This window comes from Streptomyces blattellae, from assembly GCF_009709555.1.
GTDB lineage: Bacteria > Actinomycetota > Actinomycetes > Streptomycetales > Streptomycetaceae > Streptomyces > Streptomyces blattellae.
Genome location: NZ_WJBG01000253.1, coordinates 113,837 through 169,375, shown reverse-complemented (window position 1 = coordinate 169,375; position 55,539 = coordinate 113,837). Strand labels below are relative to the sequence as shown.

Annotated in this window: 57 protein-coding genes (2 of these 57 only partly in view); 33 read left to right on the top strand and 24 right to left on the bottom strand. The window is 69.7% G+C overall.

The window, feature by feature from the left end:
- A protein-coding gene (typA, locus tag GFH49_RS39115) for a translational GTPase TypA (protein ID WP_155060808.1) crosses the window boundary here: on the bottom strand, positions 1-1,725 show its 5' portion. 183 nt of this gene lie to the left of the window's left edge; the window shows 1,725 of its 1,908 coding nt (coding positions 1-1,725); the start codon lies at positions 1,723-1,725; the stop codon falls past the left edge of the window.
- A gap of 455 nt (positions 1,726-2,180) precedes the next feature.
- Here typA and GFH49_RS39110 point away from each other — a divergent pair, with 455 nt between their 5' ends.
- The 6 genes from GFH49_RS39110 to GFH49_RS39085 all read left to right on the top strand — a co-directional run bounded on the left by GFH49_RS39110 (position 2,181) and on the right by GFH49_RS39085 (position 9,286).
- A complete protein-coding gene (locus GFH49_RS39110; protein WP_155060807.1) occupies positions 2,181-2,699 on the top strand; it encodes a hypothetical protein in 519 nt (172 codons plus the stop codon).
- 631 nt (positions 2,700-3,330) lie between these two features.
- Positions 3,331-4,980 carry a peptide ABC transporter substrate-binding protein gene (locus tag GFH49_RS39105; protein ID WP_196218294.1) on the top strand — a complete coding sequence of 550 codons (1,650 nt, stop codon included), beginning with the start codon at positions 3,331-3,333 and terminating at the stop codon, positions 4,978-4,980.
- Positions 4,981-5,163: 183 nt separating this feature from the next.
- The gene (locus tag GFH49_RS39100) at positions 5,164-6,090 is read left to right on the top strand and encodes an ABC transporter permease (RefSeq protein ID WP_155060805.1); all 927 of its coding nucleotides are present in this window, start codon (positions 5,164-5,166) and stop codon (positions 6,088-6,090) included.
- Between the two features lie 33 nt (positions 6,091-6,123).
- On the top strand, positions 6,124-7,047 hold the full coding sequence (locus tag GFH49_RS39095; protein WP_155060804.1) for an ABC transporter permease: 924 nt from the start codon (positions 6,124-6,126) through the stop codon (positions 7,045-7,047).
- A 51-nt stretch (positions 7,048-7,098) separates the two neighbouring features.
- Entirely contained in the window at positions 7,099-8,145 is a 1,047-nt protein-coding gene (locus GFH49_RS39090; protein ID WP_155060803.1) for an ABC transporter ATP-binding protein, read from the top strand.
- A complete protein-coding gene (locus GFH49_RS39085) occupies positions 8,138-9,286 on the top strand; it encodes an ABC transporter ATP-binding protein (protein WP_155060802.1) in 1,149 nt (382 codons plus the stop codon). The genes GFH49_RS39090 and GFH49_RS39085 overlap by 8 nt, the downstream gene beginning before the upstream one ends.
- 362 nt (positions 9,287-9,648) lie before the next feature.
- On the opposite strand, the gene GFH49_RS39080 is transcribed toward GFH49_RS39085, so the two are convergent.
- The 3 genes from GFH49_RS39080 to GFH49_RS39070 form a co-directional block, all read right to left on the bottom strand.
- Positions 9,649-9,939: a hypothetical protein gene (locus GFH49_RS39080; RefSeq protein WP_155060801.1), complete on the bottom strand. Its 291-nt coding sequence runs from the start codon at positions 9,937-9,939 to the stop codon at positions 9,649-9,651.
- A 4-nt stretch (positions 9,940-9,943) separates the two neighbouring features.
- Positions 9,944-10,318, bottom strand: a complete 375-nt coding sequence (locus GFH49_RS39075; RefSeq protein ID WP_155060800.1) for a DUF6247 family protein — start codon at positions 10,316-10,318, stop codon at positions 9,944-9,946.
- Positions 10,319-10,407: 89 nt separating this feature from the next.
- Complete coding sequence (locus tag GFH49_RS39070) at positions 10,408-10,635, bottom strand: ATP-binding protein (protein WP_155060799.1); 228 nt, start codon at positions 10,633-10,635, stop codon at positions 10,408-10,410.
- On the opposite strand from GFH49_RS39070, the gene GFH49_RS39065 reads away from it, so the two are divergent.
- Genes GFH49_RS39065 through GFH49_RS39055 form a run of 3 tightly spaced genes read left to right on the top strand, consistent with a single transcriptional unit; the run spans position 10,634 to position 12,045 of the window.
- Entirely contained in the window at positions 10,634-11,395 is a 762-nt protein-coding gene (locus GFH49_RS39065) for a DUF5753 domain-containing protein (RefSeq protein ID WP_155060798.1), read from the top strand. The two genes, GFH49_RS39070 and GFH49_RS39065, sit on opposite strands and share 2 nt — an antisense overlap.
- A gap of 11 nt (positions 11,396-11,406) precedes the next feature.
- Positions 11,407-11,601, top strand: coding sequence for a DUF397 domain-containing protein (locus tag GFH49_RS39060; protein WP_155060797.1), 195 nt, complete (start codon positions 11,407-11,409; stop codon positions 11,599-11,601).
- A 48-nt stretch (positions 11,602-11,649) separates the two neighbouring features.
- Positions 11,650-12,045, top strand: a complete 396-nt coding sequence (locus tag GFH49_RS39055; protein WP_155060796.1) for a VOC family protein — start codon at positions 11,650-11,652, stop codon at positions 12,043-12,045.
- 131 nt (positions 12,046-12,176) lie between these two features.
- Here the strand turns inward: GFH49_RS39055 and GFH49_RS39050 are convergent, their stop codons facing one another.
- Positions 12,177-12,764 carry a Uma2 family endonuclease gene (locus GFH49_RS39050; protein ID WP_155060795.1) on the bottom strand — a complete coding sequence of 196 codons (588 nt, stop codon included), beginning with the start codon at positions 12,762-12,764 and terminating at the stop codon, positions 12,177-12,179.
- 96 nt (positions 12,765-12,860) lie between these two features.
- Here GFH49_RS39050 and GFH49_RS39045 point away from each other — a divergent pair, with 96 nt between their 5' ends.
- Positions 12,861-13,118 carry a hypothetical protein gene (locus GFH49_RS39045; protein ID WP_155060794.1) on the top strand — a complete coding sequence of 86 codons (258 nt, stop codon included), beginning with the start codon at positions 12,861-12,863 and terminating at the stop codon, positions 13,116-13,118.
- Between the two features lie 5 nt (positions 13,119-13,123).
- On the top strand, positions 13,124-13,492 hold the full coding sequence (locus GFH49_RS39040; protein ID WP_155060829.1) for a PIN domain-containing protein: 369 nt from the start codon (positions 13,124-13,126) through the stop codon (positions 13,490-13,492).
- A 90-nt stretch (positions 13,493-13,582) separates the two neighbouring features.
- On the opposite strand, the gene GFH49_RS39035 is transcribed toward GFH49_RS39040, so the two are convergent.
- Genes GFH49_RS39035 through GFH49_RS39010 form a run of 6 tightly spaced genes read right to left on the bottom strand, consistent with a single transcriptional unit; the run spans position 13,583 to position 19,466 of the window.
- The gene (locus GFH49_RS39035) at positions 13,583-14,686 is read right to left on the bottom strand and encodes an oligopeptide/dipeptide ABC transporter ATP-binding protein (protein ID WP_155060793.1); all 1,104 of its coding nucleotides are present in this window, start codon (positions 14,684-14,686) and stop codon (positions 13,583-13,585) included.
- Positions 14,575-15,540, bottom strand: coding sequence for an ABC transporter ATP-binding protein (locus GFH49_RS39030; protein ID WP_155060792.1), 966 nt, complete (start codon positions 15,538-15,540; stop codon positions 14,575-14,577). Before GFH49_RS39030 ends, GFH49_RS39035 begins: the two co-directional genes overlap by 112 nt.
- Complete coding sequence (locus GFH49_RS39640) at positions 15,537-15,728, bottom strand: ATP-binding cassette domain-containing protein (protein ID WP_196218292.1); 192 nt, start codon at positions 15,726-15,728, stop codon at positions 15,537-15,539. The genes GFH49_RS39030 and GFH49_RS39640 overlap by 4 nt, the downstream gene beginning before the upstream one ends.
- Positions 15,725-16,618, bottom strand: coding sequence for an ABC transporter permease (locus GFH49_RS39020; protein ID WP_155060790.1), 894 nt, complete (start codon positions 16,616-16,618; stop codon positions 15,725-15,727). The genes GFH49_RS39640 and GFH49_RS39020 overlap by 4 nt, the downstream gene beginning before the upstream one ends.
- The gene (locus GFH49_RS39015; protein WP_155060789.1) at positions 16,615-17,649 is read right to left on the bottom strand and encodes an ABC transporter permease; all 1,035 of its coding nucleotides are present in this window, start codon (positions 17,647-17,649) and stop codon (positions 16,615-16,617) included. Before GFH49_RS39015 ends, GFH49_RS39020 begins: the two co-directional genes overlap by 4 nt.
- Before the next feature lie 5 nt (positions 17,650-17,654).
- Positions 17,655-19,466, bottom strand: a complete 1,812-nt coding sequence (locus GFH49_RS39010; protein ID WP_155060788.1) for an ABC transporter substrate-binding protein — start codon at positions 19,464-19,466, stop codon at positions 17,655-17,657.
- A gap of 423 nt (positions 19,467-19,889) precedes the next feature.
- Between GFH49_RS39010 and GFH49_RS39005 the strand changes: the two genes are divergently transcribed.
- Genes GFH49_RS39005 through GFH49_RS38985 form a run of 5 tightly spaced genes read left to right on the top strand, consistent with a single transcriptional unit; the run spans position 19,890 to position 25,480 of the window.
- Positions 19,890-21,521 (top strand): peptide ABC transporter substrate-binding protein, encoded by a 1,632-nt coding sequence (locus GFH49_RS39005; protein WP_155060787.1) that lies wholly within the window; start codon positions 19,890-19,892, stop codon positions 21,519-21,521.
- Between the two features lie 6 nt (positions 21,522-21,527).
- A complete protein-coding gene (locus GFH49_RS39000) occupies positions 21,528-22,451 on the top strand; it encodes an ABC transporter permease (RefSeq protein ID WP_155060786.1) in 924 nt (307 codons plus the stop codon).
- The gene (locus GFH49_RS38995) at positions 22,444-23,421 is read left to right on the top strand and encodes an ABC transporter permease (RefSeq protein WP_155060785.1); all 978 of its coding nucleotides are present in this window, start codon (positions 22,444-22,446) and stop codon (positions 23,419-23,421) included. The genes GFH49_RS39000 and GFH49_RS38995 overlap by 8 nt, the downstream gene beginning before the upstream one ends.
- A gap of 6 nt (positions 23,422-23,427) precedes the next feature.
- Complete coding sequence (locus GFH49_RS38990) at positions 23,428-24,402, top strand: ABC transporter ATP-binding protein (protein ID WP_155060784.1); 975 nt, start codon at positions 23,428-23,430, stop codon at positions 24,400-24,402.
- A complete protein-coding gene (locus GFH49_RS38985) occupies positions 24,395-25,480 on the top strand; it encodes an ABC transporter ATP-binding protein (RefSeq protein ID WP_155060783.1) in 1,086 nt (361 codons plus the stop codon). Before GFH49_RS38990 ends, GFH49_RS38985 begins: the two co-directional genes overlap by 8 nt.
- 211 nt (positions 25,481-25,691) lie before the next feature.
- Here GFH49_RS38985 and GFH49_RS38980 read toward each other — a convergent pair whose 3' ends face one another.
- Positions 25,692-27,809 carry a S9 family peptidase gene (locus GFH49_RS38980; RefSeq protein WP_155060782.1) on the bottom strand — a complete coding sequence of 706 codons (2,118 nt, stop codon included), beginning with the start codon at positions 27,807-27,809 and terminating at the stop codon, positions 25,692-25,694.
- Positions 27,810-27,966: 157 nt separating this feature from the next.
- On the opposite strand from GFH49_RS38980, the gene GFH49_RS38975 reads away from it, so the two are divergent.
- From GFH49_RS38975 to GFH49_RS38960, 4 genes are all read left to right on the top strand, one after another.
- Complete coding sequence (locus tag GFH49_RS38975) at positions 27,967-28,161, top strand: hypothetical protein (protein WP_155060781.1); 195 nt, start codon at positions 27,967-27,969, stop codon at positions 28,159-28,161.
- 101 nt (positions 28,162-28,262) lie between these two features.
- The gene (mshB, locus tag GFH49_RS38970; protein WP_155060780.1) at positions 28,263-29,150 is read left to right on the top strand and encodes an N-acetyl-1-D-myo-inositol-2-amino-2-deoxy-alpha-D-glucopyranoside deacetylase; all 888 of its coding nucleotides are present in this window, start codon (positions 28,263-28,265) and stop codon (positions 29,148-29,150) included.
- Positions 29,147-29,563: a DUF6113 family protein gene (locus tag GFH49_RS38965; RefSeq protein ID WP_155060779.1), complete on the top strand. Its 417-nt coding sequence runs from the start codon at positions 29,147-29,149 to the stop codon at positions 29,561-29,563. Before mshB ends, GFH49_RS38965 begins: the two co-directional genes overlap by 4 nt.
- A 161-nt stretch (positions 29,564-29,724) precedes the next feature.
- A complete protein-coding gene (locus GFH49_RS38960) occupies positions 29,725-32,415 on the top strand; it encodes a hypothetical protein (RefSeq protein WP_408055995.1) in 2,691 nt (896 codons plus the stop codon).
- 69 nt (positions 32,416-32,484) lie between these two features.
- Here the strand turns inward: GFH49_RS38960 and GFH49_RS38955 are convergent, their stop codons facing one another.
- On the bottom strand, positions 32,485-33,336 hold the full coding sequence (locus GFH49_RS38955; protein ID WP_155060778.1) for a transglutaminase family protein: 852 nt from the start codon (positions 33,334-33,336) through the stop codon (positions 32,485-32,487).
- A gap of 17 nt (positions 33,337-33,353) precedes the next feature.
- Positions 33,354-34,442: a GNAT family N-acetyltransferase gene (locus GFH49_RS38950; protein WP_155060827.1), complete on the bottom strand. Its 1,089-nt coding sequence runs from the start codon at positions 34,440-34,442 to the stop codon at positions 33,354-33,356.
- 140 nt (positions 34,443-34,582) lie between these two features.
- On the opposite strand from GFH49_RS38950, the gene fdxA reads away from it, so the two are divergent.
- Together fdxA and GFH49_RS38940 are read left to right on the top strand one after the other, a co-directional pair.
- Positions 34,583-34,903 carry a ferredoxin gene (fdxA, locus tag GFH49_RS38945; RefSeq protein ID WP_007495984.1) on the top strand — a complete coding sequence of 107 codons (321 nt, stop codon included), beginning with the start codon at positions 34,583-34,585 and terminating at the stop codon, positions 34,901-34,903.
- A 117-nt stretch (positions 34,904-35,020) separates the two neighbouring features.
- Positions 35,021-36,136 carry a bifunctional succinyldiaminopimelate transaminase/glutamate-prephenate aminotransferase gene (locus GFH49_RS38940; protein ID WP_155060777.1) on the top strand — a complete coding sequence of 372 codons (1,116 nt, stop codon included), beginning with the start codon at positions 35,021-35,023 and terminating at the stop codon, positions 36,134-36,136.
- 190 nt (positions 36,137-36,326) lie between these two features.
- On the opposite strand, the gene GFH49_RS38935 is transcribed toward GFH49_RS38940, so the two are convergent.
- Complete coding sequence (locus GFH49_RS38935) at positions 36,327-36,776, bottom strand: ATP-binding protein (RefSeq protein ID WP_155060776.1); 450 nt, start codon at positions 36,774-36,776, stop codon at positions 36,327-36,329.
- A gap of 353 nt (positions 36,777-37,129) precedes the next feature.
- Positions 37,130-38,128 (bottom strand): VldE C-terminal domain-containing protein, encoded by a 999-nt coding sequence (locus tag GFH49_RS38930; RefSeq protein WP_155060775.1) that lies wholly within the window; start codon positions 38,126-38,128, stop codon positions 37,130-37,132.
- Positions 38,129-38,212: 84 nt separating this feature from the next.
- Here GFH49_RS38930 and dapE point away from each other — a divergent pair, with 84 nt between their 5' ends.
- Together dapE and GFH49_RS38920 are read left to right on the top strand one after the other, a co-directional pair.
- Positions 38,213-39,292 (top strand): succinyl-diaminopimelate desuccinylase, encoded by a 1,080-nt coding sequence (dapE, locus tag GFH49_RS38925; protein WP_155060774.1) that lies wholly within the window; start codon positions 38,213-38,215, stop codon positions 39,290-39,292.
- Positions 39,293-39,408: 116 nt separating this feature from the next.
- Complete coding sequence (locus GFH49_RS38920; protein WP_155060773.1) at positions 39,409-40,167, top strand: LOG family protein; 759 nt, start codon at positions 39,409-39,411, stop codon at positions 40,165-40,167.
- 54 nt (positions 40,168-40,221) lie between these two features.
- On the opposite strand, the gene folP is transcribed toward GFH49_RS38920, so the two are convergent.
- Positions 40,222-41,082: a dihydropteroate synthase gene (gene folP, locus GFH49_RS38915; RefSeq protein WP_155060772.1), complete on the bottom strand. Its 861-nt coding sequence runs from the start codon at positions 41,080-41,082 to the stop codon at positions 40,222-40,224.
- Positions 41,083-41,233: 151 nt separating this feature from the next.
- On the opposite strand from folP, the gene GFH49_RS38910 reads away from it, so the two are divergent.
- Both GFH49_RS38910 and GFH49_RS38905 read left to right on the top strand, forming a co-directional pair.
- Positions 41,234-41,581: a DivIVA domain-containing protein gene (locus GFH49_RS38910; protein WP_155060771.1), complete on the top strand. Its 348-nt coding sequence runs from the start codon at positions 41,234-41,236 to the stop codon at positions 41,579-41,581.
- Positions 41,578-42,165, top strand: coding sequence for a DNA-3-methyladenine glycosylase I (locus tag GFH49_RS38905; RefSeq protein ID WP_155060770.1), 588 nt, complete (start codon positions 41,578-41,580; stop codon positions 42,163-42,165). The genes GFH49_RS38910 and GFH49_RS38905 overlap by 4 nt, the downstream gene beginning before the upstream one ends.
- A gap of 3 nt (positions 42,166-42,168) precedes the next feature.
- Here the strand turns inward: GFH49_RS38905 and chcB are convergent, their stop codons facing one another.
- Positions 42,169-42,960, bottom strand: coding sequence for a 2-cyclohexenylcarbonyl CoA isomerase (gene chcB, locus GFH49_RS38900; RefSeq protein WP_155060769.1), 792 nt, complete (start codon positions 42,958-42,960; stop codon positions 42,169-42,171).
- Positions 42,961-43,341: 381 nt separating this feature from the next.
- Here chcB and GFH49_RS38895 point away from each other — a divergent pair, with 381 nt between their 5' ends.
- On the top strand, positions 43,342-43,509 hold the full coding sequence (locus GFH49_RS38895) for a DUF3117 domain-containing protein (RefSeq protein ID WP_003966491.1): 168 nt from the start codon (positions 43,342-43,344) through the stop codon (positions 43,507-43,509).
- A 98-nt stretch (positions 43,510-43,607) separates the two neighbouring features.
- Here GFH49_RS38895 and GFH49_RS38890 read toward each other — a convergent pair whose 3' ends face one another.
- Entirely contained in the window at positions 43,608-44,306 is a 699-nt protein-coding gene (locus tag GFH49_RS38890) for an O-methyltransferase (protein WP_155060768.1), read from the bottom strand.
- Between the two features lie 162 nt (positions 44,307-44,468).
- Here GFH49_RS38890 and sigE point away from each other — a divergent pair, with 162 nt between their 5' ends.
- The 5 genes from sigE (at position 44,469) to GFH49_RS38865 (ending at position 50,152) form a co-directional block, all read left to right on the top strand.
- A complete protein-coding gene (gene sigE / locus GFH49_RS38885; protein WP_230396732.1) occupies positions 44,469-45,242 on the top strand; it encodes an RNA polymerase sigma factor SigE in 774 nt (257 codons plus the stop codon).
- Entirely contained in the window at positions 45,239-46,228 is a 990-nt protein-coding gene (locus tag GFH49_RS38880) for an anti-sigma factor family protein (RefSeq protein WP_155060767.1), read from the top strand. The genes sigE and GFH49_RS38880 overlap by 4 nt, the downstream gene beginning before the upstream one ends.
- 494 nt (positions 46,229-46,722) lie before the next feature.
- Complete coding sequence (locus GFH49_RS38875; protein WP_408055993.1) at positions 46,723-48,453, top strand: S1C family serine protease; 1,731 nt, start codon at positions 46,723-46,725, stop codon at positions 48,451-48,453.
- Between the two features lie 276 nt (positions 48,454-48,729).
- Positions 48,730-49,212 carry a sec-independent translocase gene (locus GFH49_RS38870; RefSeq protein ID WP_155060765.1) on the top strand — a complete coding sequence of 161 codons (483 nt, stop codon included), beginning with the start codon at positions 48,730-48,732 and terminating at the stop codon, positions 49,210-49,212.
- A 280-nt stretch (positions 49,213-49,492) separates the two neighbouring features.
- Complete coding sequence (locus GFH49_RS38865; protein ID WP_196218291.1) at positions 49,493-50,152, top strand: hypothetical protein; 660 nt, start codon at positions 49,493-49,495, stop codon at positions 50,150-50,152.
- A gap of 173 nt (positions 50,153-50,325) precedes the next feature.
- Here GFH49_RS38865 and GFH49_RS38860 read toward each other — a convergent pair whose 3' ends face one another.
- The 3 genes from GFH49_RS38860 to GFH49_RS38850 are packed head-to-tail and all read right to left on the bottom strand — an operon-like array spanning position 50,326 to position 53,374.
- Positions 50,326-51,459 carry an Mrp/NBP35 family ATP-binding protein gene (locus tag GFH49_RS38860; RefSeq protein WP_155060763.1) on the bottom strand — a complete coding sequence of 378 codons (1,134 nt, stop codon included), beginning with the start codon at positions 51,457-51,459 and terminating at the stop codon, positions 50,326-50,328.
- 42 nt (positions 51,460-51,501) lie between these two features.
- Positions 51,502-52,098, bottom strand: coding sequence for a DUF1003 domain-containing protein (locus GFH49_RS38855; RefSeq protein ID WP_155060762.1), 597 nt, complete (start codon positions 52,096-52,098; stop codon positions 51,502-51,504).
- Complete coding sequence (locus GFH49_RS38850; RefSeq protein WP_155060761.1) at positions 52,088-53,374, bottom strand: magnesium transporter MgtE N-terminal domain-containing protein; 1,287 nt, start codon at positions 53,372-53,374, stop codon at positions 52,088-52,090. The genes GFH49_RS38855 and GFH49_RS38850 overlap by 11 nt, the downstream gene beginning before the upstream one ends.
- 207 nt (positions 53,375-53,581) lie before the next feature.
- Between GFH49_RS38850 and GFH49_RS38845 the strand changes: the two genes are divergently transcribed.
- Positions 53,582-54,328 carry a hypothetical protein gene (locus tag GFH49_RS38845; RefSeq protein WP_155060760.1) on the top strand — a complete coding sequence of 249 codons (747 nt, stop codon included), beginning with the start codon at positions 53,582-53,584 and terminating at the stop codon, positions 54,326-54,328.
- A 197-nt stretch (positions 54,329-54,525) separates the two neighbouring features.
- Here the strand turns inward: GFH49_RS38845 and GFH49_RS38840 are convergent, their stop codons facing one another.
- Together GFH49_RS38840 and GFH49_RS38835 are read right to left on the bottom strand one after the other, a co-directional pair.
- Entirely contained in the window at positions 54,526-55,038 is a 513-nt protein-coding gene (locus tag GFH49_RS38840; protein ID WP_155060759.1) for a hypothetical protein, read from the bottom strand.
- 23 nt (positions 55,039-55,061) lie between these two features.
- A protein-coding gene (locus GFH49_RS38835) for a magnesium and cobalt transport protein CorA (RefSeq protein ID WP_155060758.1) crosses the window boundary here: on the bottom strand, positions 55,062-55,539 show its end. It continues 638 nt past the right edge of the window; the window shows 478 of its 1,116 coding nt (coding positions 639-1,116); its start codon lies off the right edge, out of view; it ends in the stop codon at positions 55,062-55,064.

Sequence of the window (55,539 nt, the reverse complement as noted above, 5' to 3'; positions counted from 1 at the left end):
CCGCATGTTGGTGAGCTTCTTCTCCTTGGTGATGTTGACGTCCATGTCGTCGGAGCGGGAGTTCTCGCCGACGATCATGCCCTCGTACACCTCGGTGCCCGGCTCCACGAACAGCACGCCGCGCTCCTGGAGGTTGGTCATCGCGAACGCGGTGACGGCACCGGCGCGGTCGGCGACCAGCGAGCCGTTGTTACGGGTCTGCAGGGTGCCGAACCAGGGCTCGAAGCCCTCGTGGATGGAGTGTCCGATGCCGGTGCCGCGGGTCTGGGTCAGGAACTCGGTCCGGAACCCGATGAGACCGCGGGAGGGGACCACGAACTCCATGCGCACCCACCCGGAGCCGTGGTTGGACATGTTGTCCATCCGGCCCTTGCGCACACCCATGAGCTGCGTGACCGCGCCCATGTGCTCCTCGGGCACGTCGACGGTCATGCGCTCGACGGGCTCGTACATCTTGCCGTCGACGTCCTTGGTCACGACCTGGGGCTTGCCGACGGTCAGCTCGTAGCCCTCGCGGCGCATCGTCTCGACCAGGATGGCGAGCGCGAGCTCACCACGGCCCTGGACCTCCCAGGCGTCGGGTCGCTCGGTGTCGAGCACGCGGAGGCTGACGTTACCGATCAGCTCGCGGTCGAGGCGGTCCTTCACCTGGCGGGCGGTGACCTTGCGGTCCTTGACGGCCGTCTTCGCGTCGGCGCCCTTGCCGGTGCCGCCACGGCCGACCAGCGGGGAGGTGTTGGTGCCGATGGTCATGGAGATCGCGGGCTCGTCGACCGTGATCAGCGGCAGCGGGACCGGGTTCTCGGTGTCGGCGAGGGTCTCACCGATCATGATGTCGGGGATACCGGCGACGGCACAGATGTCACCGGGACCGGCCTTCTCGGCCGGCTTGCGGGTGAGCGCCTCGGTCATCATCAGCTCGGAGATACGGACGTTGCTGATGGAGCCGTCCCGCTTGATCCACGCAACCGTCTGTCCCTTCCGCAGCTCGCCCTGCTCGACACGGAGCAGGGCGATACGGCCGAGGAAGTTGTCGGCGTCGAGGTTGGTGACGTGGGCCTGGAGCGGGGCGGCCTCGTCGAAGGTCGGCGCCGGGATGTGCTCCAGGATGGTGGAGAAGAACGGCTCCAGGCTGGTGGAGTCGGCCGGGACCGTGCCGTTGTCCGGCTTGGTCAGCGAGGCGATGCCGTCACGGCCGCAGGCGTAGACGATCGGGAACTCGATCTGCTCGTCGTCCGCGTCCAGGTCGAGGAAGAGGTCGTAGGTCTCGTTGACGACCTCGTCGATACGGGCGTCCGGCCGGTCCGTCTTGTTGATGCAGAGGATGACGGGGAGGCGGGCCTGCAGCGCCTTGCGCAGCACGAAGCGGGTCTGCGGCAGCGGCCCCTCGGAGGCGTCGACGAGAAGAACGACCCCGTCCACCATCGACAGACCGCGCTCGACCTCGCCGCCGAAGTCGGCGTGGCCGGGGGTGTCGATGATGTTGATGGTGATGACGTCCCCGCCGGCCTTGGGGTGGTACTTCACCGCCGTGTTCTTGGCGAGGATCGTGATGCCCTTCTCACGCTCCAGGTCGTTCGAATCCATCATGCGGTCGTCGACGGTGTCGAGCTGGTGGGCGGCGAAGGCACCGGCCTGCTTGAGCATGGCATCGACGATGGTCGTCTTGCCGTGGTCGACGTGGGCGACGATGGCTACGTTACGGATGTCGTGGCGCGTGGCCATGATGTGGCGTACTCCCGGAGTGGTGAGGACGGCCTACGCGTACGTCTGTGTCACGCGGGCCCTGCCGGGCGGAACGTGCCACGGCCTCACCCCATGGTACGGGGCCTAGGCAGGGACTGCTTTGCGAGCCTCGGCGCGAGCCCAAGGGCCTGCTTGGCCGGTGCTGGCGGCTGAGCGCCGTCCGCCTTGGAGGCTCAGCCAAGCTCCTTGTTGCGGGGTGAGGTCGGCGACTGCTGCCTTACCGCTTTCCTCAGATCTAGCTCAAATCTTGGTTCCCGCTGATCCCGCCCATGTAGTTTGACCTAGCCCTGCCAAGCGACGCAGGGCTACGGGGTGCATGGCTGCTCATAGGGGTGGTCATGCCGAATGAACGGGGAACGACCATGGGTAAGAGGCTGATATCGGTAGCAGCGGCCACCGGCGTTGCTGCTGCTTCCCTCGTGGTACTCGGACCGGTGACCACAGCAGGCGCCGCGCCGATCGTCTGCGAGCCGGGATACAAGAGTGCCAAGTGGAACGACCTGAAGACGAGCTGGACGATCACCCACGCCAAGCAGATCCACATCGCCAGCGGTAGCACGGGTACCTACACCAAGTCGGCGACCTACCGCAAGACGGTCACGTCGGGCCGTGAGGTAACGGGAGGCGCCAGCTACTCGGCGAGCTGGGTCATCTCCAGCATGGATGCCCACGTCTCGGGGACCTTGACCAAGTCGGGGGAGAAGACCAAGGAGACGAGCGAGTCCGTCACCCACAACTTCAACAAGTCGGGGACTTACGTCGTCTTCAACGGGGTCAAGAAGGCGTCCGGCTACTACACGGCCAAGACCTGCAACACGAACGGCACCGGCTGGACGAGGGAGGGCTACGGGAAGGCGCGCAGCTGGGTTGTCCGGGCGGAAGGTGCCGTCAAGTGCAGTGAGACCCCGGGGACGGGTACGGCTCCGCGTGCCGCCAAGAACGCCTACTGCTGACAGCGCTGTCGACCAGGCTGTCTGACCCGGTGGCGGGCTGACCGCCGCGCAATGTCCGGTGACCCACGGCCGGGCCTCTTGTCAGAGGCCCGGCCGTGGTGCGTCCGGAGCTGGACCGGATGGGGCGACCGGAAAGGCATGCAGGGTTTTCCCTATACCGCGACCGTGAGGGCCATGACTGATCGCGCCGACGGCTTCGCAACGTTAGGGTAGCCGGAATGCGTGGCCGACTGAGTGGGTTGGTTGCGATTTGCCCCGCTTGCGGCGTCGAGGGTGCTCCTCCGCTGCCGAGCGCAACTGATTTTCCGTCAGCCTGTCCGATATCCGGACTGTCGATGTCGATAGTTGTGTAACAAGTCCGTTTCGCAGGGATCTTTCGTCAAACTGTTTGTCCGGATTTTGGAAGAAGTATGCGCAAGGTGTGATCGAACCGAGACCTTGGGGGTGTGGTTCGGTCTTAGCGCATGGCAGATAGTTAGGCGCGTAGAGCTCGGGTCGACGAGTCATGCGCCGCAGGAGGCGCCGACTCACGAGCCTGCGGTGCGCACTTGACCTTCTCCGTACTTGTTGTCGGTGGGATGTCGTGTGTGCCCTCTTGCGGTGAACAACAGGACTCATGAGGAGGAACCCCATGCGTGGTGCCAGAAGCGCCAAGTGGGTCGCGGGGGCGATAGTCATTGCCCTTGCCGCGACTGCCTGTGGAGGCAGCGACGACGACAGCGGCGACGACAACGACTCCGGCAAGGCTGGTGGCACCTTCAGGATGGGCATCACCGAGCCGGTGGCCATCGACCCCTACAACGCTCAGGAGTCCGAGGGCATTCTGGTCACGGACAACCTCTTCACGGGGCTGTATGAGCCGACGTCGGACGGCGAGGTCGTTCCGGCCCTGGCCACCTCGAAGGAGGTCAGCTCCGACGGCAAGACGTGGACCTTCAAGATCAAGGCCGGTACCAAGTTCTCCAACGGTGAGCCGGTGAACGCCGAGGCGTTCATCCGCGGTTGGAGCCGCGTGGCGCAGAAGTCGGCGGCGTCCGACGTGGCCTATCACATGGCGGGCATCGCGGGCTTCGACGACGTTCAGGCGGGCAAGGCGGACACCCTCTCCGGGCTCAGTGCACCGGACGAGAACACGCTGCAGGTGAAGCTCTCCGCCCCGGACTTCGAGTTCGACATCAAGACCTCGCACACCGTCTTCAGCCCCGTGCCGGAGGCTGCAGGCGATGCCAAGAACAAAACCTACAACGAAGCCCCCATCGGCAACGGCCCCTTCAAGATGCAGGGCAAGTGGGAGCACAACAAGTCGATCACGCTCGTCCGTAACGACGACTACGGTCTGACGAAGGCTCAGCTCGACACCGTCCAGATCGACATCCTCAACGCCAACAACGGTGTGACGCTGGAGTACCAGGGCTTTGAGTCGGGCCAGTACGACTGGGCCCGTATGCCCACCCCGCAGCTGCCGACCGCCAAGGCCAAGTACGAGCCGCAGGATGAGTGGATCCAGCAGGACACCAATGGCATGAACTACCTCCTGCCGATCACCGACAACGGTCCGATGAAGGACCAGAAGGCACGTGAGGCGGTCTCCTACGCGATCGACCGGGACGCCATCATCAAGGGCGTCTTCCAGGGCATGTACACGAAGTCGACGACGATCCTGCCGCCGGTCTTCCAGGACGTGTACCAGAAGGACCTGTGCACCTCCTGCATCAAGCAGGACAAGGCCAAGGCCAAGCAACTCGCCTCCGAGGCCGGCTTGGAGCCGGGCAGCACTCTCGAACTCGCCTACAACACCGGCTCCGGCCACGAAGAGTGGATTCAGGCCGTCCAGCAGCAACTTGAGGACGTCCTCGGCGTCAAGGTGACAGCCACCGGCAAGCCGTTCGCTGAGCTGCTCGAAGACCAGCAGAAGTCCGGGGCCACGGGCCTGTACCGCTACGCCTGGGGCGCTGACTACCCGACGCCGGACAACTACCTGTTCCCGTTGCTGGACACCGCGTCCATCAACAAGGACTCCTCCGGCAACGTCACCGGTGACAACCGGAGCCGCTACAGCAACAAGGCGTTCGACGACCTGGTGGCCCAGGCCCGTGCGAGCAATGACCCGGCGGCCCGCAACGAGCTCTACAAGCAGGCGGAGAAGGTCGCTATGGACGACATGGCCCTGATCCCGCTGTGGAACCGCACCCAGTTGCGTCTCGCCAACACCAAGGAGTTCGCCAACATCGAGATGGACTTCCACGAGAACCCGAACCTCGCTGAGATCAGCCAGAAGTAATCGGGCGCCGCGTGTATCGCGGCATCGACGACCGGGGCCGTGGTACCGATCTGGACTCGGTACCACGGCCCTCGACGACCGTCGGGAGTGGTGCGATCCACCCGCCCGCCCTACCCCACCACCCCCACCACCCTGGGGTGAGGGCGCTGCTCAGTAAGAGGCAGCGAGGCAGAGAGGCAAGTCATGGGAAGGTATGTGGCCCGCAGGCTGGGCCAGTTGATCGTGGTCGTGCTCGGCGCAACGATGATCCTGTTCGCGTGCCTGTTCGTGCTCCCGGGAGACCCGGTTGGGCAGATCGCAGGCAGCGACAAGGCACGTGATCCGGCTGTGATCAAGCAGCTGCACGAGCAGTACGGGCTCGACGAGCCTTTGGTCGTGCAGTACGGCAACTACGTGGGCAATCTCGTGACGGGAGACCTCGGCGAGGACTACACGCAGGGCCGACCGGTCACTGAGATCCTCGTACCGAAGCTGGGCAACACGGCGAAGTTGGCCGTCTTCGCCATCGCGATCGACATCGTCATCGGCATAGCTGTCGGTGTGGTGGCCGCGATGCGTAGATACTCGATCTGGGACGTGTCGGCGACCTTTGTCACCACCTTGGCGATCGGCGTGCCCTCAATCGTGCTCGGCATGATCATGCAGCGCTTCTTCGTCGTGGAACTGAACTGGTTCCCGCTGATCGCCGACGGCAGCTTCAAGTCGATGGTGCTGCCGGCCGTGACACTGGCGATCATCGATGCCGCGCTCGTGGCCCAGCTCGCCCGGAGCGCCATGCTCGAAGTCCTGCGAGCCGACTACGTCAAGACGGCCGTGGCCAAGGGACTCTCTCGACGGACGGTGCTCTTCCGTCACGTCCTGCGGAACTCGGTCATTCCCGTGATCACCTATCTGGGCATCTCCTTCGGCACGCTGCTCGGCGGCGCGATCATCACAGAGACGATCTTCAACTGGAACGGCATCGGGCTCGCGCTGATCCAGGCGATCCAGCAGAACAACAACCCCATCATCGTGGGGGTGGTGACGATCAGCGTGGCGGTCTTCGTTCTGCTGAACCTGGTCGTGGACCTGCTGTACGCCGCCCTCGACCCGCGTATCCGCCTTGCCTGACCCGCAGGGTCGCCCCCATCTAGGAGTCACACCATGACCGAACTCGTCACGGGTACGGGAGAGCCGACAGCGGCCGATCCCACCGCGGCCAAACAGGGCGCCGAACCCAGTGTCGCCCGGGTCAGCCAGTGGGCCGACATCCGGCACCGCTTCTTCGCCAACAAGCTGGCCGTGGTCGGGCTGGCGATCATCGTTCTGCTCATCCTCACCGCCGTATTCGCGCCCCTGCTGGCACCGCACGATCCGCTCCGGCAAGATCTGAACGCCACCCTCCAGTCCCCGGGCTCCGGGCACCTGCTCGGCACCGATGCACTCGGCCGGGACCAGCTCTCCCGCCTCATATACGGCAGCCGCATCGCGGTGATCGTGGGCCTTGCCTCGATCTTCGTGGCGCTTTCCATCGGCATCGTGCTGGGCGCTCTGGCCGGCTACTTCGGCCGCTGGGTGGACACGGTGATCATGCGTACGGCGGACATCTTCTTTGCTTTCCCGTTGCTCATCGGCGCCATCGTCATCATCCTGCTGATGGGCCGTGGCGTGCTGCCTGTCGTGCTCTCGCTGGGCGTCTTCCAATGGGCGACCTTCGCCCGCCTGCTGCGCAGCCAGATCCTCTCCGTGCGCGAGATGGACTTCGTGCACGCCGCCCAGGCGCTGGGAGCGAGCCGGAGCCGCATCATCCGAAAGCACATCCTGCCCAACTCCCTGACGTCGGTGCTGGTGTACGGCACGAGCAACGTGGGCATCGCGATCGTGGCTGAGGCATCGCTGTCGTACCTGGGTGTCGGCGTTGACCCCGAGGTCGCGGAGTGGGGCAACATGATCTCCGCCGGCCGTGGGTTCATGGGGGCCAAGGACTTCATGTGGACCTACCCGAGCATCGCGATCGTCATCACCGCCCTGGGCTTCGTCCTGCTGGGCAACGGCCTGCGCGATGCGCTCGACCCGAAGCTCCGGTGAGGCGCAGCCATGAGTCGACCCCCCTTGAGCAAGCAAGACGAAGGTGACGGCATGACCAGCCTGGATTTGGTCCCCACGAACGCGGGGGTGGACGCGACCGCGCCGCTCCTCGAAGTCCGCGACCTGCACGTGGAGTTCAAGGTTCGCGACGCTGTGACCAAGGCGGTCAACGGCGTCAACTACAGCGTCAACGCGGGCGAGACGCTGGCTGTTCTCGGCGAGTCGGGTTCCGGCAAGTCCGTCACCGCGCAGGCCATCATGGGCATCCTGGACAGTCCTCCCGGACGCATCGCCAAGGGCGAGATCTTCTTTCAAGGGCAGGACATCCTCAGCCTGTCGGAGAAGGAGCGTCGCAAGCTGCGCGGCTCCAAGATGGCGATGATCTTCCAGGACGCGCTTTCCTCCCTCAATCCGGTGCTCTCCGTGGGCTTCCAACTCGGCGAGATGTTCCGGTCACACCTGGGCATGTCCCGCAAGGACGCCAAGGCCAAGGCGATCGAGCTGATGGACCGGGTGAAGATCCCGGCCGCCGCGGCGCGGGTGAACGACTACCCGCACCAGTTCTCCGGCGGTATGCGCCAACGCATCATGATCGCCATGGCGCTGGCCTTGGAACCGGACCTGATCATCGCCGATGAGCCGACGACTGCCCTCGACGTCACTGTCCAGGCCCAGGTTATGGACCTGCTCGCGGAGTTGCAGCGCGAGTACAACATGGGCCTGATCCTGATCACGCACGACTTGGGTGTGGTCGCGGACGTCGCTGACAAGATCGCAGTGATGTACGCGGGCCGGATTGTCGAGCATGCTCCGGTCCACGAGTTGTACAAGCGCCCCGCGCACCCTTACACGCGTGGCCTGCTCGACTCGATCCCGCGCCTCGACCACAAGGGGCACGAGCTGTACGCGATCAAGGGTCTGCCGCCCAACCTGCAGCAGATTCCGCCCGGTTGCGCCTTCAATCCGAGGTGCAGCAGGGCGCAGGACATCTGCCTGACCGAAGTACCGGCGCTGGCCCCTGTGACGGAGCGGGACGGCACGGAGTTGGTGGGCCGCGGCTCCGCGTGCCATTTCTGGAAGGAGACGCTCCATGGCTGAGCTCAGCAAGAACGACGAGCCGATCGACGCCACGCCGAACGTTTCCCTGGTGGAGGCGGTGGACACGCACTCCGAGTCGGAGGCGGTGGAGGTCATCGAGGCACCGGTCGAGCGAGGAGAGCCGATTCTCCAGGTCCGCAACCTGGTCAAACATTTCCCGCTGACGCAGGGCATCTTGTTCAAACGGCAGATCGGCGCCGTCAAAGCCGTCGACGGCATCTCCTTCGACCTGTACCAGGGCGAGACCCTGGGGATCGTGGGCGAGTCCGGCTGCGGCAAGTCGACGGTCGCCAAGCTCCTGATGAACCTGGAGCGGGCGACGGCCGGCGAGATCTTCTACAAGGGCCAGGACATCACCAGGCTGTCGGGGCGCGCGCTGAAGGCGGTCCGGCGGAACATCCAGATGGTGTTCCAGGACCCGTACACCTCGCTCAACCCGCGTATGACGGTCGGCGACATCATCGGTGAGCCCTTCGACATCCACCCAGAGGTGGCCCCGAAGGGCGACCGGCGCAAGCGGGTCCAGGATCTGCTGGACGTCGTAGGCCTGAACCCGGAATACATCAACCGCTACCCGCACCAGTTCTCCGGCGGCCAGCGTCAGCGCATCGGCATCGCGAGGGGGTTGGCTCTCAACCCGGAGATCATCATCTGCGACGAGCCGGTCTCCGCGCTGGACGTGTCGGTCCAGGCGCAGGTCATCAACCTGATGGAGCGACTGCAGGACGAGTTCAACCTCTCCTACATCTTCATCGCGCACGACCTGTCGATCGTCCGGCACATCTCGGACCGGGTCGGGGTGATGTACCTCGGGAAGATGGCCGAGATCGGCACGGACGAGCAGATCTACGACCACCCGACGCACCCCTACACCCAGGCGCTGCTCTCCGCGGTCCCCGTTCCGGACCCGGAGGCCCGCGAGCACCGTGAGCGGATCATCCTGACCGGCGACGTCCCGTCCCCGGCCAACCCGCCGTCCGGCTGCCGCTTCCGCACCCGCTGCTGGAAGGCGCAGGACAAGTGCGCCGAGGAGGTCCCGATCCTCGCCGTCCCCGAACGGTTCCGCAGCGAGGACACCCCGGCCGCGCACGAGTCGGCCTGCCACTTCGCCGAGGAGAAGGACGTCGTCCACGCGGCCTGACCTTTGACGTGGCGGTCCCCGGCGCTTCAGCGAGTGCCGGGGACCGGCTGTGTCTGGGGGTGCTCTCCCTCCCGCCGCCCTCGGTGATCTGCTCCGCGCTGCTCGCTCCTCCGGCCCGGCTCCTCGGCTAAGAGGCACCGGCAAAAGCGAGTCACCGGTGTGACCAGGGGATGAGGCCGCTGTCCGACATGACTGTCTCTGCCACATCCCTGTCTCCGTCCGATGACCCTCGTGTGGCGGTCCCGCGCCGGCTGGTCACTGCCAATCGCTCAGCGCAGTGGGACTCCTTCAACTCGTCCGGGGTGAGTGTGCTTTCGGTCCATTTGGTGAGTCTGTCGAGGGGCATACCTGGTCTTTCGCGCTCAGAGGCAGTCGAAGGGCGGAATGATCCGGGTGATGGCGATGAGGCGCAGTCGGGGCACCGGCAGCGCGTAGAACCAGCCGTCGGAGAGCAGCGGGATGCGGCGTACGCCGCCGGGAACGCCTCGGCGGGGTCCCTCGCCGATGTCCGTCACATCGACGCCGACCTCGGCGAGGGCAACCAACTCCGACGCGAGACGTTCGACCTCATCGATGATGTGCTTTGGGAACCCGGCCGCGACGTGTTCGGCGTCCGGGTCGTATTCCCAGCGCCAGGCTTCTTCGTCCCCCATGCCCTCACACGCCCTCGGCCCGCTCGATCCCGGCCTCCGCGCACGCCATGTCGAGGATCCGGCCGATCTTGGACGCGATGGCCCGGGCCTCCTCAAGGTTCTCGGTGGCAGCGGCGCGTGTCTCCAGAGAACGCAGTGCGGCGGCCCGCTCGGGATGCCGCTCCAGCGCGACGTACACCGCCCACTGCCCCACGAAGCGGCGCATGGGTGCGGCGCTGACCTGTTCACGTGCTTGCTGCAGGGCCGCTGACCGTTCGGCGTCGAATGTGGGCAGGGCGTCGGGTGCCAGCTGCGCGATGGCAGCTCGCAGGTCTTCCGGGGTACTGGCCGGCTGGGGGGCGACGGAGTCGCCGAGGCCAGATTGTGCGGCGGTGCTCATACGCGGTCTCCCTGGGGCGATGTGGTGGTCTGCCCACTGCCTGCCAGCGTACCCGTGAGGCTGCGGTGCGGGCTGTGCCTGTGGACAACTCACGCCTCGCCCCCGTTCCTCTTCGGCGCGACGCTGAACCACACGGCCTTGCCATGGGGGTAATCGCGTACACCCCATTGGTCGGCGCACGCCTCGACGATGCCGAGTCCCCGGCCGCGTTCGTCGTGGGCGGCGGGGGTCAGTGGCGTCGGGGTGCCCGAGCCGTGGTCCCACACCGTGACGCGGAAGTCCTCCGGGGTGCGTTCCATGCTGACGTAGGTCTCCATGGCGAGTACCGTCGAGGCGGGGCGCACGAGCCTGTCCGCAGAGAGACTGCGCCGACTGGCAATGGCCTCAGGTAGCGAAAACTCCACCTATGTGGATGCCTTGATCGAGTTGGGGAACAGGCCTGGCAAGGGGTGGTGGACGGAATACCGGGATCGGGTGCGCCCTTCGCTGCTGGATCTGGCGGAGCTGGAGGACGGTGCGGCCGAAGTCGTCTGCTACGAACCGTTCTTCGTACCAGGGCTGCTTCAGACCGAGTCCTACGCTTCGGTGATCCACCGTCAGGGGTATACGCGGGCGGATGAGTCCGAGCACCGCCTGGCAGTGGAGTTCCGCCTCGCCCGGCAGCGGATCCTCCAGGGGGAGCGTCCTCCCCGGGTCCACGCGATCGTCCACGAGGCCGCACTGCACCCGTCCTATGGGAACAGGGGTGTCATGCGCGAGCAGTTGGTCCGGCTGATCGAGCTCTCACGACTGCCGCACGTCACCATTCAGGTGCTGCCCTTCGACGGGCCCGTGCCGTTCGGTACGTCCTTCACGACGCTTCTGCCCCCTGTGAAGCGACTCGGCACGGTAGTAGTCGCGCATGTCGAAAGGACCCTGCATTTGGGGGAGGCCGAGGACCTTGCCCGGTACACGGACCTGTTCGCTAGGCTGCAGGACGCGGCGCTTCCCTCAATGGACGTGTCCGTACCGCCCGAGGGGCACCTTGCCAGGGACTCCCTGGGGCTGATCCAGAGACTCCTTTATCCCCTCCTCTGAGGAAGGCGAACATGACCGGGCTGCGGTGGCAGAAGTCGACCTACAGCGAAGGCGGCGCCGACACCTGCGTTGAGGTGGCCCTCGACCGAACCGGCACCCTCCATCTCCGCGAGAGCGTCACTCCCGCCACCGCCATCACAGCGTCGCCCACCGCCCTCGCGGCGTTGCTCGACAGCGTCAAGAGCGAGGCAGCGCCGAGTGTTTGAGAGTCTCCCCCAACTGGTCCGACGTCTGGTTCCCGAAGGGGAATTCAAGTGCTGCACCACATCGAGCTGTGGGTCCCCGACCTGCCGCGCGCGGTCCGCGAATGGGGCTGGCTTCTCGGACGGCTCGGCTACGAACCGGACCAGGAGTGGCAGGACGGCCGCAGTTGGCGCCTTGGGGTGACGTATCTGGTCGTGGAGCAGTCACCGGCGATGACCGGCACTCGCCACGACCGGACCCATCCCGGCCTGAACCACCTCGCGTTCCACGCCGGGAGCCGTGAGCAGGTCGACGCGTTGGCCGCCGAGGCCTCGGCCAACGGCTGGGAGCCGCTGTTCGCCGACCGCTACCCGCACGCCGGCGGCCCGCAGCACTACGCGGCTTACCTCGCGAACACGGCCGGGTTCGAGGTGGAGCTGGTGGCCACCGCCGACGGTGCCCGATAGCAACGCCCCCAGTGCCGGACGAGTGGGCGTTGAGTCTCACTGGCCGACAACGCGACCTTGGGTTTTGGCGGCTTCCGTTGAGACTCAGGGCACATTTGCCGTCGCCGAGCCGTATGACCCGCCTGAGTGCTTCACCTCTGCGGCCCGCCGTTCGCCTTGCCGTAGCGGCGGAATTCCCGGGTCTCCACCGTCCAGGGCCCGAAGAGCACACTGTCGCCGAAGATGTACGGGTCCTTGTGCTGGTACCGGTCCTTGCAGGGTTCCGAGTGCACCTCGATGGTGCCGGTCCTGGGGTCGACGATGAGGTAGTGCGAGATGCCCATGGCCGGGTACTCGGTGAGTTTCTCGCCGTAGTCGTTGTTCGGGTTCGACGGCGAGACGATCTCGATGACCGCCAGGACCTGGGCGGCGTCGACTGCGAGACCCTCCTCGTCGAGTACGTCCTCGGGGATCACAACGGCGTCCGGGCGCCGCATGCGGCCGATCGCCGGGTGTTCGATCTCGGGGCCGTTCTCACAGATGTAGCCCGGGTGGGAGTCGGGAAGCTGCGCGTTGAGCTGGTTTCGGATGCGGCGGACTGTGCCCTCGTGGCGTTTCGAGGGGCTCATCATCGCGAGGAGCGGCCCGGAGGGTCCGATCTCGACGTTCCACGCCCCTTCAAGGTGCTCGGCGTACGCCGTGAGCTCCTCGGCGATCGCGCGCATCTTCGCGTAGTCCATGCTCTGAGAGTACCGAGCAAGCTGCGAGGGCTGGAGGCTTGGGTGGGTACGGGTGCGTACCCGTATCCTGGGTGGATGAGTGGAAGGAGCCTCGTCATGTCCGACGCCAACATCCGCATCCCCGCCGAGGCCAGAGACCGGCTTGCCGAGATAGCGGCGGGCGAGGGTCTGTCGCTGCGTGCTTACCTCGCCCGGCTGGCCGACACGCTGCTCACCCCTGCTGAGCGCGCTCAGCGTGCTGAGCAGGCCCGTGCCGTACTGCGGGAATGGAGCGGCTATGACCCGAGCAAGGCCGAAGAGGCTGCCCTTGACGCGGAGCTCGATCGCAGGCTGGCCGAGGCGGCTGCCCCGTGACCGACCTGCATGTGATCCTCGATGCCACGGCAATGGTCGCCGCCGGTTCGGGGAACGTTCTGGCCTCCCGGCTGATCCACCGCGCGCACACCGTGCCGGGATGGTTTCTGTACGCGCCCACGTGCGCGCTGGTCGAAGCCGACCGGACCCGGCCCGGTACGGCCGAGCACATCGCCGCACTGCCCGGCATCGCCGTCCTTGATCTGGATCTGCCCACGGCCCTTGCTGTCGCCCGTGACACCACCTGGGCTCCGGCGCAGATCGAGTACGCGGCCCGGCCGACGCCCGAACGGCTCGACGGATCTGTCGTCGCCACCGCTGACCCGGAGAACTGGAAGGGGCGTGCGGTCCGCGTCCTCGACCTCAATCCGTGAGCAAGGTTCCCGGCGCTTTCCCGGCGCCGGGACCGGTCCGCGGTGGACGCCTCGTCGTCGCGGGGCGGTATCAGCATGTCCCGCCCGGAATCAGGCGCCCACCCCAGGCCGCGCCCAGTGACAAGCCACCTGTGCCCCACCACCCCCACCCAGCACCTCCAGGTCCCGCGTGCGGCACGCGTCCGCGACGCCCGTTCGCTCCGCCTCGCCGCTCGCCAGGATCTGGCAGCGGGCGTGGAAGCGGCAGCCGGAGGGGATGCGGGCGGGGTCGGGGGGCTCGCCGGTCAGGATCACCGGGGTGCCGGGGGCCTCCGGCACGACCGACAACAGCGCCTGGGTGTACGGGTGCCGGGGCGCCGTCAGCACATCCTCCACCGCGCCCGTCTCCACGATCCGGCCCAGGTACATCACCGCGACCCGGTCGGCGATGTTCCAGGCCAGCCCCAGGTCATGGGTCACCACCAGCGCGGCCAGGCCCAGTTCGTCGCGGAGCCGTAGCAGCAGGGCGAGGATCTCGCCGCGTACGGAGGCGTCGAGGGAGGCCACCGGCTCGTCGGCGATGATCAGTTCGGGGTTGAGTACCAGCGCTCCCGCGATGACCACCCGCTGCCGCTGGCCGCCGGACAACTCGTGCGGGTAGCGCAGGAAGAAACGCTCGGGTGGGCGCAGTCCGGCCTGGGAGAGGGCTTGCGTGACCGCCTTCCGCTCGTCACCGTCGTAGCCGTGGATCCGCAGGCCCTCCGCCACCGCGTCGTACACCGTGTGCCGTGGGTTCAGCGAGCCGGACGGGTCCTGGAGCACCAACTGCACACGCCGGCGGTAGGACTTGAGGTCCCGGGAGGTGTACGACAGCGGCTTCCCGGCGAAGTCGACGCGCCCCGCGGTCGGTGTCACGAGGCCGAGCAGCGCCCGCGCGAGTGTCGTCTTGCCGCACCCCGACTCACCGACCAGCGCCACGATCTCCCCGGCCCGGATGCCGAGGTCGACGCCGTCCACGGCCCGGGCGGGGGCGGCGCCGGGGCGGCCGGGGAAGGTGACGTGCAGGCCCTGGGCGCTGAGCAGGGGCGTCACAGTACTCGCAGTCACGTGTGGCTCCTCATGTCCGTCACATGCACACACGCCGCCCTCCGCTCCGGCTCCGCCTCCCGCAACACCTGGTCCTCCGACGCGCACTCCGCCAGCGCCACCTCGCATCTGGGATGGAACGCACACCCGGAGGGGAGGTCGGAGGGGTCCGGCGGGTCGCCCGCCAGGCCGCGCGGAGCGAACCGTGACGACGGGTCGCCGATGCGGGGGAAGGCGGACGACAGGGCTTCGGCGTACGGGTGCCGGGCGTTCTCGTGGACCTCCCGGGCCGGACCCTCCTCGACGACCCGGCCCGCGTACATCACGGCGAGCCGGTCGCAGGTGTCGGCGAGGACCGCCAGGTCGTGGCTGATCATGATGAGGCCGAGGTCCTGCTCGGCGACCAGGCCCTCGATCAGCCGCAGGATCTGCGCCTGGATCATCACGTCCAGGGCGGTGGTCGGCTCGTCGGCGACGACCAGCAGGGGATCGCAGGCCAGTGCCATGGCGATCGTCACCCGCTGCCGCTGGCCACCCGACAGTTCGTGGGGGTACGCCCGCGCCCGGGCCGCCGGCAGGCCCACGTGCTCCAGCAGCTCACCGGTCCGCCGCCGCGCCGCCGCCGCGGTCGTCCCGCCGTGCAGCAGGATCGGCTCGGCGATCTGGTCGCCGATGCGGTGGACGGCGTTGAGGGAGTGCATGGCCCCCTGGAAGACGATGGAGGCGCCCGCCCACCGGACCGCCCGCACCCGCCCCCACCGCATGGTCAGCACGTCCTCCCCGTCCAGCAGCACCGATCCGTCGATTCTGGTCCCGGCCGGCAGCAGCCTCAGCAGCGCCAGTGCCAGTGTCGACTTGCCGCAGCCGGATTCGCCCGCGATGCCGAGCTTCTGCCCGGCGGCCAGGGTGAGGTCGACGCCTCGCACGGCGGCTGCTCCGCCGGGGTAGGTGACGTGCAGGTCCTGGACTTCGAGCAGTGTCAAGAGGTCACCTCCAGGTCCTGGAGATCCAGCAGCCTCAGCAGTGCCGGCGCCAGCGTGGACTTGCCGCAGCCGGACTCGCCCGCGATGCCGAGCTTCTGCCCGGCCGCCGGCGTCAGGTCGACGCCCCGCACCGAGGCCGACCCGCCGGCGTGGGCCACCTCCAGGTTCCAGACATCAAGCAGCGTCAACGCCCCACCCCCAGTCTCGGATTGAGCACGGACTCCACCGCCCGCCCGCACAGCGTGAACGCCAGGGCGACCACGGCGATCGCGATGCCCGGCGGTACCAGGTACCACCAGTCGCCGGAGCTGACGGCGCCCGCTTCACGGGCCTCCTGGAGCATGCCGCCCCAGGAGACGACCGTCGGATCGCCCAGGCCGAGGAAGGCGAGGGTGGCCTCGGAGAGGATGGAGGTGGAGATCATCAAGGTCGTCTGCGCCAGGATCAGCGGCATGACGTTGGGCAGGACGTGCCGGGACATGATGTGCCAGTGCCCGCCGCCGAGCGCCTTCGCGCGTTCGATGTACGGCCGTGACTCGACGGCCAGTGTCTGCGCCCGCACCAGCCTCGCCGTCGTCGGCCAGATGGTCACGCCGATCGCCAGCACGATCGTGCCGAGCGAACGGGACATCACGGTGGCCAGCGCGATCGCCAGCACCAGCGTCGGCATCACCAGGAACCAGTCCGTGACCCGCATGACCACGGTGGCGTACGGTCCGCGGAAGTGCCCGGCCGTGATGCCCACCAGCCCGCCGATCAGCACCGACAGCACCGCCGCCAGCAGGCCCACGAGCAGTGAGACGCGGGAGCCCCACACCAGCAGGCCCAGCAGATCGCGCCCGAACCGGTCGGTGCCGAGCGGGAATTCGGCGCTCGGGCTCTCCATCGGGCGGCCCGGCGCCTCCGTCACGCTCGCCACGTCGGAGCCGACCGTCAGCGGCGCGGTCAACGCGATCACCACGAACAGGGCGAGCGCGGCCAGGCCCAGCAGGCCCGCTCGGTGCCTGCGGTACTGCTTCCAGAAGCGGGCGGCGGACTCCCGCCGCCGCTGCCAGGTGAGTGCGGCAGCCGTCGTCATCGGCCCACCCTCGGATCGAGCAGCGGATAGATCAGATCCGCCACCGTGTTCATCACGATCACCGTCGCGGCGAAGACGAAGAACAGGCCCTGGACCAGAGGGAGATCGGGCACGCTCAGCGCCTGGTAGAAGAGCCCGCCCAGGCCCGGCCACGAGAAGACGGTCTCCACGAGGATCACGCCCGCCACCGTCCGCCCCAGGTTCACGAAGATCAGCGTCACGGTCGGCAGCATCGCGTTGGGCACGGCGTGCCGCCGTCGGACCAGGTCGTCCCTCAGGCCCTTGGCGCGCGCGGTCGTCAGATAGTCGCTGCCCATCTCGTCCAGCAGCGCCGAGCGGGTGACGAGCAGCGTCTGGCCGTACTCGACCGCGACCAGGGTGATCACGGGCAGTACGAGGTGGTGGGCGACGTCGACGACGTACGCGAAGCCCTCCTCACCCCCCGACTCCATACCGCCGGTCGGGAACAGGCCCGGGATCGGGCCCAGCCCCACCCCGAAGACGATGATGAGCAGCAGGCCCAGCCAGAAGGACGGGATGGAGTAGAGAGTCAGCGCCAGGCCGGTGTTCACCCGGTCCCCGAGCCCGCCGTGCCGCCACGCCGAGCGGGTGCCGAGGAAGATGCCCAGCGCGGTGTAGAGGACGAAGGCGGTCCCCGTGAGGATCAGCGTGTTCGGGAGCGCCTCGGTGATCTTGTCGATCACAGGCGTCCGGAACTGGTACGACGTGCCCAGGTCGCCGGTGAGCGCCTTGCCGCAGTAGTCCGCGAACTGTTCCCACAAGGGCAGGTCGAGGCCGAACTCCCGGCGGTACGCGGCCAGTTGCTCGTTCGACACCTTGCGGCCCCCGGTCATGTACTTCACCGGGTCGCCGGGGATCAGCCGGAACAGGAAGAAGCTGGTGACCAGGACGGCGAAGAGGGAGACGACGGCGCCGCCCACCTTGCCCGCGCAGTAGCGCACATACCCGCTGCCCGCGCGGCGCTCGGTCTTCGGTGCCTGCGCCTTCGCGACTGCCGTGTCAGTGGCCATGGACGCTACTCACGGTCGTCGGCGGTCGCCCGCCGCCGCAGTCCGAAGAACACGCCCGCGCCCACGAGGACCACGACTCCGGACACGATGCCCACGACCACGCCCGTCGAGCCCGAGGAGTCGTCGGCGTCGGAGGCGGCCGGTACCGCCGACCACCAGCTCCAGTAGCCGTCCTGGCCGTAGATGTTGCCCGCGTCCTCCGGCATGGTGGTGATCGACGCGATCTGGTCGGTGCGGTAGGCCTCGACCGCGTTCGGGTACGCCATGACGTTCATGTATCCGAGGTCGTACAGCCGCGACTCCATCTGCTTGACGAGGTCGGCCCGTTTGGCAGGGTCGTACTCGGCGAGCTGGCGTGCGTAGAGCTCGTCGTACGTCTCGTCGCAGATGAAGTTGTCGGTCGCGCCCACGTCGTCGGGGGTGGCGGGCAGGGCGCCGCAGGTGTGGATCGACAGCACGAAGTCCGGGTCGGGGTTGACGGACCAGCCGTCGAAGGCGAGGTCGTAGTCGCCGGCGAGCCAGGGGTCGGAGACGTTGTCGAGGCAGTCGAGCGTGACGCCGATGCCGAGGTCGGCCCACCACTCCTTGAGGTACTGGCCGACGGCCTTGTCCTCCGGGTCGGTGGCGTGGCACAGGATGCGGTAGTTGATCGGCTTGCCGTCCTTGCCGACCCGCTGGCCGTCGCCGTTCTTCCGGTAGCCCGCCTGGTCCAGGAGCCGCGCCGCCTGCGCGGGGTCGTAGGCCAGCTCCTGGTCGTCCGACGGCTCCCAGTAGTACGTCGAGAAGCGCGGCGGGATGTAGCCCTCACCCTCGACGGCATGCCCCTGGAACACCCTGTCGATGAGGGTCGTACGGTCGACCGCCATGAACAGCGCCTGCCGCACCCGCTGGTCCAGCAGGGAGGGGTCGCCGTTGCCGAACGTCTCGCCGTTCGCGGCGCGGGCGCCCGGGTTGGTGGCGAGGGCGTAGAAGCGGCGGCCGGGCGCGTCGTTGACCTTGATGTCCTGCTGGTCTTCGAGCGCGGACGCCTGAGCGGGCGTCAGGTCGCCGACGAAGGACACCTCGCCCTTCTGCAGGGCGGCTACGGCCGCGTCACCGTCCTTGTAGTACTTGAAGAGCAGTTCGTCGAACTCCGGAGCGCCGCGCCAGAAGTTCTTGTTGGGCTCCAGGCGTACGTAGCTGTCGGCCTTGTAGCCGGTCAGGATGTACGGGCCGTTGCCGACGACGGGGAAGTCCTCGTCGTTGTTGAACGTGGAGAAGTCCTCGACGTTCTCCCAGATGTGCTTGGGCACGATCGGCACGTCGAGGGCGGCCATCGTGGCCTGCGGTTCGTTCAGCTCTATGACGAGCTGGGTGGGGCTGGTGGCCGTCACCTTCTTGAAGTTGGCGACGAAGCTGCCGTTCGCGGTCGCCGCGTCCTCGTCGGTCATCATCGTGTTGAACGTCCAGGCGGCGTCCTCGGCGGTGACCGGCTCGCCGTCCGACCACTCGGTGCCGGAGCGGATCGTGTACGTCCAGGTCAGCTTGTCCGCGGACGATGTCCACTTGGTGGCGAGGCCCGGGATCGCGTGGGCGTCCTCGGGGTCGTAGTTGGTGAGGTACTCGTACATCAGCCGGTGGATGCTGGTGCTGACCAGACGGCTCGCCAGGAAGGGGCTCAGCGAGTCCACGCTCTGCGAGACGGCGACCGTGAGGACCTTCTTGTCGTCCGCCGCCGCGGCGGGCCGGGGCACGAGGGCCGCCGACAGGATGAGGAGCACGGCGATCAGCAGAAGGGGCGTGCGGGTCCGGACTCTGACATGTCTGTTCAGCTGCATGGAACCTGACCTCGCGTCATCGCTCGCACAGGCGGACAGTTTTCCGGTGTCTATCAGCGCCGATCCGGACCCGTCAATGGCGCCTGCACCCCCGGTGGCCTGCGGAAATAACAAGTTGATATGACTGACATCCCCAGAGGTCCAGACCGGTGAAGCGCCCCTGGTGAAGGACTGACGACGGGTTTGTGGCAGGTGTGCACCCGGACGGGCGGCCCCGACGTGCGAGTGATCCATTTCGGGCCGATATTGGCCGATAACGGTCGGATCACCACTCAGTCATCACTCAGTCATCACTCAGTCACCACTCGGATCACCACTCGGATCACCACTCAGTCACCGCTCGGATCACCGCTCGGATCACCACTCAGTCATCACTCGGATCTTCACCCGGACCTTCACTCGGGACCTCACGAGGAGGCAGCCATGCGCAGAGCCACGCACGCCAAGTGGGCCGCATGCGCGGCGGCGGCAGCGCTCGCGGCGACGGCCTGCGGGGGCGGGGACAGCGGCTCCGGCGGCGACGGCGGCGCGGTGCTCTCCTCCTCCTGGGGCGACCCGCAGAACCCGCTGGAGCCGGCCAACACCAACGAGGTGCAGGGCGGCAAGGTCCTCGACATGATCTTCCGGGGACTGAAGCGCTACGACCCCGGGACCGGTGAGGCGAAGGACATGCTCGCCGAGAAGATCGAGACGTCCGACTCGCGGAACTTCACCATCACCGTCAAGGACGGCTGGACCTTCAGCAACGGCGAGAAGGTCACCGCGAAGTCCTTCGTCGACGCCTGGAACTACGGCGCGAGCCTGAAGAACAACCAGAGGAACGCGTACTTCTTCGGCTACATCGAGGGCTACGACAAGACGCACCCGGAGGACGGCAGCGCGCAGTCCGCCGACACCCTCTCAGGCCTGACGGTCGTGGACGACAGGACCTTCACCGTCAAGCTCAGCCAGAAGTTCTCGACCTTCCCCGACACCCTCGGCTACCCCGCCTTCGCCCCGCTCCCGCAGGCCTTCTTCGACGATCACGCCGGCTGGCTCAGCAAGCCCGTCGGCAACGGTCCGTACACCGTCGACTCGTACACCAGGGGCTCGCAGATGTCGCTGCGCGCCTGGGACGCCTACCCCGGCGCGGACAAGGCGCAGAACGGCGGCGTCGACCTCAAGGTCTACACCGACAACAACACCGCCTACACCGACCTGATGGCCGGCAACCTCGACCTCGTCGACGACGTTCCGGCCGCCCAGCTGAAGAACGTCAGGGCCGACCTCGGCGACCGCTACCTCAACACGCCCGCCGGCATCATCCAGACCCTCGCCTTCCCGTACTACGACAAGAACTGGAACAAGGCCGGGACGGAGAAGGTCCGTACGGGCCTGTCCCGGGCCATCGACCGGGACCAGATCACCGACACCATCTTCCAGAAGACCCGCACCCCCGCCGGCGACTGGACCTCCCCGGTCCTCGGCGAGGACGGCGGCTTCAGGGAAGGCCTGTGCGGGGACGCCTGCGAGTACGACCCCGACGCGGCGAAGAAGCTCATCGAGGAGGGCGGCGGGCTTCCGGGCGGCCAGGTCAAGATCACGTACAACGCGGACACCGGCTCGCACAAGCAGTGGGTCGACGCCGTCTGCAACTCCATCAACAACGCGCTCGGCGACGACCGGGCCTGCGTCGGCAACCCCGTCGGCACCTTCGCCGACTTCCGCGGCCGGATCACCGACCTGAAGATGAGCGGCCCGTTCCGGGCGGGCTGGCAGATGGACTACCCGCTCATCCAGAACTTCCTCCAGCCGCTCTACTACACGGGCGCCTCCTCCAACGACGGCAAATGGTCCAACAAGGAGTACGACGACCTGATCGACCAGGCCAACGCCGAGAGCGACACCGCCAAGGCCGTCGGACTCTTCCAGGACGCCGAGGACGTGGTCCGGGACAACATGGCCGCCATTCCGCTCTGGTACCAGAACGGCAGCGCCGGCTTCTCCGAGCGGCTGTCGGACGTGAAGCTCAATCCGTTCAGCGTCCCCGTCTACGACGAGATCAAGGTCGGCTGAGCCGCCGTGGGACAGTACGTGGTCCGGCGGCTGCTGCAGATGATCCCGGTCTTCATCGGAGCCACGCTGCTGATCTTCCTGATGGTGAACGTGATGGGCGACCCCGTCGCGGGCCTGTGCGGCGACCGGCAGTGCGACCCGGCGACGGCCGCACGGCTGCGCAAGGAGTTCGGTCTCGACAAGCCGGTCGGGCAGCAGTACCTGACGTACCTGGCCAATGTGTTCACCGGCGACTTCGGCACCGCCTTCAACGGCCGGCCCGTCACCGAGCTGATGTCGTCCGCGTTCCCGGTGACCGTCCGCCTGACGGTCGTCGCCGTCCTCTTCGAGATCGTCATCGGCATCACCCTGGGCGTGGTGACGGGGCTGCGCCGCGGCCGTCCCGTCGACACCACCGTCCTCCTGATCACCCTGGTCGTGATCTCCGTCCCCACCTTCGTCACCGGTCTGCTGCTCCAACTGCTGCTCGGCGTCGAGTGGGGGTGGATCAAACCGTCCGTCTCCACGGACGCCACCTTCGACGAACTGATCGTGCCGGGCCTGGTCCTCGCCTCGGTCTCCCTCGCCTATGTCACCCGCCTGACCCGCACGTCCATCGCGGAGAACCGGCGGTCCGACTACGTCCGTACGGCGATCGCCAAGGGCCTGCCCCGGCGCCGGGTCGTCACCAGGCACCTGCTGCGCAACTCGCTCATCCCCGTCGTCACCTTCATCGGCACCGACATCGGCGCGCTGATGGGCGGCGCGATCGTCACCGAGCGGATCTTCAACATCCACGGCGTCGGCTACCAGCTCTACCAGGGCATCCTCCGCCAGAACACACAGACCGTCGTCGGCTTCGTGACCGTCCTCGTCCTGGTCTTCCTGGTGGCCAACCTGCTCGTGGACCTCCTGTACGCCGTACTCGACCCGAGGATCCGCTATGCCTGAACCGAACGAGCCCGAGGGCGTTGTCGCCGGCACCGGAGCGGGGGGCGGGATGGGCCTCGCGGCGAGCGAGGCGGTGACGCTGGAGCGGCCGTCGGGCGGCGCGGAACGCACCGCACCTCAGGGCAAGCCCCGCTCGCTCTGGTCCGACGCCTGGCGCGACCTGCGCGGCGACCCCGTCTTCGTCATCTCCGGGCTGGTCATCCTGTTCCTGGTGGTCATCTCGCTGTGGCCGTCCGTCATCGCCTCCGGCAACCCCCTCAAGTGCGACCTCGCCAAGGCCCAGGAGGGCTCGCAGCCCGGCCATCCCTTCGGCTACGACGGCCAGGGCTGCGACGTCTACACGCGCACCGTGTACGGCGCCCGGAACTCCGTCGCCGTCGGTGTCTGCGCCACGCTCGGCGTCGCGGTCCTCGGCAGCGTGCTCGGCGGGCTCGCCGGGTTCTTCGGCGGGATCTGGGACTCGGTCCTGTCCCGGACCACGGACATCTTCTTCGCGATCCCGGTGGTCCTGGGCGGCCTGGTCCTCCTCTCGGTGGTCACCGGCAGCACCATCTGGCCGGTCATCGGATTCATGGTGCTGCTCGGCTGGCCGCAGATCTCCCGGATCGCCCGAGGCTCCGTCATCACCGCCAGGCAGAACGACTACGTCCAGGCCGCCCGCGCCCTCGGCGCCTCCAACTCCCGCCTGCTCCTGCGCCACATCGCACCCAACGCCGTGGCACCGGTGATCGTCGTCGCGACCATCGCGCTCGGCACGTACATCGCGCTGGAGGCGACCCTCTCCTACCTCGGCGTCGGCCTGAAACCACCGACGGTCAGCTGGGGCATCGACATCTCCGCCGCGTCCCCGTACATCCGCAACGCCCCCCACGCCCTCCTCTGGCCCTCCGGCGCCCTCGCCCTCACCGTCCTCGCCTTCATCATGCTGGGCGACGCGGTACGCGACGCCCTCGACCCGAAGCTGAGGTGACGTCGCATGCTGCTCGAAGTGCGGGATCTGTATGTGGAGTTCAGGACGCGGGACGGGGTCGCCAAGGCGGTCAACGGGGTCGGTTACGGGGTGGACGCGGGTGAGACGCTCGCGGTGCTCGGTGAGTCGGGGTCCGGGAAGTCGGTGACCGCGCAGACGATCATGGGGATTCTCGATGTGCCGCCGGGGCGGATCACCGGCGGCGAAGTCCTCTTCCAGGGCAAGGACCTGCTCACGCTGAAGGAGGAGGAGCGGCGGAAGGTCCGCGGCGCCCAGATGGCGATGATCTTCCAGGACGCCCTGTCGTCGCTGAACCCCGTGCTCTCCGTAGGCGACCAGCTCGGCGAGATGTTCGTGGTCCACCGGGGCCTGTCGAGGAAGGACGCGCGGGCACGGGCGATCGAGCTGATGGACCGGGTCCGTATCCCCGGCGCCGGCCAGCGCGTCCGCGACTACCCGCACCAGTTCTCCGGCGGCATGCGCCAGCGCATCATGATCGCGATGGCGCTGGCCCTGGAGCCCGCGCTGATCATCGCCGACGAGCCGACCACCGCGCTCGACGTCACCGTCCAGGCCCAGGTCATGGATCTGCTCGCGGAGTTGCAGCGCGAGTACGACATGGGCCTGATCCTGATCACCCACGACCTCGGCGTGGTCGCCGACGTCGCCGACCGGATCGCCGTGATGTACGCGGGCCGGATCGTCGAGTCCGCGCCGGTCCACGACGTCTACAAGGCGCCCGCCCACCCGTACACCCGCGGCCTGCTCGACTCCATCCCGCGCCTGGACCAGAAGGGCCGGGAGCTCTACGCCATCAAGGGCCTGCCCCCGAACCTCATGGACATCCCGCCGGGCTGCGCCTTCCACCCCCGCTGCCCCATGGCCCAGGACGTGTGCCGCACCGACGAGCCCCCGCTGTACGAGGTCTCCGAAGACCGGGGCAGCGCCTGCCACTTCTGGAGGGAGTGCCTGCATGGCTGAGCCGATCCTGGAGGTCAGCGGGCTCGTCAAGCACTACCCGCTCACCCGGGGCATCCTCTTCAAGAAGCAGATCGGCGCCGTCAGGGCAGTCGACGGCGTGGACTTCGACCTCGCCCGCGGCGAAACCCTCGGCATCGTCGGCGAGTCCGGCTGCGGCAAGTCGACGGTCGCCAAGATGCTGGTCAACCTGGAGCGACCGACGGCCGGGTCGATCAGATACCAGGGCGAGGACATCACCAAGCTGTCGGGCAGGGCACTGAAGACCGTCCGCCGCAACATCCAGATGGTGTTCCAGGACCCGTACACCTCCCTCAACCCCCGTATGACGGTCGGCGACATCATCGGAGAGCCGTACGACATCCACCCCGAGGCGGCCCCGAAGGGCGACCGGCGCAGGCGGGTCCAGGACCTGCTGGACGTCGTGGGTCTCAACCCCGAGTACGTCAACCGCTATCCGCACCAGTTCTCCGGCGGCCAGCGCCAACGCATCGGCATCGCCCGCGGGTTGGCGCTGCGCCCCGAGGTGATCGTCGCCGACGAGCCGGTGTCGGCGCTGGACGTGTCGGTCCAGGCACAGGTGATCAACCTGATGGAGCGCCTGCAGGACGAGTTCGACCTCTCCTACATCTTCATCGCGCACGACCTGTCGATCGTCCGGCACATCTCGGACCGGGTCGGGGTGATGTACCTCGGCCGGATCGTGGAGATCGGACGGGACGCCGAGATCTACGACCATCCGACGCACCCCTACACCCAGGCGCTGCTGTCCGCGGTGCCCGTCCCGGACCCCGAGGCGCGTGAGCACCGGGAGCGGATCATCCTCGCGGGCGATGTCCCGTCCCCGGCCAACCCGCCCTCCGGCTGCCGCTTCCGCACCCGCTGCTGGAAGGCGCGGGAGCGCTGCGAGCTGGAGATGCCGCCGCTCGCGGTGCCCGCGGTGTTCGCGGCGGGCCCGGCGGCGCACGACTCAGCCTGCCACTTCGCCGAGGCGAAGCAGGTCGTACCGGCGGAGACCGCGGAGAACGCGGGGACCGCGGAGAACGCGGGGACCGCGGAGAACGCGGGGACCGCGGAGTAACACACAGGCAACTCCGACGACCCGTTTCCGATATACGGACGCGTCACTCTCTACAACGTACGGCCGTGCGGGTGCCGTAAACGGACCGGGGTGCAGCCATGTCACCCCGGTCCGTTCTTTGCGCCTAAACCGGCGCCGCTCTCGCGGAGGTGGCTGGCCTTTCGTCGTGGTGCCTCAATTCATGGTTGCTGTGCTCTGTGGAGTGTTTTGCTCAGCCCAGTTCGAGAGCGCGACGGAGGAAGTCCACCTGGAGCAGCAGCAGATTCTCGGCGACCTGTTCCTGCGGGGTCATGTGCGTGACCCCGGACAGCGGCAGCACCTCGTGCGGGCGGCCGGCGGCCAGCAGGGCCGAGGAGAGGCGGAGGGCGTGTGCGACGACCACGTTGTCGTCGGCGAGGCCGTGCACGATCATCAGCGGGCGGTGCGGCTCGGCGGGCGCGGACAGACCGTCGTCGGTGACGAGGGAACTCCGCGCGTACGACTCCGGCTGGGTGGCCGGGTCGCCCAGGTACCGCTCCGTGTAGTGCGTGTCGTACAGCCGCCAGTCCGTGACCGGGGCGCCCGCGATGCCCGCGTGGAAGACGTCCGGGCGGCGCAGCACCGCGAGCCCGGCGAGCCAGCCGCCGTACGACCAGCCGCGGATCGCCACCCGGGAGAGGTCCAGCGGGTGCCTCAGCGCGAGGTCCTGCAACGCCTCGACCTGGTCGTCGAGGGAGACGGTGAAGTCGTGATGGACCGCCTTCTCCCAGGCAGGGGAGCGGCCGGGGGTGCCGCGGCCGTCGGCGACGACCACCGCGAAGCCCTGGTCGGCGAACCACTGCGAGGTGAGGTGCGCGTTGTGCGCGGCGACCACGCGGGGCCCGTGCGGACCGCCGTACGGATCCAGCAGAACCGGCAGGAGCGCGTCCCCTTGGTGGTCCCGAGGCAACAGCACGGCGCACGGGATACGTCGTGCGCCCCCTTGGGTGAGGATCACACGTGGGGACATTCCGGGATCTTCGGCGTACGAGGGGATGGCCGCCGCCTTCTTTCCGTCCCGCTCCACCCGCACCTGCGCGCCCGGCCTGTCCGGTACCGCCGACACCAGGACCGTGACGCCCCCGGAGCGCACGGCGGAGTGCACGCCGGGCTCCTGGGAGACGCGTTCCATGCCGAGTTCGTTCACCCGGTAGACATGCACTTCGCCGGTCTCCGGGTCGGCCGCGTCCTCGCCCGCCGACGCCGAGACCAGCACGTCGTCGTCGGAGACGTCGAGCACGGCGCGCAGGTGCAACTGCGGTCCCGTCAGGGGGCGTTCGCCGACCGCGAGGACCCGGGCGCCGCCCTCGTCGGCGATCCGCACGAGCTGTCCGGAGGGGCTCCAGCAGGGCACCCCGGGAAAGAGCTCCAGCCATGTCGGATCTTCGTCCGCGTGCACCATACGACTCGCCCCGGTGTCCGGGTCCACGGCCAGGAAGAGCTGGCTGCGCTGGTCCCGGGCCTGGACGAGCAGCAGCGGCGCACCCGCCGCCGACCAGTGCACATGCGCCAGATAGGGGTAGCGCGCCCGGTCCCAGGCGACCTCCGTGCGGGTCCCGTCGAGGCCGATCACGAACAGCCGGACCTCCGCGTTGGGGCTGCCCGCCACCGGATACGCGACGTGGTCCGGGTCCCGTTCCGGATGGGCCGGGTCGGAGATCCACCAGCGACGCACCGGCGTGTCGTCCACGCGGGCCATCAGCAGCCGGTCCGCGTCCGGCGACCACCAGAAGCCCCGTGACCGGCCCATCTCCTCGGCCGCGATGAACTCCGCCAGCCCGTACGTCACGTGCTCCGACTCCGGCTCGGCGAGCGCCCGGTCACCTTCGCCCTCGGCGCCCACGACCCGCAGGGCACCCCGGACGACGTAGGCGATGTGCCGTCCGTCGGGCGCGGGGCGCGGGTCGATCACCGGACCGGGGACGGGGAGTTCGCGTGCCGTGCCGGCCCGCAGTTCCGCCGTGAAAAGCCGCCCCGACAGCGCGAATGAGGCCAGCTCGACGGCCGTGTCGGTGGCGTAGCCGACGATGCCGGCGCCGGACTCGCGGCTGCGTTCACGGCGTGCGCGTTCCTCGGGCGACAGGTTCTCCGACGTGCCGCCGAGCAGGGCGCGCGGGTCCGCCGCTACGCGCTCCCCGTCGTCCGGAAGGTCCAGCACCCAGAGCGAATTCGCCCGGTCTGTACCGGAACCCGAGCGCAGGAACACGACACGGGAACCGTCGGGTGCCACGGTGAACGAACGCGGCGCACCGAGCGTGAATCGCTGGGTGCGGGCGTGCCGTCGGGGGAAGGAGTCGGGCTCTGTCGTCATGCCCCGACCATATTGGCCCATGCGCCCCCTCGTGCGGCCGTGCGCCGACGGATGCGCAGGCACGGGTCGTTATGATCACTGACGCTGCGTGGGTATGAACCTGCTGTCTGTCGTCTGTGTTTACAAGGTGACCTGCTCTGACTGGAGGTGAGCCGCGGTGGTGATTTCGATCTCGGCGGTGGTGCTGCTGGCCATCATCGTCTTCCTGCTGGTCAGGAGGTCAGGCCTGAAAGCCGGACATGCCGTCGTCTGCACACTGCTGGGCTTCTACCTCGCCTCCTCGACCGTCGCTCCCAGCATCAACGACCTGACGACGAACATCGCCGGAGTGATCAGCAGCCTCAACTTCTGACCGCCGTCCGAAGGCCGCTGGGCGGGCGTGCCGGGGGGAGTGCCGGGGGGAGTGGACGGGTGGGCGGGGGATGAGGCCGGAGGCCTCGTAGGGTGGGGCCCATGACGGAACTGCCTTCCCCCGGCCCGCGGCCGGGGGGACCCGCATCTCGCCTCGCCCGGCGTCTGCTGCTGGTGCACGCGCACCCGGACGACGAGTCGATCAACAACGGCGCCACGATGGCCAAGTACGCCGCCGAGGGCGCCCGGGTGACGCTGGTCACCTGCACCCTCGGGGAACTCGGCGAGGTCATCCCGCCCGGGCTGCGCCATCTGACGGGCACGGCCCTCGGCGAGTACCGGCAGCGCGAACTCGCCGCCGCCATGTCCGAGCTGGGCGTCGAGGACTTCCGTCTGCTCGGCGGCCCCGGCCGCTACCGCGACTCCGGGATGATGGGCCTGGCCGACAACGACGACCCCGCCTGCTTCTGGCAGGCCGACGTCGACGAGGCCGCCGCCCGTCTCGTCGAGGTGATCCGCGAGGTACGGCCACAGGTCCTCGTCACCTATGACCCCCACGGCGGCTACGGGCACCCTGACCACATCCAGGCCCACCGGGTGGCCATGCGCGCCGCCGAGGAGGCCGGCCTGGGCATCCGGAAGGTCTATTGGAACCGCGTGCCGCGCCCCGCCGCCGAGGCCGCGTTCGCCCGGCTCCAGGACGACCTGCCCGGCCTGCCCTTCGACAAGTCGGCCGCCGTCGACGACGTACCGGGCGTGGTGGACGAGGCAGCGGTCACCGCCGTGATCGACGGCACCGCCTACGCCGCGGCCAAGGCCGCCGCGATGCGCGCGCACGCCACGCAGATCGACGTGGCCGAGCCCTACTTCGCGCTCTCCAACGAACTCGCACAGCCCATCTTCACCACCGAGTACTACGAACTCGCCCAGGGGGCACCCGGCGGCCCCCGAGAGACCGACCTGTTCGCCGGAATCGAGGAGGCGTCATGAGTTCGGCCGACCGGACCACGCTGCTCGCCCAGCCCCTGCGCCGTCCGTCCGCCGGGCGGGCAGCCGCCTATCTGGGTCTCTTCGTGCTCGGCGCGATCGTGGGCGTGGCCGGGTCGCTGGTGCAGTCCGGGTGGATGCCGGGCGGGCTGCTGCTCGCCCTCGCCGGCGAGGCCGGGGCCTGTCTCGGCGGGGCGCTCGCCACGCGCAGCCGGGGCGGGGCCGTCGCACCGGCCGGCGGGTGGATGCTCGCCGTCATCCTGCTCACCGCCAGCCGCCCGGAGGGCGACTACGTGTTCTCCGCGGAAGGCGGCTCCTATCTCTTCCTGCTCGGAGGTATGGCCGTGGCTGTGATCTGCGCCACCCTTGGCCCGGGGCGGCAACCGGACGGCGACCCCGTCCGACCTGGCAAATGACGTAACGCTTCGCCGCTTCGTGCTCGTGCGGGTCCGGTGTGGGTTTCCAAGGCGGTCGTGGGATACAGGCCGGAAGTGGCCAGTATGGTGGTGCCGCCGCCGAGCCGCCCGAACAGTGTTGAGGTCGAAACGGGCGGCGGAGCCAACCGGGAGAACCTGCCTTGAGTCGTGAAACTGACAGTCCGTCCTCCGGGCCCAACGGGCGCGGCGGAGCCGCTTACCCCTCGGGCACGCCGCCGTACGGGACCCCCGCGGTCTCCGGCGACGGTCCGGACATGGGCCGTGCGGCCACGCAGCCGGAGGAACGCAAGACCGAGACAACGCTGACGACCCGGGTCCGGATCAACATCCCCGGGTCCAGGCCCATTCCGCCGGTCGTCGTGCGCACGCCCGTCGCGGACTCCGGCACCGCGGACGACGATGCCCCCGCGTCGGCGCCCGGTTCCGCCACGGCCGTGGGCACGGGCACCGTCGACGCTCCCGCGGAGCCGACGGCCGCCCGGCCGGCCGGCGAGGAGAAGACCAGCGACTGGTTCGCGCCACGTCCGCCCTCGAAGGGCAAGGGCGGTGGCACCTCCAACGGAGCCGCTCCGTCCGGTGGTTCGGGTGTGGGTGCGGGTGCGGGTGCGGCTGTGCCCGGTGGCGGTGCGGGTCCGGGCGTTCCCGGCCGTACCGGCGCTCCCGGCGGTCCGCGTCCGGGTGCCGCGGGTACCGGCCGGCCCGGTGGTGTGGTCGGTTCCATGAGCGCGCCGGGCGGTGGCTCCCGCCCCGGCGCCACGAACGGCTCCGGGCTGCCCGGCGGCGCCACCGGCGGACCCGTCGCGCCCGGGCACGGTGGCGGCACCGGCTCCTTCGACGTGACCGAGGCGCTGGCGGCAGGGTCGCTGGGCAACGGGGCACGTCCGGGTTCGGGCAGCGGCGAACCGGCACGCGACGGCCTGCCGTACTTCTCGGACAACGACCGCGGCGGCCAAGGCGGTTCAGGCGGCTACGGCGCCCAGAACGGTCAGGCCGGACCCGCGGGCCCGGGCGGGCCGAGCGGCTTCAACGGACCGGGCGGCCGGGGCGGCTCCGGCGGACCCCAGGGTCCCGCCGGCCCGACCGGGGGCCCCGTCACCGGCGACGGCCCGATGGTCCCGCCGATCGGCGTCGGCCCCGGCGGGGGCCCCGACGGGTTCGGCGGGGGGCCGGGCGGCGGCCCCAATGGACTCGGCTCGGCGCCGAGCCGCTCCGGCCGTGACTTCAGCGATCCGGGCGGGCCGGGGAGTGACTTCGGCGCATCGAGTGGGCCGGGGAGTGACTTCGGCGCATCGAGTGGGCCGGGGAGTGACTTCAGCGGTCCGGGTGGACCGGGGAGTGACTTCGGCACATCGGGCGGACGGGGCGGTGACTTCGGCGGTCCGGGTGGCCAGGGTGACGGGCGCGGCGGACGGGGCGGCTCGGGCCATGCGTCCGGTGGCCACGGCGGCCCAGGCGGCGTGCCAGGTGGCCCCGGCAGCCAGGGCGTTCACAATGGTCCCGGGGGCCCCGGAGGTCCCGGCAGCCAGGGGGTTCACAACGGCCCCGCCGGCCCCGGCGGCCCCGGTACGCCGCCCCGCGGCGTCCCCCAGGCGGGCCTCGGCGCTCCGGGTACCGCACCCGCAGGGCTCGGTCCCGGCGGTGGGCTGAGTGACGACACGGCGATCCTCACCCCGCAGAAGCCGGCGCCCGAACCGGGCCCGCAGGGCTACCCCGCACCGGACAACGTCTCCGGACACACCGTCACCAGCGGCATCCCCGTGGTGCCGCCCGGCGCCGCGAACTCCCCGTTCGCGCCCGGCACGCACCCCGACGGGCCGCTGCCCCACACGCCGCCGAAGCTGCCCGAGCCGGACGAGAAGAAGGCCGCGCCCGCGGCGGCGCCCCGGAAGAAGAAGGGGCGCAACAAGCTGGCCCTGGTCGGCGGTGGCGTGTTCGTCGTCGCCGGTGTCGCCTACGGCGCCGGCCTGCTGATGAACAGCTCGGACGTGCCCAGGGGCACCACCGTGCTCGGCGTCGACATCGGCGGCACGCGCGACGACGCCGTCAAGACACTCGACGACGCCTTCGGCGACCGTACGAACCAGGCGCTGAAGCTGTCCGTCGACGGCAGGACCGTGTCGCTGACGCCGGACCAGGCGGGCCTCCAGTTCGACCAGCAGGCCACCGTCCGCGCGGCCGCGACGAGCGACTACAACCCGGTCTCCGTCATCGGCTCGCTCTTCGGCAACCACCGTGTCGTCGAGCCGGTCATGCCGGTCGACGAGGAGAAGCTGAAGGCCGCCCTGGAGGACGCCGCGGGCGGCGCCGGCTCGGTGAGCGAGGGCACGATCACGTTCGAGTCCGGCAAGGCCGTCGCCGTGTACGGCAAGGCGGGCAAGGGCATCGCCGTCGGCCAGTCGACCGACGCGGTGGAGCAGGCCTACCGCGACCAGGTGGAGACCGGCAAGGCCTCCGCGGTGACGCTCCCGACGACCGCCCAGCAGCCGACGGTGTCGAACGCCGAGGTCGACCGGATGATGAAGGAGTTCGCGGAGCCGGCGATGTCGGCCAACGTCGTCGTAAGGACGGACGCCACCCGATTCATCGAGTTCAGCCCGCAGAACTCCCTGTGGAAGTTCCTCAGGGTGGAGGCCGTGAACGGCAAGCTCGTCGACAGCCCTGACCTGAACGCGCTCAAGGAGCTTTACGGCGGGACCTTCGACGGCGTGCTGATCACCCGGGGCACCGGCGAGAAGACGCCCGTCACTCCCGAGGACGTCTACGGCGCTTTGCGCCAGGCCCTGCTGAGCAAGACCGACCGGGACGTCACCATCGAGACGAACCCCAGCTAGCCGAGCACAACAGCGAGAGGGCACCCGGTCCAGACCGGGTGCCCCTCCGGGGGCAGCCGGGTACAGCAGTCAATTGAGCATCGCTCGCGCGGCCAGCGCCTGCCCCCGCACCCGCTCAGCCGCACCTTCGTCAACCGCTCCCACCACCTCCGCATACGCCTCCAACTCCGCGGCCCCGTCGGCGAAGTCACCCCGCCGCACCAGCAACTGCGCCCGCTCGTAGCGCAACCGGGCCGGATGCGAGGGCAGCAGCAACGACAGCTCGACCCCCCACAACGCCACATCCGACCGCTCGGGCCGAGCCGCGGCCCACGCGCGCACGTTGTTCAGGATCCGCACCAGCACCTCCAGCGGGTCGGCCGGTGTCAGCATCGACGGATGCAGCGCGGCCCCCGTCGCCCCCGCGACCAACAGCTCCACATCACCCCCGCTCAGCACCCGCCCCCCGTCGAAGGGATCGGCCAGCACCTGCTCCTCCGCGTCCCCGAAGCCGACCACGAAGTGCCCGGGCAACGCGACCCCGTACACATGGGCCCCCGCCCGCCGAGCGACCTCCATCCACACCACCGACAGCAGAATCGGCAACCCGCGCCGCCGCCGGAGCACCTCGTGCAGCAACGACGACTCCAGCCGCCGATAGTCCGCAGCGGAGCCGCGGAAGCCGTGCCGCTCCCCGAGCGACTCCCGCAAAGCCACCGCCCACGACCGCGGCCCTCCGGGCCGGAACGGCAGCTGCCCCGCCAACTCGTCCAGCCCGATCTGCGCCGCGTCGATCCCGGCCTCGTCCAGTGTCCCGTCCGCCTCCGCGCCCACCAGCAGGCACAGCGTCGACAGATCGGGCCGTTCGGAGCGCGCCTCTTCCGAGAACCGCCGCCGCAGCTCGGCGGACCGTTCCGGCGGGGGAGGGTAGGGGGGACGCATAGCTGGCTCGTGCCCCCTCACGACGATCCGTACCGGTCGGCGTCGGTCACCGCCTCGCTCACGGCCGACTCGTTCACCGCCGGCTCGCGATAGTGGTGGTACGCGTGATGCGCACCGAAGCCCATCCCGCCGTACAACGCCCGCGCCCCCTCATTGTCCGCCTCGACCTGCAGCCACGCAGCCGACGCGCCCTCGGCGAGGGCCTGCCGGGCCAGCGCGGCCATGACCTCGGTGGCCAGCCCCTCCCGCCGCCGCTCGGGATCCACCTCGACGGCCGCGAACCCGGCCCACCGCCCGTCCACGACCAGCCGCCCGATGGCGGCGGGCACGGCGGCCCCGCCCGCACCGGGCGCGTCCCCTCCCGCGCCTGGCACCGTCGCGAACCACACCGACGGCCCAGTCCCCAGCACCTGCAAAGCCACATCACTCACGCCCTTGCGCTGATAGCGCCCCAGCCACTGCGCATCGGCGGCCCTGGACAGCACGACCCCGGCCCCCGCCGCCAGTTCGGCGACCGGCGCCGGCCTGCCGATCCACATCTCGGCCGTCACCTCCCGCGTCCACCCCCGCTGCTCCAGCTCGGCGCACAGCAGCTCCTGCGTGCTCCCGGGGCCTGTCCGGGCCTCGGTCGCGGTCTGGATGTACGCCGGCAGCCCACGGTCGCCGTACCACCGCCGTACGACGGTGAGCGCCTCGTCGAGCGGCAGGCCGGGGTCGCCGAGCGGCAGCACTGAGTTGGCCCGCCGGGTGAACCCGGCCGCGGCCCGCAGCTCCCACTCACCGAGCCGCTCGCTCTCCACCGGCCGCCAGGCCCGGGAGGCGACCCGGGCGAGCTCCTCGTACGAGGCGGCGGGACCGCGCCGCCGGGCGGGCGCAGACGGCGCTACCTTGCCCGCCACCAGCGAGGACTCCGGGATCCGGACGGACTCTCCGTCCCGCCGCCTGATCACCAGCTCACCGGTGTTCCATGATGTGAGAACACCCACCGTGTCAGTGAATTTCTCGTGCGTGCGTCCAGGCGTGGTCAAGCACCGTACCGAGACACGTTTGCCCACGTCAGCGGCGGTGATGCGGATCTCAAGGCGTCCGGCCGCGGAGATTTCCACAGGTCTGTTCACCCCTCCTGTTCGGATCATGCCCAAGAACGGAGATACTAGATGCGGGCATCGACGACGCCGCGCTCCCGCGCGCCAGGCGGCGGAGCCTGAGGAGGCCCGCCAGCGCCCTATCGAGGAGGAACGACAGCGTGACCTACGTCATCGCGCAGCCTTGTGTCGACGTCAAGGACAAGGCGTGCATCGAGGAGTGCCCGGTCGACTGCATCTACGAGGGCCAGCGGTCCTTGTACATCCACCCGGACGAATGCGTCGACTGCGGAGCCTGTGAGCCGGTCTGCCCGGTCGAGGCGATCTTCTACGAAGACGACACTCCGGAGGAGTGGAAGGACTACTACAAGGCGAACGTCGAGTTCTTCGACGAGCTCGGCTCCCCCGGCGGCGCAAGCAAGCTGGGCCTGATCGAGCGCGACCACCCCTTCGTCGCCGCGCTGCCGCCACAGGCCGAGTAATCAGCAAGCGGCCCGCACCACCGCGCCGCCTCGGTCCCGTACGGCCTGATCGCCTTGATCATCGCGCCGCCGTACGGGACCGAGGCGTTTGCCGTACCAGAAAGTGAGCCAGAATCCGTGTCCGCAGTCTCCGACCGCCTTCCGACCTTCCCCTGGGACAAGCTGGCGCCGTACCGGAAAACGGCCGCCGCCCACCCGGACGGCATCGTCGACCTGTCCGTCGGTACCCCGGTCGACCCGGTCCCCGAGCTGATCCAGAAAGCGCTGATCGCCGCGGCCGACTCCCCGGGCTATCCGACCGTCTGGGGCACGCCCGAACTGCGCGACGCGATCGCCGGCTGGGTGGAGCGCCGGCTGGGTGCCCGCGAGGTCACCCACCACCACGTCCTGCCGATCGTCGGCTCCAAGGAACTCGTCGCCTGGCTCCCGACCCAGCTGGGCCTCGGCCCCGGCGACCGGGTCGCGTACCCCCGTCTGGCCTACCCGACGTACGAAGTCGGCGCCCGCCTGGCGAGGGCGGCGTACGAGGTGTACGACACGGAGACATTCGCGGCTACCGCCGCGGGGACGACGCTGGACCCGACGGACCTGAAGCTCCTCTGGCTGAACTCGCCCTCCAACCCCACGGGCAAGGTGCTGTCGAAGGCCGAACTGACCCGGATCGTCGCCTGGGCCCGCGAGCACGGCGTCCTGCTCTTCTCCGACGAGTGCTACCTGGAGCTGGGCTGGGAGGCCGACCCGGTCTCGGTCCTGCACCCGGAGGTGAACGGCGGCTCGTACGAGGGCATCGTGGCCGTCCACTCCCTCTCCAAGCGCTCCAACCTGGCGGGCTACCGCGCGGCCTTCCTCGCCGGTGACCCGGCCGTCCTGGGCCCCCTGCTGGAGATCCGCAAGCACGGCGGCATGATGACCTCGGCGCCCACCCAGGCGGCCGTCATCGCGGCCCTCGGCGACGACGAACACGTCCGCGTCCAGCGCGCCCGCTACGCGGCCCGCCGCGCGGCCCTCCGCGAGGCCCTCCAGGCCCACGGCTTCCGCATCGAACACAGCGAGGCCAGCCTCTACCTCTGGGCGACGAGGGACGAGTCCTGCTGGACCACGCTCGCCCACCTGGCCGACCTCGGCATCCTGGTCGCACCGGGCGACTTCTACGGCGAGGCGGGGGAGAAGTTCGTACGAGTGGCTTTCACGGCGACGGACGAACGGGTTCAAGCGGCGGTCAGGCGTCTGTAGCGCTGTGGGCAAGCGCATCCGCTACCGCTGTGGGCAATCGTTCCGCAGGGCGGAACGGGTGGGCACAGCGGTAGCGCCGGGCACCGTCCAAACCCACCCCAGCCCTCGCCGACGTAAGCGCGCAAAACGACGGGGCCCAGGAAGCGAAGCAACCTGGACCCCGTCGCCGTACAAGCCGCACAGCGAACCGTCAGCCGATCGGCAGACCCTTCACCGGCACGGACGGCGCGGCCGGCAGCCCGCCCTGCGTGAGGGAACCCGTCGACACGCCACTGTCCGCCGCCGTGGACGCCGCTTCGCCGAGAAGGGCCCCGGCCGATCCTGCCGCGTCGCCGGCGGTCCTCTGCGCCGCCGGCGTCGCCTTCTTGACCGCCTTGCCGCCGGTCTTGCCCGCGGCCGGCACCGCGTTCTTGACCGTGTTGCTGCCGGCTTCACCCGCGAGCCCGGTGACGTGCTGCGCCGCACCGTCGACGCTGTCGCCGACGCTCGCCCCGTCCAGGGCGGTCAGCCCGCCCAGGTTCGGGGTGGCCGGCAGTTCGGGGGCCGCGCTGGCGGAGCCGGCCGCACCGACCCCGGCTGCCGCTCCCGCTGCGACGAGCAGCGCGGTACGGGCGATCCGGCGGGTCAGGGGGAGGGACATAATGCTCCTTTGACGGGAGAGAACGTTGGAGTGTCCGACCGTGCCCGGCAGTTGATCCCCCTCCGTGACCGACTGGCCGTCGGCCTGCGGTGGTTGATCGAGCGGGCTCGGACGCAGTGACTACCGCTCGAAGCCCGCGAAGGTTGCGGCGGGCCAACGTAAAGAGTTGGCAATGCGTCGCATTATCGGCTGCGGATAAAAACGGGCAAACAGTGCCCCGCCGGAAAGCCTGCCGAATCCTTACAGCCCTTTGTTTTCAAGGGATTTGGCGTATACGGGGGTGACGGCGCGAAAACCTGAGCACACCGTCCTCCGCGCGTGCCGCGCATAACTCCCGCGGGCGACCTTCCGCACTACTGCGCGGTCACGACTTGGACCGCGTCCACCGAGTCGGCCGCACCCGTCTCCGCTCCGGCCGTGCCCGCGTCGGCGGCCGGCTGCCACGGGCCGTCCGTGTTCCCGGCGGTCCACACCTGCCCGGCGTAGGAGACACGTTCGATGTGCAGGCTGGACGCGTTGGCCACGGCCCAGTGCGCCAGCTGCCAGCCGCGCTGCGTCAGGCTGCGCCCGGTGCCGCCGTCGGAGTAGTCGGCCACGGGCAGCGTCAGGGCCCGCCCGCCGTTCTCGACGCTCGGGGAGGGCGCGGGCGCCGACGACGCCGCTTCGCCCACCACCGCGCCGGCCGGCTCCAGCCCGTCGCGCCCATCGGACCCGAAGTCCCGGGCGAGCGCGGACCGTACCGCCTCGGTCCCTTCCGCGGGGGTGGCGCCCGGGCGTCCCGAACAGGTCAGCGTGGCCGCCGAGCGGCCGGTGAGAGCGGCGGCGAGCAGTCCGGCGTCCGGCTCGTGCTTGGCATACGCGTCCGGAAAGCCGCTGCGCTGCACGCGCTGCGCGGCCACGGTCAGCGGGAGGCGGGTGTAGTCGGGGACCTTGACCAGGTGCTCGTAGAACTTGCCCGCCGCGTACGTCGGGTCCATGATCTGCTTTTCCGTTCCCCAGCCCTGCGAGGGCCGCTGCTGGAACAGGCCGAGCGAGTCCCGGTCGCCATGGTCGATGTTGCGCAGCGCCGACTCCTGGAGCGCGGTCGCCAGCGCGATCGTCACGGCCCGCTCGGGCAGGCCGCGGGCGGTGCCGACGGCGGTGATCGTCGCCGCGTTCACCGCCTGCTCGGGCGTGAACTCGTACGCCGTCCCGTCGTCCTGGCCGGACACCACCCTGCATCCCGTGCCGCCCGTGCCGCCCGTGATGTAGTGCAGCACGAGATAGCCGGTGACGGACAGCAGGACCACGAAGGCCGCCCCGAAACGGAAGAGGCGGCCGCGGCGTCGACGACTAGGGGATGGCGCTGGCACCCCAACAAGGTACTGGCTGTTGCTGTGCCGCCCGCTCCGGATGGGGGACAGTGACGCGCGGCTTGGCGCGTTAGGGTCGACTCCATGGCCGATACCCCGCTTGACCTCACGTTGGACGCCGCGCGGCTGACCGCGCAGCTCGTGGACTTCCCCTCGGAGAGCGGCACCGAGAAGCCCCTCGCCGACGCCATCGAGACCGCCCTGCGCGCCCTGCCGCACCTGACGGTCGAGCGGTACGGCAACAACGTCGTCGCGCGTACGAACCTGGGCCGCGCCGAGCGCGTCATCCTCGCCGGCCACATCGACACGGTCCCGATCGCCGAGAACGTCCCGTCGCGGCTCGACGAGGACGGCGTCCTGTGGGGTTGCGGCACCTGCGACATGAAGTCGGGCGTCGCGGTCCAGCTGCGCATCGCGGCCACCGTCCCCGCCCCGAACCGCGACCTGACCTTCGTCTTCTACGACAACGAAGAGGTGGCGGCGGAGCTCAACGGCCTCAGGCACGTGGCCGGGGCGCACCCCGATTGGCTGGAGGGCGACTTCGCGGTGCTGCTGGAGCCGTCGGACGGCCAGGTCGAGGGCGGCTGCCAGGGCACCCTGCGGATGCTGCTCAGGACGAGCGGCGAGCGTGCCCACTCCGCGCGCAGCTGGATGGGCTCGAACGCGATCCACGCGGCGGCCCCGATCCTGGCGCGGCTGGCGGCCTACCAGCCGCGCTACCCGGTCATCGACGGCCTGGAGTACCGCGAGGGCCTGAACGCGGTCGGCATCTCGGGCGGCGTCGCCGGAAACGTCATCCCGGACGAATGTGTCGTAACGGTCAACTTCCGCTACGCGCCGGACCGCACGGAGGAGGAGGCGATCGCCCACGTCCACGAGGTCTTCGCGGACTGCGGTGTGACCGAGTTCGTGGTGGACGACCACAGCGGCGGTGCTCTCCCCGGCCTGTCCCACCCGGCGGCCGCGGCCTTCATCGAGGCGGTCGGTGGCACCCCGATGCCCAAGTACGGCTGGACGGACGTCTCCCGCTTCAGCGCGCTCGGCGTTCCGGCGGTCAATTACGGCCCGGGAAACCCGTACTTGGCCCACAAGCGTGACGAGCGCGTGGAGACGGCGAAGATCCTGGCGGGGGAGGAGCGCCTGAAGGCCTGGCTGAGCGCGTGACGGCGTGACGGCGTGACGGCGCGGCGGATGCGGGTGGCGGACATGCCGATGTCCCCCGTCCGTAACCCGCGTAGATCTACGCTGAGGTGGAAAGACCGCAAGTGGAGGGAGCGCGCATGCCTACCGGGAACCCCGAGGGCAAGAAGCAGCCACCGGAGGAGCAGCGCCTGGGACCGGTCCTCCGGAGGCGGAGCCAGGTCACGGCGAGCACGACCGATCAGCGGCTGCTGGACGCCGGCGGCCCCTCGGACTGGGTCCACACCGATCCCTGGCGCGTCCTGCGCATCCAGTCGGAGTTCATCGAAGGCTTCGGCACCCTCGCCGAACTCCCGCCCGCCATCAGCGTCTTCGGCTCCGCCCGTACACCGGTCGACTCACCGGAGTACGACGCCGGTGTCCGGCTGGGGCGCGGCCTGGTGGAGGCCGGCTGGGCGGTGATCACGGGGGGCGGCCCCGGCGCCATGGAGGCAGCCAACAAGGGCGCCTGTGATGCCAAGGGCATCTCCGTCGGCCTGGGCATCGAGCTGCCCTTCGAACAGGGCCTCAACCCCTACGTCGACATCGGCCTCAACTTCCGCTACTTCTTCGTCCGGAAGATGATGTTCGTCAAGTACGCCCAGGGCTTCGTGGTCCTCCCCGGCGGCCTCGGCACCCTCGACGAACTCTTCGAGGCCCTCACCCTCGTGCAGACCCAGAAGGTCACCCGCTTCCCCATCGTCCTCTTCGGCAGCGCCTACTGGGGCGGCCTCATCGACTGGCTCAGGAACACCCTCATCGCCCAGGGCAAGGCCTCCGAAAAGGACCTCATGCTCTTCCACGTGACGGACGACGTGGAGGAGGCGGTGGCGTTGGTGTCGAAGGAGGCGGGGCGGTAACAGCTCAGCGTCTTCAGCCCGAGCGGGGGTCCGGGGCCGGGCCCCCGCAACTGCCTACGCCAGCCCCCGCCGGGCAACGGCCGGCGGCCGATGCCCGGCAATGGACGCCACCATGTCCAGCACCTGACGCGTCTCGGCGACCTCATGCACCCGATACACCTGCGCCCCCAGCCACGCGGACACCGCAGTCGTCGCCAGCGTCCCCACCACCCGCTCCTTCACGGGCCGGTCCAACGTCTCCCCCACAAAGTCCTTGTTGGACAAGGACACCAGCACCGGCCACCCCGTCTCGACCATCTCTCCCAGCCGCCGCGTCGCCTCAAGACTGTGCCGGGTGTTCTTCCCGAAGTCATGCCCGGGGTCGATCATCACCGACTCCCGAGGCACCCCCAGCGACACCGCCCGCTCCGCCAGCCCCACGGTCACCCGCAGAATGTCGGCCATGACGTCGTCGTACGTCACCCGATGGGGACGGGTCCGGGGCCGAGCCCCGCCGGCATGCGTGCACACCAGCCCCACCCGGTACCGGGCCGCGACCTCCGCAAGCCGCGGATCGACCCCGCCCCACGCATCGTTCAGCACATCCGCCCCGGCCTCGCACACGGCCTCCCCGACGTTGTGCCGCCATGTGTCCACGCTGATGATCACGTCCGGGAAGCGCCGCCGCACCTCCGCCACGAAGCCGACCGTCCGCCGCGCCTCCTCCTCGGCCGTCACCTCTTCCCCCGGCCCGGCCTTGACCCCGCCGATGTCGATGATCGCAGCACCCTCCGACACCGCCTGCTCCACGCGCGCGAGGGCGGGCTCGTCACGGAAGGTGGCCCCCTGGTCGTAGAAGGAGTCCGGGGTCCGGTTCACGATCGCCATGATCACCGGCTCATGCGGCTCGAATTCCCGCCTGCCCAGCCTGAGCATCCCCTGTGACCTCTCCTAGTACGTCCCCGGCGCGTCCCTGGTACTTCCCTGGTACATCCAGGCCTTGGGCCGCCTGCGACCCTGACTGTCAGACTCGCATGGCACGATCGGACCCTGACACATCCGATCGATCTCGTGGGGACCTTCAGCGATGGTTATGTTCTTGTTCTTGGTCGTCGCGCTCGCCGTGGTCGTCGCTGCGGTGACCCTCGCCGTGCTGGGCGGCGGCGAGAACGGCCCGCTGCCGGAGGCCGCCCCCGAGCGCCTCCAGGACCCGCTGCCGCTGGACCGCCCCGTCAGCCGCGGCGACGTGGAGGACCTCCGTTTCCCGCTCGCCGCCCGCGGTTACCGCATGGCCGACGTGGACGACGCCCTCAGCCGCCTCGGCGCGGAGCTGGCCGAGCGCGACGCCCGTATCGCCGACCTGGAGTCCGCGCTGGCCGGGGCGCAGGCCGCCCGCCACTCCCTGGACAAGCACACCGAGGGGGAGCAGCAGTGAGCGAGGGTCTCGCCGTCGCCGGCCCGGACGGCGCCCTGCGCTGCCCCTGGGCCCTGTCCACGCCGGACTACGTGACGTATCACGACGAGGAGTGGGGCCGCCCGGTCCACGGCGACGACGCCCTCTTCGAACGCCTCAGCCTGGAAGCCTTCCAGTCCGGCCTGTCCTGGATCACCATCCTGCGCCGCCGCCCCGGCTTCCGCACCGCCTTCGCGGGCTTCGAGATCGCCAAGGTGGCGACCTTCACGGACACCGACAAGGACCGCCTCCTCACCGACCCCGGCATCATCCGCAACCGCGCCAAGATCGACGCGACCCTGGCCAACGCGCGCGTGCTCGCCGACTGGGCCGCGGGCGACCTGGACGAGCTGATCTGGTCCTTCGCCCCGGACCCGGCGACCCGCCCGGTCCCGAAGACCCTGGCCGACGTCCCACCGGTGACTCCAGAGTCGACAGCCCTGTCGAAGGCCCTGAAGAAGAAGGGCCTACGGTTCGTCGGACCGACAACGGCGTACGCGCTGATGCAGGCGTGCGGCCTGGTGGACGACCACCTGGCATCGTGCGTGGCCAGGAGCGCCCCTTGACCCCTACCGGCCCAAGTACTTCGGCTGCTCCTTGTTGACGAAGGCCCGCACGGCGATCGCATGATCCTCGGACGCCCCGGCCCGGGTCTGCAGCTCGTCCTCCTTCTCCAGCGTCTGAGCCAGAGAATGCGAGCCCCCGAAAGCCAGCGCCTCCTTGATCGCCGCATACGCCACCGTGGGCCCCGAGGCCAACGCCCGAGCCACCTTCTCGGCTTCCCCGCGCAGCTCATCCGCGGGAACCACCCGGTTCGCGATACCCAGCTCATACGCCTCCCGCGCCTTGATGCTCCGCGGGAAGAGCAGCAGATCAGCCGCTCGCCCGGGTCCGACCACCCGGGGCAGCGTCCAGGAGATCCCGGAGTCCGCGGTCAGTGCCACGCCCGCGAACGACGTATTGAAGGCGGCCGAGTCGGCCACGACCCGATAGTCCGCGGCCAGGACGAAGCCGAAGCCCGCCCCCGCCGCGACCCCGTTCACGCCCGCGACCACCGGCTTCGGCATCTCCGTCAGCGCCCGGACGATCGGGTTGTAGTGCTCCTTCACCGTGCTCATCACATGCCCGGACCCCTCGCCGAGCAGCCCGATGTGCTGCTTCAGATCCTGGCCCACGCAGAACGCCCGGTCCCCGGCGGCGGTGAGCAGAACCGCCCGCACGGAGGAGTCGGAACCCGCCGCCGTCACCGCGTCCCGCAGCGCGACCTTCGTCTCGATGTTCAGCGCGTTCATCGCCTCGGGGCGGTTCAGCGTGATCGTCGCGAGCCCGTCGCTGACCTCGTAGAGCACGGTGTCGGCCATGGCGTGTCCCCTCCGTGATGCGGCTCCGGCGTACTCGGCGGTACGCCCGTCTGAGGACAGCATGGCGTAGATCACCGATGACGGACCGGAACGGACGTGTGACCTGCGTCAAAGAATTCAAGACGTGATGCGAGCGGCGGAACCGCGCGCGGCGGCGCAGTATCGCAGTCACATCGCCGAATTGAGTGGTTTTGCTCGCGCGCGTTGCTCAAGCGATGCCGACTGATGTTGGTCATAGGGTCCTGAGATGCGGGATAATGGCTTGGAAGCAATGTGTTCGATGCCGGTGTCGCGTGTCCTGCGCTTTTTGGGCAGGGGCCGCGCATGCCCTCCAGGGCCGTCGGCTTTGACGATGAGCTGGTTTCAGGAAGGGGAACGAGCATGGCGGCCATGAAGCCGCGGACGGGCGATGGCCCGCTCGAGGTGACCAAGGAGGGGCGGGGCATCGTCATGCGCGTTCCGCTCGAAGGCGGCGGTCGGCTCGTCGTCGAGCTGACCCCTGACGAGGCCGACGCGCTGGGCGACGCCCTCAAGAAGGTCGTCGGCTGACGCGCAAGCGACCATACCCTTTCAGCCGCCCCGGCATCCTGTGAGGTGCCGGGGCGGCTGCTTGCCGTACGGCAGTCAGGGCCGGCCCGGGTGTGCGGTCACCGCTTGACCGCGCACAGCAGCCCGTCGCCCACCGGCAGCAGCGACGGCAGCAGCTCCTGGCTCTCGCGCACCGCGCGCAGCAGCTCCCGCAGCCGCAGCACCTCGGTCGGCTGCGGTCCGGAGTCCACCGTCCGGCCGTTGGCGAAGACGCCCTCGAAGACGACCAGGCCACCGGGGCGCAGCAGGCGCAACGATTCAGCGAGGTAGTCCATGACCTCCTGCCGGTCGCCGTCGCAGAAGACGAGGTCGTAGCCGGCATCGGCGAGACGGGGCAGGACGTCGAGGGCGCGGCCGGGGATGAAGCGGGACCGGTTGCTGGCGAAGCCGGAGGCGCGGAAGGCCTGGCGGGCGAACTGCTGGTGCTCCGGCTCGGGGTCGACGGTGGTCAGTACCCCGTCCGGCCGCATGCCGTGCAGCAGATTGATCCCGGAGACGCCGGTGCCGGTACCGATCTCCGCGACCGCCTTGGCGTCCACGGTGGCGGCGAGCATCCGCAGCGCGGCGCCCGTGCCGGGCGACACCGAGCGCAGCCCCGCCTCGCGGGCCCGGTCACGGGCCCAGCGCAGGGCTTCGTCCTCGGCGACATAGGCGTCGGCGAACGCCCAGCTCGTCTGCCGGTTGCCGGTAATGACCCTCTCCTGTCCCCGTGTATGCCTGGGCGTGACTGTATCCGTTGGGGCCGGGAACCCGCAGATGGGACCGGGCGTTTAAGGGGGTGGAGACAGGAGCGGGGGAAACGGATGGATCACGAAGAGGTGCGGGACGGCGAGCAAGTGCTGACGCAGCCACATGAGCCGTATCAGCCCAGATCAAATTCTCGTAAAACCGCTTATCCGGAGCTAACGGGCGAGGTGGCTATGGTAGGGGCTCCACTGGACACCACCAGAGCCGACAGGGGAGGTGCGGCTGCGCCTGTGGATCGGGGAGGAGTGCTGCGGCGCTTCTTCGGATCGGCGGGCAGGCCGAAATCCGTGAACGACACCGCTGCTGACCACAGCCACGCCGGCGACTACGCCCAGACCGCGACTTTCTCCACCGACGCGGACGGGCCGGCGTGGACTCCGCCCACCTGGGAGGAGATCGTCAGCACCCACAGCGGCCGGGTCTACCGCCTGGCCTACCGCCTCACCGGCAACCAGCACGACGCCGAGGACCTCACGCAGGAGGTCTTCGTCCGTGTCTTCCGCTCCCTGTCGACGTATACACCGGGCACCTTCGAGGGCTGGCTGCACCGCATCACCACGAACCTGTTCCTGGACATGGTCCGCCGCAAGCAGCGCATCCGTTTCGACGCGCTCGGCGAGGACGCGGCGGAGCGTCTGCCCAGCCGCGAGCCGAACCCGCAGCAGATCTTCAACGACGCGCACTTCGACGCCGACGTCCAGCAGGCCCTCGACACCCTCGCGCCCGAGTTCCGCGCCGCAGTAGTCCTGTGCGACATCGAAGGACTGTCGTACGAGGAGATCGCCGCGACCCTCGGCGTGAAGCTCGGCACGGTCCGGTCCCGTATCCATCGTGGCCGCTCGCAGCTGCGCAAGGCCTTGGCGCACCGGTCGCCCGAGGCCCGGGCCGAGCGCCGCTCCTTCGTGGCCCGTGTCCCGGTTCTGGGAGGAGGGGGCGCGTCCGCGTGAGTGGATCACGGCCCGAACCCACCGAGGGGCACCTCGCAGAACAGCATCTGGGAGACCGACTCGCCGCGCTGGTCGACGGCGAGCTCGGTCATGAGGCGCGCGAGCGCGTGCTCGCGCATCTGGCCACCTGCTCGAAGTGCAAGGCAGAGGCCGACGCGCAGCGCCGTCTGAAGGACGTCTTCGCGGCAGCGGCCCCGCCGCCGCCCTCCGAGAGCTTCCTGGCCCGCCTCCAGGGGCTGCCGGGGGGAGATGACGGCGACGGTGACTCACCGCTGGGCGGGTTCGCTGACGGACTCTCCGGACGCGCCGCGGCCGCCGGCGTCTTCGGGGTGAAGCGGAGTGAGCGCTTCGAGTTCGGTTACGTCCCCGCCCGTGCGCACGACTCCGTGCTCCCGTCGGCGGGCCGTGGCTTCCGGATACATGACGTCAGCCGTCATGAGGCCGAGCGGTCGGCCTCGCGCGGAGTGCGGTTCGCGGTCGTCGCCGCCGGGGCGGTGTCGCTGGCCGCGATCGCGCTCGGCGGGGTCACCACCGGCACCGGCGAGACCACGAACACCGCGCGCGACGGCTCCGGCGGCAGCAATGTGACGCCGCTGCGGACGCAGGGCTCGGGAGCCGCGACGGCGCCTGAGAACCAGCGCCGCCGAGGTGTCGGACCGCTGCTTGCCCAGGGCGGCCAGCAGACACCGCTGGGTGAGGCTCCGGTCGCCCCGACCGCAGTCTCCGCCCCACTGCTGCCCGGCATTCCGGCCCCGGCCGGCGGACAGGTCCAGCAGGCCGCCGCACCGCCACTGACCACGCCGGTGGCCGCCGGTGCGGCCGCCATGTCCCCGTTGATACGTCCGCTCAGCTCCACCCCGCCGTTCACCCTCACCACGTGGTCCACCGTCCCCAAGATCACGAACCCGGGCCTGTTCGCCGCACCCGTCCCCGACCCGGCCTCATCCCCCACAACTCCTTCCGGATCCCCCGGCACGGGCCACTGACCCGGCCTCTGCGCTACGGCGCGTGAACCTGGTTGAATCCACAGCGGTGGGCCGTGCCCAGGCAGTCAGCCGGGCACGGAGCAGACGATCTGCGGCCACCGTCGACGAGCCGTGCCGCGGCCAGCTGTGGGGAGCGTATGGACGAGGGGAAGTCCACGAAGGCGAAATGGTGGAGCCGACCTCGCCCGCAGCCCCCTGCGGGCGAGGCACAGGGGGCTTCCCCCACGCAGCCCCAGGCAACTCCGCCCGAGCCGCCGCCCACCGCCGACTTCGAGCCGGCTCCGCTGCCGGACGTACGCGGTGGTGGCGGCGGGGCTTTCGGGGAGGGTGACTTCGAGTTTGAGGGGCCTGTGGGGGGTCGTGGGGGTGAGGTGGGTTCGGCTGGGGGCGACTTCGAGTCGGCTCCGCTGCCGGACGTACGCGGTGGTGGCGGCGGGGTTTCCGGGGAGGGTGACTTCGAGCTTGAGCGGCCTGGGGGAGGTCGCGGGGGTGATGTGGCTTCGGTCGAGGGGGGGTTCGAGCCGGAGCGGTCTGCGGGGGGTCGTGGGGGTGACGTGGCTTCGGCTGGGGGCGGCTTCGAGTTTGAGCGGTCTGCGGGAGGTCGGGGGGATGTGGGCCACTCCGAGGGGGACTTCGAGTTGCGGCCTCCTGAGGAGGCGGGCGCCGAGGACGGCTTCGTACCGGCTCAGCCCACTGTGACGCCGGATTCGCGGGTGGACGGGGAGTCGGCCATCGAGCGTCCCAAACCCCTGCATGACCCCGACCCGTACAGCACCCCGCCGTACGGCGAGCCCGGCCCGTGGGCGCCCGCCCCGCCGGTCCAGCACCCGGCGAGCACACCGGCCCAGGGCACACCGGCCCAGAGCACACCGGTGCCCGCGGCTGCGCAGGACACGCCGGGGCCCACCCCGACGCCGACCCTTGGATCCCCTGTTCCGCCGATGCCGATGCCGATGCCGACGCCGGTACCGACCCACGCACCCCCGGTTGCAGCCCCCGTTGTGCCCCCCGTTGCGCCCCCCGCCAACCCCTGGCAGAACTACGACCCCTGGGCCCCCGCCAGCGGCCCGCTTCAGCAGAACGGGGCGGTCGTACCCGGCACCACCGAGCGCCGGAAGCGTGTGCGCAGGGCTCTGCTCGGGGGAGCGCTGTTGCTGGCGCTGGTTTCGGGGGGTGTCGGGGGCGCCGTAGGGGCGTATCTCGAACGGAACGGCGGCGTGGGGAGTGTGGAGCTGCCGCAGGCCGACCCGGAGCCCACCGGGCGGCCGATGGACAGCGTGGCGGGCATCGCCGCGCGGGCGCTGCCCAGCGTGGTGACGCTGCATGTCAGCGGCAGCGAATCACAGGGCACCGGCACCGGCTTCGTGCTCGACGACCGCGGCCACATCCTCACCAACAACCACGTCGTGGAACCGGCCGCGGCAGGCGGCGAGATCTCCGTGACGTTCCACAGCGGCGACACCGCCAAGGCCACGGTCGTAGGCCGGGACGGCGGCTATGACCTCGCCGTCGTCAAGGTCAGCGGTGTCACGGGCCTCAGGCCCATGACGCTCGGCAACTCCGACAGCGTCCAGGTCGGCGACCCCGTCGTCGCCATCGGCGCCCCCTTCGACCTGGCCGGCACGGTCACCTCCGGCATCATCAGCGCCAAGGAGCGGCCCATCACGGCGGGCGGCGAGAGCGGCGACGGCAGTGACGTGTCGTACGTCGACGCCTTGCAGACCGACGCGCCGATCAACCCCGGCAACTCCGGCGGACCCCTGCTCGACGCCGAGGCCCGCGTCATCGGTATCAACTCCGCCATCCGCTCCGCCGGCGACGGCTCCGACCTGGACGGCGGCCAGGCCGGTTCGATAGGGCTCGGTTTCGCCATCCCGGTCAACCAGGCCAGGCGGGTCGCCGAGGAGCTGATCAACACCGGCAAGGCGACCCACCCGGTCATCGGCGTCACCCTCGACATGGACTACGCCGGCGACGGCGCCCGCATCGGCACGCAGGACAGCGGCGGCGGCCCCTCGGTCACCGCGGGCGGCCCCGGCGACAAGGCCGGTATCAAGGCGGGCGACGTCATCACCGAGGTCGACGGCCAGCGCATCCACTCCGGTGAGGAACTCATCGTCAAGACACGCGCCCACCGCCCCGGCGACCGTCTGGAACTGACCCTGGAACGCGACGGCAGGGAGATCCGGATCACGCTGGTGCTCGGTTCCTCCGACGCCGACTGAACGCCGACGGAACGCCGACTGAAACATCCCGAAAACCTTGGCTCGCCGACACTTAAAGAAACGTCACAGTCAGGTCCCGCCAACCCGTCCATCAGCGCTCCCACAAGCTCTCCCACAAGGCAGACAACTCCGAAACCGCACTCCCACCCGCATTCGGAGGCCTCGGGGCAGTACCGGTCGTACAGCATCGCCGGGTACCGTGGACCCGGCCCGGACCACGGAAGACCGCACAGACCACCGAGGGCCGAGGACCGAGGACATCGCAAGGAGCTTCAGGTGTTCAATGACATAGGACCGCTAGAGCTGGCGACGCTCGTCATTCTTGCCGTGCTCGTCTTCGGTCCGGACAAGCTCCCGAAGGTCATTCAGGACGTCATGCGGACCATCCGCAAGGTCCGTGAGTTCTCGGAGAGCGCCAAGCAGGACATCCGCGACGAACTCGGGCCGGAGTTCAAGGACTTCGAGTTCGAGGACCTCAACCCCAGGACGTTCATCCGCAAGCAGCTGGACAACGACGACCTGGGGATCAAGGAGATCCGCAACGGCTTCGACCTGAAGAAGGAGATGGCCGAGGTCGCGGACGCGGTCCAGGGCCGCGACAGCGACTCCTCGTCGGCCTCTTCGTCTTCGGCCGCCTCGTCGTCCGGCTCGACCGGCTCGACCGCTTCGACCGGTTCGTCGGGCTCCCGCATCGACATGACCAAGAAGCCCGAGAGCCCGCGCGGCGAGGTCGCGCCGTTCGACTACGACGCCACCTGAGCAGCGCCTACGACGCCGCCAGAGCGTACGACCGCGGCGCCCGCCGACGGCGTACGTGACGCGTTTCATACTCCGCCCCCGCGTCCCGCGGCCTGAACACGGCGTGCGAGCGGCCCACGCGCCGGGCGATTTCCCGGCAGCCCCGAGCGCGGTGGATATGCTGCCGAGTTGTTGTGCGGACCGGATGACTGCGCCCGAAGGGGGCGGGCCGTCCCGTTCCGACGAGAGCAAGGGGGGCGGGCCGTCCAGGCCCGACACGAACGAGGAGGCGTCCGGGCATATGGAGACGACGAGTCGAGTCGCGCAGCCGGCAGCCGGGGAGGGCGGACAACAGGTCCCCACCGCCCGGCGCACGGTTGACGGCTACCTGCTGGCGCCCTTCCCGTGGTACGGGCTCGACGAGGCCTTCACGGGGCCGCGCTGGCTGATGCAGGTGGGGACGGCGGCCGACGGGGCCGTGGAGCACGGGTCCATCGGGCACGGGGACGAGCCCTCCGTCCGCAACGAGAGCGTCGCCGCCGATGCCAGGGAGAAGTTCGCGGTCGTGGTGACCGTCGCGGCGAATCCGTCCCGGCGGAGCGCCGACGGTACGGGGCTGCTGGAGGCCACGTCGGTGTCGTCGGCGGCGTGGCTGGCGGGGGTGGGGCTGCTGTCCTTCACCTGGCCCGGCCAGATGGACCATTCCCTGCGGGACGACTGGCTGGAGCAGCAGACGGAGACGGCGTGGGCGTTGGCCGACGATCTCGCCGGGTCGGCGTGGTCGACGTTGTCCCTGCCTGTGGACGGGGTGCCCACGCCCTTCCACTACCGCGAGTCCGAGTTCGGGTGGGTGCTGGCCGGGTCCACGCCGGAAGGGGTGCATGTGGGGGCGTACGGGCGGGGGATGAGCGCGTACGGTCTTGGGTTCGCCGTGATCAAGGACGTTGCCGCTTACGCATGACAGTGGGGGCGCCGGTGGATTGTGGCGCCCCTTCGCCGTTCGCTGTGGCTTGCCGCGCCCACGCGGCGGAGCCGCATATCGACACAGCCCCGCGCCCCCATGGGTCTCCCCGCCGTCGCGCAAAACTTGTTGCGCGGCTAAAACCAGTTGCGCGGCTAAAACCAGTTGCGCGGCTAAAACTTGTTGCGCGGCGTGATCCCCAGCGACATCCCCGCCAGCCCCCGCTGCCGTCCCCCCAGCTTCCCCGCGATCGCCCGCAGGGCGGAGCCCGCCGGGGAGTCGGGGTCGGTCAGGACGACCGGCTTGCCCTCGTCGCCGCCCTCGCGGAGGCGGACGTCGATGGGGATGTTGCCGAGGACCGGGACCGAGGTGCCCGTCGTGCGGGTGAGGCCGTCGGCGACGACCTGGCCGCCGCCCGTGCCGAACACGTCGACCATCTCGCCGCAGTGGGGGCAGGGGAGACCGGACATGTTCTCCACGACGCCGACGATCTTCTGGTGGGTCTGGACGGCGATGGAGCCGGCGCGCTCGGCGACCTCGGCCGCCGCCTGCTGCGGGGTCGTGACGACGACGATCTCGGCGTTGGGGACGAGCTGGGCGACCGAGATGGCGATGTCGCCCGTGCCGGGCGGGAGGTCCAGCAGCAGCACGTCCAGGTCGCCCCAGTAGACGTCCGCCAGGAACTGCTGCAAAGCCCTGTGCAGCATCGGGCCGCGCCAGACCACCGGGGTGTTGCCCGGCGTGAACATGCCGATGGAGATGACCTTCACGCCGTTCGCGGACGGCGGCATGATCATGTTCTCGACCTGGGTGGGAAGCCCGTCGGCGCCCAGCATGCGGGGCACGGAGTGGCCGTAGATGTCGGCGTCGACGACGCCCACCTTGAGGCCGTCCGCCGCCATCGCCGCGGCCAGGTTGACGGTGACGGAGGACTTGCCGACGCCGCCCTTGCCGGAGGCGACCGCGTACACGCGGGTGAGGGAGCCGGGTTTGGCGAAGGGGACCTCGCGCTCGGCGGTGCCGCCGCGCAGGGCGGAGGCCAGTTCCTTGCGCTGCTCGTCGCTCATGACGTCGAGCTCGACGTCGACGCGGGTGACGCCCTCGACCCGCGCGACCGCCTCCGTCACGCGCTGCGTGATGGTGTCGCGCATCGGACAGCCGGAAACCGTCAGGTACACGGCGACCGCGACCGCTCCGTCCGCCCCGATCTGAACCGACTTGACCATCCCGAGTTCGGTGATGGGGCGGTTGATCTCGGGGTCGTTCACCGTCGACAGTGCTTCGCGCACCGCGTCTTCCGTAGCCATAGGACGATGGTACGGCGCCTCACAGCTACCCCGGAAAGCCCGTCAGCGGTCGTCTACGTCACGTCGGTGCGGCCGTTCTGCCGGGAACACACCGTGCCCGTGCCCGTCCTGCCGGTCCTCCAGGTCCTTGACCACGTCCTGCAGCTCCGAGCGGATCCAGTCCCGGGTCGCGACCTCGCCGAGGCCGATGCGCAGGGCGGCGATCTCCCGGGTCAGATACTCGGTGTCGGCGATGGACCGCTCGTTCTGCCTGCGGTCCTGTTCGAGTTCGACACGGGAGCGGTCGTCCTGCCGGTTCTGCGCGAGCAGGATCAGCGGCGCCGCATAGCTGGCCTGCAGCGACAGCATCAGCGTCAGGAAGATGAACGGGTACTCGTCGAACCGCAGCGCGCTGGGCGCGGCCACGTTCCACAGCACCCACATGATGATGACGAACGTCATCCAGACGAGGAACCGTCCGGTGCCGAGGAAACGCGCGATGCGCTCGCTCAGCCGCCCGAAGGCCTCCGGGTCCCACTCCGGCAGGACCCGGCGCCGGGGCGGGGCGGGCTGGTCGAGGCGGGCGTGGCGCGGCCGGGCGGCGGCCCCCGTGCCGGCGGGCGTGCGCTCACGGGTCGCGGTCTCGCGCTCAGGCGCCACTCGTCCCCACCCCCTCGTCGAGGTCGTCGAACTCCGACTCCCGCCAGTCGTCGGGCAGCATGTGGTCGAGTACGTCGTCCACGGTCACCGCACCGAGCAGCGACCCCGACTCGTCGACGACGGGCGCCGCGACCATGTCGTACGTCGCGAAGAACCCGGCGACGAGCGGCAGCGCCGCGTCCGGGGCGAGCGGTTGCAGATCGTCGTCGACGAGCGAGCTGACCAGGGTGTACGGCGGGTCGCGCAGCAGGCGCTGGAAGTGGACCGTGCCCAGGTACTTGCCGGTCGGGGTCTCGTCGGGCGGGCGGCAGACGTAGACCTGGGCGGCGAGCGCGGGGGACAGGTCGGGGTTGCGGACGCGGGCGAGGGCGTCGGCGACGGTGGAGTCGGGGCGCAGGATGATCGGCTCGGTGGTCATCAGGCCGCCCGCCGTGCGCTCCTCGTACGCCATCAGGCGCCGCACGTCGGCCGCTTCGGCGGGCTGCATCAGGCCCAGCAGCCGCTCCTTCTCCTCCTCCGGCAGCTCACCCAGCAGGTCGGCCGCGTCGTCCGGGTCCATGGCCTCCAGGACGTCCGCGGCACGCTCCTCCTTCAGCTTGCCCAGGATCTCGATCTGGTCGTCCTCGGGGAGTTCTTCGAGTACGTCGGCGAGGCGGTCGTCGTCGAGGGCGGCGGCGACCTCCGCGCGCCGTTTGGGGGAGAGGTGGTGCAGGACGTTGGCGAGGTCGGCGGGGCGCAGCTGCTCGAAGGTGGCGAGGAGGCTCTCGGCGCCCTGTCCGTGCTCCTCCAGGGAGAAACCGGTGACGGCGGACCACTCGACGGTCAGCGTCTCCCCCTTGGCCCGCCGGAAGGCGCCGCCCTTCCTGCCCTTCCGCACGAACACCCGGTCGATCTCCCAGTCCCGACGCGCCGGCAACTGCTGCACGGACACGTCCAGCACCGTGGCCTCCTCGCCGGTCTCCGCCAGCGTCACCCGCCGGTCGAGCAGTTCGCCGAAGACCAGCCGCTCGGTGGGCCGCTGCTCGAAGCGCCGGACGTTGAGCACACCGGTGGTGATGACCTGGCCGGACTGGATGCCGGTCACCCGGGTCATGGGCAGGAAGATCCGGCGGCGGGTGGCGAGTTCGACCACCAGTCCGAGCACTCGGGGCGGACGCCGCCCGACGCGCAGCATGACGACGAGATCGCGTACGCGCCCGACCTGATCGCCGGCCGGATCGAAGACGGCGACGGCGGAGAGGTGCGAGACGAAGATCCGGGGGGCGCCGGCTGCCATGGCTGCGCCTCCTTGTCGTCCGAGTCGTCCGAATTCCCGTGTCCGTGTTGTATGCGATTGCCCACTCAAGTGGGCTTCAGGCTAGCCCGTCCCGTTCGGATCCGCCCTGGTGAGCGGTCCGGACGGACTGGCTCCGCCCGGCCCGCCCGGCCCCGGTACTCTGCGGTACGCCGTTCAAGGACCCTTGTCAGAAAGGCAGCGTCACCTGTGACAGCGATTCCCGCCGGACCTGCCCGCGGTGCCGCACTCGTGAGTGCCCTGGTCGTGCTGGGAACGGCGGTACTGACGGGCTGCAGCGAGGACCCCGACGCGGGCACGAACGGCGTCGGCAAGCTGCCGGCCGAGGAGATCCAGAGCAGAACCCGTGCGGCAGCCGAGTCCGCGACCGCGGTGCACCTCTCCGGAACCGTTGTCACCAGCGGACGCACGTACAGTCTCGACATGCGTCTGACGTCCGACGGCGGCTCGGGAGAGGTCACCGACGAGGGGACGACGTTCCATCTGCTGCGGATCGGTGAGCAGCTGTTCCTGAAGGCGGGCGCGGAGTTCTGGCATCCCGAGCACGCCGAGGGCGACGACTCCGAGGACACGGCCGCCGCCGACAAGCTCGACGGCAAGTATGTGAAGGTGCCCCAGGGCGACCCCTCGTACAAGAGGTTCAGCGGCTTCACCGACAAGGACGTCCTCCTTGACGGCGTGCTGAACCTGCACGGCACCCTGGAGACCGACGGCCACCACGAGGAGTCCGGCACCCGCACCATCCGCATCGCCGGCGACGACGGCTCCGGCGGCACCCTCGACGTCTCCCTGCAGGGCCGGCCGTATCCGCTCCGCCTGGTCCGCGCGGGCAGCGCCGGCACCCTGCGCTTCACGGACTGGGGCAGGGACTTCAAACTGGAGGAGCCGAAAGAGGACGAGACGGTGGACTACGGCAAGGCGCTGCCGGCGTCCTGAGCCGGCCAGGCGACGTCAGCCACGGTCCGGCAGCGCCCTGAAGGGGCACGGGGCTGTATCGATACGCGGCTCCGCCGGGTGGGCGCGACCGGCCTCGACGGCGTCGCAGACGGACGACGGTACATTGCGGCCCCGCGGCGGAGCCGCACATCGGCGCAGCCCGCGCACTGCGGCACTTCCCGGGGAGCGCTGGGCGGTTACGAGCGCCGGCGCTTCTTCCTCAGCAGCTTCGGCAGCCCCGCAGGCATCGGCTGACGCGTGGTCGCCGGCGTCGGCAGCGGCGGCTCGGCCAGCCGGTCATCGGGCAGGGGTGCAATCGTCCCCGTCGGCTCCAGGCGCAGCACCCGGCACTCGCGGGACCAGCGGAGCGTCATCGCCTCCGCGTCGGGTGCGTTCAGCCGCTTGCCCTTGAGCTCGGCGACCGTGGCGTCCCACTGCTCGGACCCCGGAGACAGCTCGACCACCTTCGCCGCCCAGGAGACCAGCCGGCCGCCCTTGTCCTTGCTGCGGACGGTCACCTCGGCGGCGGCCCCGTCGGCCAGCCCCGGCAGCGGCTGCTCGCCCGGCCCGTCGCCGATCAGGCACGCCGCGCCCTCGTGCCACACATGCCACAGCGCGCGGACCGGTCCGCCGGGCCCCTTGACCCAGATGAGGCCGGACTTCTTGGTGGCCTCCTCGACGAGGGCCCGGTCGAGCAGCTCAGGTGTCATGGGCCCAGCCTAGCCAGCGCCGCTCACAGCCAGCCGTTGCGCTTCAGGGTGCGGTGGATGCCGAAGCAGAGGGCCACGGTGATGGTCAGAACCATCGGGTAGCCGAACTTCCAGCGCAGCTCGGGCATGTAGTCGAAGTTCATCCCGTACACACCGCACACCATCGTCGGTACGGCGATGATGGCCGCCCAGGACGTGATCTTCCGCATGTCCTCGTTCTGCGCGACGGACGCCTGAGCGAGGTTGGCCTGGAGGATCGAGTTGAGCAGCTCGTCGAAGCCGACGACCTGCTCCTGCACCCGGGCCAGATGGTCGGCGACGTCCCGGAAGTACTTCTGGATGTCGGGGTCGATCAGCCGCATCGGCCGCTCGCTGAGCAGCAGCATGGGACGGAGCAGGGGAGCGACGGCGCGCTTGAACTCCAGCACCTCACGCTTGAGTTGGTAGATCCGCCCGGCGTCCGTGCCGCGCGGGGTGCCCTTGCGGCCCGGCGAGAACACC

Excerpts from the sequence above, each read along its gene's own strand:
- GFH49_RS38995 (WP_155060785.1), top strand. The coding sequence starts at position 22,444 with ATGCCTGAACCGAACGAGCCCGAGGGCGTTGTCGCCGGCACCGGAGCG.
- GFH49_RS39065 (WP_155060798.1), top strand. The coding sequence starts at position 10,634 with ATGGCGAGTACCGTCGAGGCGGGGCGCACGAGCCTGTCCGCAGAGAGA.
- GFH49_RS39085 (WP_155060802.1), top strand. The coding sequence starts at position 8,138 with ATGGCTGAGCTCAGCAAGAACGACGAGCCGATCGACGCCACGCCGAAC.
- GFH49_RS38910 (WP_155060771.1), top strand. The coding sequence starts at position 41,234 with ATGGTTATGTTCTTGTTCTTGGTCGTCGCGCTCGCCGTGGTCGTCGCT.
- GFH49_RS39060 (WP_155060797.1), top strand. The coding sequence starts at position 11,407 with ATGACCGGGCTGCGGTGGCAGAAGTCGACCTACAGCGAAGGCGGCGCC.
- folP (WP_155060772.1), bottom strand. The coding sequence starts at position 41,082 with ATGCTCAGGCTGGGCAGGCGGGAATTCGAGCCGCATGAGCCGGTGATC.
- GFH49_RS39050 (WP_155060795.1), bottom strand. The coding sequence starts at position 12,764 with ATGGACTACGCGAAGATGCGCGCGATCGCCGAGGAGCTCACGGCGTAC.
- GFH49_RS39005 (WP_155060787.1), top strand. The coding sequence starts at position 19,890 with ATGCGCAGAGCCACGCACGCCAAGTGGGCCGCATGCGCGGCGGCGGCA.
- dapE (WP_155060774.1), top strand. The coding sequence starts at position 38,213 with ATGGCCGATACCCCGCTTGACCTCACGTTGGACGCCGCGCGGCTGACC.
- mshB (WP_155060780.1), top strand. The coding sequence starts at position 28,263 with ATGACGGAACTGCCTTCCCCCGGCCCGCGGCCGGGGGGACCCGCATCT.
- GFH49_RS38895 (WP_003966491.1), top strand. The coding sequence starts at position 43,342 with ATGGCGGCCATGAAGCCGCGGACGGGCGATGGCCCGCTCGAGGTGACC.
- GFH49_RS39095 (WP_155060804.1), top strand. The coding sequence starts at position 6,124 with ATGACCGAACTCGTCACGGGTACGGGAGAGCCGACAGCGGCCGATCCC.
- GFH49_RS38935 (WP_155060776.1), bottom strand. The coding sequence starts at position 36,776 with ATGTCCCTCCCCCTGACCCGCCGGATCGCCCGTACCGCGCTGCTCGTC.
- GFH49_RS38865 (WP_196218291.1), top strand. The coding sequence starts at position 49,493 with ATGGAGACGACGAGTCGAGTCGCGCAGCCGGCAGCCGGGGAGGGCGGA.
- GFH49_RS39075 (WP_155060800.1), bottom strand. The coding sequence starts at position 10,318 with ATGAGCACCGCCGCACAATCTGGCCTCGGCGACTCCGTCGCCCCCCAG.
- GFH49_RS38955 (WP_155060778.1), bottom strand. The coding sequence starts at position 33,336 with ATGCGTCCCCCCTACCCTCCCCCGCCGGAACGGTCCGCCGAGCTGCGG.
- GFH49_RS39105 (WP_196218294.1), top strand. The coding sequence starts at position 3,331 with ATGCGTGGTGCCAGAAGCGCCAAGTGGGTCGCGGGGGCGATAGTCATT.
- GFH49_RS38980 (WP_155060782.1), bottom strand. The coding sequence starts at position 27,809 with ATGACGACAGAGCCCGACTCCTTCCCCCGACGGCACGCCCGCACCCAG.
- GFH49_RS39020 (WP_155060790.1), bottom strand. The coding sequence starts at position 16,618 with ATGACGACGGCTGCCGCACTCACCTGGCAGCGGCGGCGGGAGTCCGCC.
- GFH49_RS39090 (WP_155060803.1), top strand. The coding sequence starts at position 7,099 with ATGACCAGCCTGGATTTGGTCCCCACGAACGCGGGGGTGGACGCGACC.
- GFH49_RS39015 (WP_155060789.1), bottom strand. The coding sequence starts at position 17,649 with ATGGCCACTGACACGGCAGTCGCGAAGGCGCAGGCACCGAAGACCGAG.
- GFH49_RS38850 (WP_155060761.1), bottom strand. The coding sequence starts at position 53,374 with ATGGCAGCCGGCGCCCCCCGGATCTTCGTCTCGCACCTCTCCGCCGTC.
- GFH49_RS39080 (WP_155060801.1), bottom strand. The coding sequence starts at position 9,939 with ATGGGGGACGAAGAAGCCTGGCGCTGGGAATACGACCCGGACGCCGAA.
- GFH49_RS39010 (WP_155060788.1), bottom strand. The coding sequence starts at position 19,466 with ATGCAGCTGAACAGACATGTCAGAGTCCGGACCCGCACGCCCCTTCTG.
- GFH49_RS38840 (WP_155060759.1), bottom strand. The coding sequence starts at position 55,038 with ATGACACCTGAGCTGCTCGACCGGGCCCTCGTCGAGGAGGCCACCAAG.
- GFH49_RS38985 (WP_155060783.1), top strand. The coding sequence starts at position 24,395 with ATGGCTGAGCCGATCCTGGAGGTCAGCGGGCTCGTCAAGCACTACCCG.
- GFH49_RS39070 (WP_155060799.1), bottom strand. The coding sequence starts at position 10,635 with ATGGAGACCTACGTCAGCATGGAACGCACCCCGGAGGACTTCCGCGTC.
- chcB (WP_155060769.1), bottom strand. The coding sequence starts at position 42,960 with ATGGCCGACACCGTGCTCTACGAGGTCAGCGACGGGCTCGCGACGATC.
- sigE (WP_230396732.1), top strand. The coding sequence starts at position 44,469 with ATGGTAGGGGCTCCACTGGACACCACCAGAGCCGACAGGGGAGGTGCG.
- GFH49_RS39100 (WP_155060805.1), top strand. The coding sequence starts at position 5,164 with ATGGGAAGGTATGTGGCCCGCAGGCTGGGCCAGTTGATCGTGGTCGTG.
- GFH49_RS38860 (WP_155060763.1), bottom strand. The coding sequence starts at position 51,459 with ATGGCTACGGAAGACGCGGTGCGCGAAGCACTGTCGACGGTGAACGAC.
- GFH49_RS39045 (WP_155060794.1), top strand. The coding sequence starts at position 12,861 with ATGTCCGACGCCAACATCCGCATCCCCGCCGAGGCCAGAGACCGGCTT.
- GFH49_RS39035 (WP_155060793.1), bottom strand. The coding sequence starts at position 14,686 with ATGCGAGGTGGCGCTGGCGGAGTGCGCGTCGGAGGACCAGGTGTTGCG.
- GFH49_RS38965 (WP_155060779.1), top strand. The coding sequence starts at position 29,147 with ATGAGTTCGGCCGACCGGACCACGCTGCTCGCCCAGCCCCTGCGCCGT.
- GFH49_RS38920 (WP_155060773.1), top strand. The coding sequence starts at position 39,409 with ATGCCTACCGGGAACCCCGAGGGCAAGAAGCAGCCACCGGAGGAGCAG.
- GFH49_RS38990 (WP_155060784.1), top strand. The coding sequence starts at position 23,428 with ATGCTGCTCGAAGTGCGGGATCTGTATGTGGAGTTCAGGACGCGGGAC.